The organism is Rhodoblastus sp. (assembly GCF_019449565.1).
Lineage (GTDB): Bacteria > Pseudomonadota > Alphaproteobacteria > Rhizobiales > Beijerinckiaceae > Rhodoblastus.
In genome coordinates, this window is sequence record NZ_JAGRPM010000058.1 from 1 (window position 1) to 44664 (window position 44664).

Sequence of the window (44664 nt, forward strand, 5' to 3'; positions counted from 1 at the left end):
ATGTTCCGGATCGTCGGGCGACGCCTTGACCAGTCTTATTGCCTCTGCCGCACGCAGAGCTTGATCTTCTGACAGGGAAGGAAGATCCATGAACAATGTGGCGAACGCGGCTCGCGCGGGCTCCCCTTCGTTCAGCGCCGCCGCGACGCCCTTCAATCTCTCGACGAGATCGGAACAATCGACGGGACGCTCGACGACATAGGCAAATAGCGTGTTCAACTCGTCAACTGGACGGGATGCAAAACCTGCGCCTGTCTTTGTCAAGAGCCGGATCGGACCGATTGCGGGACCGTTCTCGTCGGAAGAAGCACCACTTACGTCTCCGGGAGGCGCGAGGCGGTGAAAAATCATCCACGGAAAAGCCTCAGCACCCATCGAAACAACATCTCCGACCACAATTTACGCCAATAGAACATAAAGAGAACATATTGGCAAGTCCAAGTTTGTCTGAATGGCTGTCCCCAATATCCGGCCTGCGAAAGAATTGGGCGACGGCTGGACTTTCGTTTTTTCGGACGTTCGACCTTTGACCGCAATCGGCCCACAAGCGATGGTTCTCTTCAAAGGTCGAGGCTACGTCGCGAATCTTAAGGAATGCGGTTGCCCAAAAGAGATCATCGCGAGAATAAAGAATGAAAACAGTGCATTATATGCACGGTGTTCGCAGTTTTATCATGAGTGGTGTCGGAAATGGCGCGCCACTCAGGATAAAACTGCGAACACTTATGTCATTGAAATTACGGGGTAAACTATGCACAGTCTTGCGCGGCGCTGATTCAAATCCGCCTATCCTTACCCGGGAATGATGTCTACTCCGGACGAAGCGGCTTAAGCGTGGCGGCAATCTCATCGGCGGCGGCGACATGCGCCGGATTGTCAACATCGAACGTTTGCTCCGTCGCTGACAGCACGATTCCCCCAATCGAGCTTGCGCCTTCGCCAGCGCCTTCAAAACATAGGACGGAATACCGGGCGGGTTCTCGTCGTGATCGTCGTCATGGCGAGCCATCGGTCACGCTCCAAAGATTTCAGGAAAATCGCCCTTGCGGCCGATCAAGAGCACGCCCGGCGACCACGACTTGCGCCACGAAAGCGCCTGCGGCATCGGCCGCCAGGTGAGAGGACCGCGCTCTTTGTCCAGCCGGGCGCGCACGTCAGCCGGCACCCATTCAAGGCGACGATGGATTTCCTCAACGGCGCGCTCCGCAAGCTCGCGCTCGTATTGCTGGTCTTCGGCGCGGTGAAGGGCAAGCTGACGGGCGCCAATCCGCTGAAATCGAGCCTGCAAACCGCTCTGGTCGGCGGTCTGGCCGCCGGCGCCGCCTTTTATCTGGCCTCGCTGTTCGGATAGGGGGGGCATCAACTTCGCCAGTTGCGGCGTGGACCGCAGTCTCGCGCCAATGGCCCTGTGCGTCGATCACGCGAAATTCGTAAGTCCAGCCGCCACGATCGCGTTCGAGCTTCACTTTCACGATTTCGCCGGGAAGGCGTCCCTTGAGCCGGGCGAGGATCCTTTCGAGCGGCAGGATGGCGCCGCTCTCGACGGCGGCGCGCGCCGCGTCCTGGTCGGCTGCGCCGTCGTCGGCCGCGGCCCGAACCGGCGCGGCAAGAAAAAGCGAGAGCGCCAAAAGAACCGGGAACGCGCGCAACACAATCACTTCCTCCTGCGTCAATCCATCCTCGCTGATTGTAGCTGACAAATCGGTGACGCGACCGATCAGCCGGCTGTCATGCGGCCCCCGTCATAACGCTCTCCATCGCCCGGCGCTGTCGGTCCGGGCCATGAAAGGAAACAAGATGCGCAAGTTGATCGTTCTCGCGAGCCTCGCCACGCTTCTCGGCGCCGCCGGCGCCGCGCAGGCTGGGAGCCTTGGCCGTCCCTGCACCGACAAGCCCGCGTCGGCCTTTCTTTCGCTCGACGTCCTGAAGTCCAAGGTCGCCGCCATGGGATACCAGGTCCGTGACGTCGCGATCAAAAAGGCCTGTGGCGAATTCTATGTCATCGACAAGACCGGCAAGAAGGGCGAACTCTTCGTCGATCCGACCTCGGGCGTCATCGTCGCGGGCGGCGTCGCCAACTAGGACGTGGATCGATGACCGCTCCGGTCATGACCGAACAGGCCGGCGGCGCGACGCCGCCGGCCACGGTCAGGGTGTCGGACCCCTTCGTGCGCCCGTTCTACTGAAGCCTCCTCGCCCTCTTCGTCTGCGCCTTCGCGACAGGCGACGAGATCGACTGGCTCCACATCATTGCGGTTCTGATCCTGCTGCGGGTCGTCTGGGGCTTTGTCGGTCCGCGCAACGCGCGTTTCTCCGGCTTCCTGCGGTCGCCAAGCGAAGTGGTCGCATTCCTGCGCCAAAGCCTGCGCCTCGGGGCGCCGCGCCGTCTCGGGCACAATCCAGCCGGCGGCTATATGATCGTCGCCATGCTTGGCTTGCTGACGTATCTGTCCGTGACCGGAATGATGCTGACCACGGACGCCTTCTGGGGCTCGCATTGGCTGAAGGAGGCGCATGAAGCCGGCGCCTATGCGATGGTCGGCCTCGTCATGCTCCATCTGGCGGGCGTCGCCCTCGCCAGCGTCGAATATGGCGAAAACCTCGTCCGCGCCATGTTCACTGGCAAGAAGCTGGCGTGACCAGATGCGGATCGCAAACACCGCGAAAATTTCCAGGAAGTTGGCGCGGGAGGCGAGCGCCCTCGTCTCCCGCGCCAAATTTGAGTCAACCGCGCCACGGCGACATGCGCGTCAGGATCGCATCGCGGCGGATATATTGGTGGTAAAGCGCCGCCAATATATGGGCTGCGGCAAGGCCGATCAGCGCAAAAGATGCGATCTCATGCACTTCGGTCAGAGGACGGAAGATTTCCGGCGTCCTCGCAAAGGGCGACGCGATTTGGAACAAGCCGAAATCCAGGCCGCGGCCGCGCCACAACAGCGTCGGAATTCCAATAATCGGGACAACGACCATCAGCAGGTAAAGCCCAGCATGGGTTATTTTCGCCACATTGCGCGCCAGCGGCGGCATCGTCGCCGGCAAGTCGGGCGCGGGATGCCCTAAACGCCAGACCAGGCGGAACAAGGACAGCAAAAGCACCGTCAGGCCGAGCAAGGCATGGACATTGATCACTGCCCCCGTCATTTCTTTGGGAAAGTCGTCGACAGTCAGGCCGATGACGAAGGCCAGTCCGATGAGTGCGGCAATCGACCAATGCAAGGCGATTGCGACTGAATCGTATCGCTCGGAAGTCGTCATTTCGCGCCTCCAGCGCTATTTGAACGAATAGATAGCTGTTGCAGCGGCAGCCGCATTAAGAAAACGCAATTTTCGCCGCATTCCATGGCTGGTCCTCGTTGGCGCCGACCGCCGTCCTGCTCAATAGGAATAGAACACCGGAATCTTTGCTTCGGTCAGCATCAGGCTGGTCGTGCCTCCCACAACATATTCGAGCAGCCTCGCGTGAGCGAAGGCGCCCATGACGAGGAGGCTAGCCCGCATCGACGCCAGATGGTCTCGCAACGTTCTGCCGGCGTCGGCTTCTCTGATCGGCAAGACAATCACGTCCAGCTTGGCGCAATGCCGGCTCAAATGCCGCGCTAGGTCAGCGCCGGCGGCATCCGCGTTCGGGTCGGCCGCGACATGCACCACCTCCACCCGACCGGCCTTGCTCAATAAGGCGCGGCGTCGCCAACCGCGCGCGCCGCATGGGCGCCGCCGTCCCATGCCACGACGACGCTCTCGAGCGAAGGTCCCGACTGCCATGACGGCGGGACCACGAGAATCGGACGGCCCGAATTGAACATGACATTTTCGATCAGCTTTTCGTCGGAGGACAAAAGGTTATTCGGTTGCGCCGTAATGACAAGATCGCAGAGCCGCGCGGCGGCGATGACGGATTTTCGCGCGCGGTCGGGTGCGGCATGGACCAATGAGCAATCGGCGTTCACTCCCGCCAGCCTGGTCGTCAACTCTATGTGCTCGGCGATTGTTTTCGCTTTGGCGAGGCGCTCGTCATCGATTTGTTCGGCGACGGCGTCCGCCAGGGGCAAGATGCGGATCGGGCCAAGATCGAGGCGCTGCGCGGTGACCAGCGAAGACAGATGCGCGTCTTCGCGCCGCGCGAATTCGACCGCATAGTCGATCACCGCATTCGGTTGGGCGGTCTCGTTCACATTCACGAAGAAATGTATTGTCTTGTAGGACATGGTCCACGCTTCAATTTCGAAAGGCCTTGCCGCAAAGCCTGAAGGGGAAAGCGATATTGCGCGTTGCGATGGGTCAAACGGACAGGAACTCGCACTCGGGTTCCTGCAGACAGGCGCTCGGGGCCGGAATGGCGAGGATCGGCAGCGCAACGCCTGTTCTTGCGGATGAAATCGTCCTATGGAAAGCGTCGTCACAGTCGATTTCGGGCCGTAACGCCGCTGCGGCGCGCATCACAGGCGGATCAGGGTGATGTCGTGAGTCTGACGGCGCTGGACATGATGCCCCCCGACGGCTGGCGCCTTGCGAGCATATTCCTGGTTGTTTTTCTGCTGAATGTCCTGCCTGCCTTTGCGCCGCCAACCTGGACGGCGCTCTCGGCCTTCAGCGTCGGCGCGCCCGATATCAACTGGTTCGCCCTGGCTTTGACCGGCGCGACCGCCGCCACATCCGGCCGCATCGTCCTTGCGAAACTGTCGCGTCTCATTCTGCGAGGAAGATTGCTCAGGGAGGATTCAAGAAGAAACATCGACGAAATCCGCCTCAAGATCGAAGCGCATCGCGCGGTGTCGGCCGTCGCCTTGATGGTCTTTGCGCTGGGTCCCTTGCCGTCCAATCATCTTTTCGTTGCTTACGGCCTCAGCAGCTTGAACATCGCGTTCGCCGCCGCGCCGTTCTTTTTCGGCAGGCTGACGAGTTATTCCTTCTGGATCTTGAGCGCCGCCGCCGCCGGACGCAAATTCGACCTTGACGCGGGAGATGCAGTCCTTGGTTTCGGCATTTATTTTTTTGTCAGCCAGCTGCTGATCGTGCCGTTCATGTATTTCTTCGTGAAGATCGATTGGAAAGAGCTTTTCCATCGTCGGCGTCTGGCGCTCCGACGGACGCCAAAGTCTTGACGCCGGGCGCGGAAAAGGCTGTCCCCCCAACGCGGTCAACCGCGTTTGTAATTATTGTATGACCGCATCGAAGCGTCTTGCAGCCGTCGGCGTATCGCCGCCGTAAGACAGCATCGGGTCGACCTCTGCCGTTTCCTCTTTTCCTTACCCCCAATCAGCGGCGCTCGCCCAACAATCCCAACTCCTCCCAAAGCCAGCATGTGTCGTAGTCCGCCATGGGATCGTCGGCCGCAAGGCACGCCAAGTTCGCACTAGCACGCAAGGTTCTTTCCGCGCAAGGTGGAGCGCGCTTCGTCCTTAAATCGATCGGTTGCTTCGCATTCGAGCCATGACTTGAACGCGGAAACGGCGGCGACGCCTGGTGAAAGCGCCCTCTGACGCGCAATCTTGTTGCCCCATCTGCTTGGCCGCGCGACATTGATCGCCGGTAAACCGTTCATGGCCACACTGGCCGCCTGAAGCTTGAAGCCGGCAGAGCGCGACAATTGTCAGCGGATCGGTTTCGGCGCCATCGCCATATTGTACCGGACGCTGATGCAATCGTTTTAACATTCGTCATGTCTCGATCCGTCCTCGACGCCGGTGTTCGTTCTTACAATTGACGCGGCGTCGCTTCCGCGAAGACATTCGGTGCGCGTCGTCGGGGCTTTTCTCTGACCTGTATCGACGCCGGGCCTGAAAACGCGAAACGCCCGCCAGTGCTTCCGTGGCGGGCGTTCCATGCGGTCGTTCAGCCTCAGGTTCGCGGGAATAACGCTCCAATCCAACTGATCTTCGCCCTGTTCATCTTGTTCCCGCCACCCTTGTCGTTGCCACCACTGATTATGCATTTGCTATAGACGCCAGCACGTCTCTTCGTCGCCGTTGTCGCACGCATATCGAAACTGGTTCCGATATACGCCTCCCGACGTGAGCCAATATTCTTGGGCATAGGCCGAACTGGCCAAGCCGATGAGGGCGATCACGGCGACGATCCCAGTTTTCCCGGTCACAGCGTCCATTAAGAGTTTCGGTTTTGTCATATGGCCCCGCAAAATGATGGCAGGTCCCTCAGCGGCATCAAGATAGGTCGATTATGGCGTTACTTTGTTCCCCGTCGACCTTGTCGGGCCGTTCCAGCATTCTGTTTCTCGATAAACCGATCCGGCAGCGCCTCCTCGATCAGCACCTGCATTGCCGGCGCGAATTTGAGGATCGGGGCGATAGCTAGGCCGGCTCGTTTTGTTTTTCCCGCCAGTCGCCGCCGACAGCCGCAAGAACCTTCTCCGCACTTGAAGCCGCCAGTCGACGCGAGCTAACATGTGAAAAGGTCAGCGTCGCCGAAGTTTGTCGACGCCGCGAGGATGACGCCATGTCTCAGACCCTCTATGCCCGCCTCGGCGGCTACGATGCCATTAGCGCCGTATGCGATGATCTTTTGCCGCGCTTGATGACGGACCCGCAACTCGGGCGCTTTTGGAAGAACCGGGGAACGGACGGCATACGGCGCGAAAAACAGCTGCTGGTTGACTTTCTCTGCGCTTCGGCCGGCGGCCCCCGCTACTATGTCGGTCGCGATATGAAGCTCAGCCACGAGGGCATGGGCGTCAAAGAAAGCGACTGGCAAATATTCCTTAGCTGCCTGCACGCCACGCTAGACAAATTCCAAGTTCCCGACCCGGAACGCTCTCAGGTGCTGGCCTTCGTTGAGAGCATAAAGGCGGACATCGTCGAGTAGGCCGGCCAAACTGGACCTGCCGCGACGTGGTGACCGACGAAACCCATAAGAATGGCTGGGCGCTGGGGTGGCCAAGCAACCAAAAGCGGCCGGTTAATTCAGGTCCGGTTGTTGCTGCGCTTCTTTGAGAATTGCGAGTGCTTCCCGGGCGACGAACAAGCCGATTAATAGCCCGCGATAAGGTCTACAAAGCGGAATTCGGTGAAGGCGACTACGAAGCCTGAAGCGATCCGCCATTCCTTATGATTTGTACATGGTCCCATAGATCGCGGGAGAGCGGCGCGAGACGCCGGACGCGCCGGCGCGGTATGAAGATTGATGTCAGCTCTGCTATTTTGCGCCGGCCGGGGCGCCGCTTCGCTTACCGCAGCCTGCACGGCTCGACCCGCCCGAGCCGCTGACCAGTCACGCGCGCTGGAACGTCGCAGTCGCGCGCGGCTCAGGCGGCGAGCGCGATTATCGCGCGCCCGCTCGCGCTCCGCCAATCGAAAATTGAATTCGCTGCATAGCTGCCCCGCGCCTCCTTGCGCTGGCGTCTCTTCGCGATTCAGTTTTCAAAAGCTTTCCGTTCATGTCGAAATTCGCCACCCTGCGGCTGGCAAGCGTCAGCCGGGAGTTTCCAGCGTTACTCGCGATGAGCCGTCGCCGCTGCTGACAGAATGACCGCTTCGCACCGCTCTTGCGCTTTTCGCCTTAGCCGCAGGTATATCCGCCGTCCACCATCAATTCGTGACCGAAAATATTGGCTGCGGAGTCGGAACAGAGGAACGCGACGGCGCCGGCGATATCTTCGGGCTTGCCGAAAGCCCCAGGAAACAGTCGGCTCGACACCTGCTTACCGACCGCGTCGAGCGTTTCCGGGTCGAGGCCGACCGTGCCCCAGATCCGCGTGGCGATAGGTCCCGGCGCGACGGCGTTTACGCGGATTTCTGGAGCCAGTTCAGCCGCAAGACTGCGGGTCAGACAGGAAAGGGCGGCTTTTGATGCGCTATAGACGCTCAATCCTGGAATCGCCGCTTTGGTCAAGAATGTCGTGATGAAGACGACTGCGCCGCCAGGCTGGATATATGTCGTCAAATGGCGCACTGTTTCAAAGGCGCCGACGAAATTGACGCTAAACTGTTCATTGATATCGTCGCTGCCAGAAGCATCAAACGGTCGAACCCGTGCGATGCCGGCGTTTGGAATTACGGCGTCAATTTTGCCGAAATTCTCTCGCACCGTGTCGACGAGACGTTCGAGATCCTCTTTTCGGGTCACGTCCCCGGTCACGGGTGTGACCTTGCCTGGAAAGTTGCGCGCTAACTCCGCCAACTTCACCTCATTACGGGCGAATGCAACGATCTTTGCTCCAGATTCGATCAACCGTTGCGAAATCGACCAACCGATACCGCTGCTGGCGCCGGTTACGACAGCGACTTTTCCTTCCATTGAATTGGTCATCAGAAATCCTTCTCAACGAGCAGTTGGATCACAGATTTTCAACGAGCGTTTGAGCACCAAACGGCGCCGCTCGCGCTCTATTTAATGCGTATTCGATTCACCTTATTTGCGCAGGCGCAAATCCTCTGGCAGCCCATGGCGTCGACGACGACGAGCGAGCCGAAATGTTCGAACCGTCGAGCAAAAGCGGAATGGTGACAATCTTGATGCTTTTCTCGTCGACGGCTTCCTGCCCAAGCACGAGGCGTTCGCGCGAAGCTCTGGCTGAGACGAGATGGAGCGGCGCGTCGTTCTTGCCAAGCGCCCGGCGCGACGTCTTGCCGACAATGGCCACAATGTCAGGCTCGCGCTCGCGCCGGCATGACCGCCACCTAGCCACGATGTTGGTCTATAATCGCAGCAGTACGCCGGGGACGGCGATAGTCACGAAAGCGGACCGCCTGCTCGCGGACTATCCCGGACCACTCGCAAAATTGGCAAATTTCCGCCTGTTGGCTCTACACGATAATTGCGCACGCCTATGAATTGGCCACGCCCATTTGACAACGATCAAATCGCGCCTCGGCGAACTGATGATACTGACTTGCGTCAAAAAGGCGCGGTTGGGAATTTCTGCATGGATGCAAGAGACCAGGACGTTCTGCTGACATCTCCCCTGTTGATGGCGGCAGGGGCCGACCTTCTGGCATCGCTGGTGCGGTCCGCTTCGGTTCACGATTATCAGGGCGGCGAAACATTGTTCGCGCAGGGCGAGCCGGCCGACGCCCTTATTGTCGTCGCCGAGGGTTGCGTGAAGCTCTGCCGCAAAACCGGAAGCCATGAACAAGCGGTTCTTTCCGTCCTGACCGCCGGGCAGGTCTATTTCGAGCCGTCGATGTTCTCGGCCGGCCGCCATCTGGCGACGGCGGAAGCCGTGTCCTTCGCGCGCGTCATTCGCTTCGATGCTATGGCTCTACGCGCGGCAATGGCAGTGAATCCGGGCTTCGCCCTGGATTTGTTGGCGCTTTGCTCCGACGTGCGCGCGGGTCTGGTCAAACAGATTGAACAACTCAAGACACATTCCGTTTCGCAGCGGGTCGCCTCCTTCCTCCTTGAGCAGATCGAAGCGGCAAACGAAGGGACCGTCATCACATTGCCCTTCAGCAAAACGCTGATCGCCATGCTGGTCGGCGCGACGTCGGAAAGTTTTTCCCGCGCGCTCGTCCAGTTGCGCGCACATGGGGTCGAGGTCGATCGCGAGAAGGTGACGATCCTGGACGTCGAACGCATGCGACGCTACGTCGGGGCGCCGTTCGGCAATAGCCTGCGCGAAAGGAAACAAGCGCCCACCCGCTTCTCGTCGCTCTGGAAGCGCCGGAAATTCGACGAGGGACTGTTGCGGTCGTGGCGGAAGGCGGTCGCCACGAGCGAGCCGATCTCCCTGTTGCTGGTCGATGTCGGGATCGACCGGTCTCCGGGCGAAGTCCCGTCAGGCCAAGTCGATCGCGCTCTGCTGGCCGCCGTCGGCGACGACATTTTCCACGAGGCCGACCGCGACGGCAAATCCATGGTGCATTACAATGGCGAAATCTTCGCAGTGGCGGCGCCTGGCGCCGACCACGCGGGCGCGATGAAGCTCGGGAACAAGCTCCTCTCGATCATTAAAACCAATGCGATTCGGCTCGGGGCGGCGACGCCGGCCTCCGGGATCGCGGCGATTGGCACCACAACGATTGTCCCGAACGCGCGGGACCGCATCGAAAAAATTGTCTGCTACGCCGACATTGCGCTTCATCGCGCTAAGGCGCTCGGGCGCGGCCGCGTTTGCAGCTTCCATGACGATCCGTCCTGCCAGACGGCGAAGCGCAGCCACTCAGGCGGCGCCCGGATTCCGGTGATCAAATCATCCCATTGTTCGGAATGCCGCCGCGACGCAACCTGTGCGTAAAACGCGTCACGTCGGCCTCGAGAAAAATGGCGCCTTTGTGCGGACCGTCCTCCAACTCTCGGGGGCGGGGTGGCGAGCCCCCCTCGCCAACGCTCGGAGCGTGATCGCGAACTCGACGTCTCCGGCAATTGTGAAGAGCACTGCGTTCATCTGCTGACGGACAACCTGACCAGGCCTCGGCAATGCTATGACCAACTCTTAAAGGTTCACGCCGAGCGGCGGGCCGCTCGGCTGCCATTTGAGTATTTGTTCACCCATCGTACCGAAATTCTACTGAACGCTCATCGGTTGCTGTGCGTGGGCGTAGCCGCCGCCAGTCGCGGCCCTTCGGCCGATATTGCTCATAGTGGGCCGCAGTTTATGACACCGCTTCGGTTGGACTGGATGCCAAGGCGAGGGCCAAGCCAAGGTTGGTCATATGTGGACGGCACCCATCACGTTAATCAACATAATAGAGCCCCGAGAATCGCATGTAAACGATGCCGCGCCACCCATCAAAAAGCGAAATTATGCGTGAGGCATGGCGTCAAATACTGATGCAATCTGACGCCGTTGCGGGCGACAAGCCATCCAAGTTGCTTCACCGTCTTGATTGTTCTAGTATTGCAGTGCTTGCCCCACTTGAGCCGAGGCGACGGCGCCCACAGCGATGAGCGTGTCTGAGGATTAAGCCTTTTGGGGCGCGCGCATCGTTTCCGGTGCCGCGACGCCGCTGCAGACATAATCCGCCGTTTGCCGCGCCAGCGACGGCGCCAGCAGAAACCCATGGCGGAATAGCCCGTTGACGAAAATGGTCCGGTCGCGGACGAGGATGCGCGGCAGGTTGTCGTGGAAGGCGGACCGCAGATCGGAGCCGGTTTCCGCGATTTCGGCCTCGGCGAAGGCGGGATGAACCGCATAGGCGGAATTGATCAGTTCGACAAGCGACCGCGCGGTGACGCGCGCGCGTTCTTCGTTTTCGATTTGCGTCGCGCCGATCATGAAGCGGTTCTCCTCGCGCGGCACGACATAGACAGGATGGCGCGGGTGCAAAAGGCGGATCGGCCGCGAGAAATTCAGGTCCGGCGCGGCGAGAACCATCATCTCGCCCTTGACGCCGCGCAGGCCCGGCAATTTCGACTTCGCCGAATATCCGGTGCAATCGATGGTCCAATCCGAATCGCCCTCCGCCGTGGTGGCGTCGGTTCCGAAGCGCAGGCGGACGTTCGGCATTGCGGCGAGGCGGCGCGTCGTTGTCTCCAGCGCCGCGCGCGGATCGAGATGCGCTTCCTTTGGGAAATAGAGCGCGCGCGAAAACCGCCCGGCGAGGTCCGGTTCGAGTTCGGCGATGCGATTGCCGCCGATCTCTTCGAATTCTATGGTGCGGCGGGCGAAAAGCCGCAATTCGGCAAAATCGCGCGGGGTGGCGACGACCAGACTGCCGCGCGTCTGCGCCACGGGAATCCGCCGCGTCCAGAAGTCCAGCGCCTCGACGCCCAGCCGGCAAACCAATGGCTCGGCCGACTCCAGTTCGCACCATGGCGCGACCATTCCGCCGGCATACCAGGAGCAGCCGCGGCCGGGACCATCTTCGCGTTCGATGAGTTCGACCTCGGCGCCGCGGGAGGCTAATTCATAGGCGGCGGTTAGGCCCGCGACGCCGGCGCCGATGATTCTGACGCGCAATGTCCCCTCGACTTTGTCGAAAGATCCGGAATGGGAAGCGAGAAAGAACGCGCTGCGCGCCATCCCTCCGCCGGCATGAACCGGATCAGGTTGATCAGGGTCGTCGCGCCTGGACGTTTCAGCGACCTCTCAGCCTCTTGGCGAGGCTCCCCTTGGCGCCGACGATTAATCGGCCGCGGGACGCGACCGTCAATCCCGGCGGCGGCGCGAAACGCGCAAAAGGGCGTCGAATTTGCGCACGGACAAACAGCGGCCGGAAGCGGCAGCGAGACGCCGCAAACCATGCTATCCAGCCCGCCTCCCGTTACTGCGGGCGAATGAATTTGTGCAACTCGAGATCGAACCTCCGCCGGATGAAGCACTCATCGGCGCCGCCGCCTTTCGCCATTTTCTTCCCTCTCGCCGCGCTCGACGCCATCGCCGTCGGCTGCGGCTGGATTGTCGCGCTTGAGGCGCGGCCCGCGACCATTGCGGAAATTGCCGTATGGCACCAGCGTGAATTGCTGCTCGGTTTCGTCACTGCCGCGCTGGCGGGATTTCTGCTGACCGCCCTGCCGCGTTGGACCGGGCTGCGCCTGCCAAAAACCGCGACTCCCGCCATGCTTGGCGTCTGGATCGCGGCGCGGTTCGCTCCGGTCCATCCATCGCCTTATGCGTCCTTCCCGGCGGCGCCCGGCCTGTTGTTGACCTTCATCGTCGCCGTCCACATATGGCGGGCGCAGGACCGCCGCAACGCAAAAACGACGCTCCTGCTCGCCATTCATGCGGTTTCTGGCCTCGTCTATTCGAGCGACGTCGGCATCGCTCGACGCGCGCTGGCCATGAATTTCTGCATAGGCGCGATGACCGGCTTGATCGTCCTGATTGGTGGCCGGGTTCTGCCCGCGCTGACGGCGCGATTCGATGAATTGCGCGGCTCCCCCCCACCATTGCCTCGCGGTCGGGCGCTTGAGCGGATTTCCGCCGTTCTCGTCGTCGCGGGCATCGGCTGCTGGCTTGTTTCGCCGAAGGGCGCGCTATGCGCGTCACTTCTGGCCGCCGCCGGAGCGAGCCAGATTGTGCGGATGGCGTCGTGGTTCGGTCGCCGCACGTTCGATTCGCCGCCGCTGCTCGCGCTTTACGCGGCCTACGCTTCGATTCCCCTTGGTTTTGGTTTGCTGGCCTTTCACGCGCTGGCGCCGGATGCGGCGCCGGCAAGCGCGGGGCTGCATGTCTGGACGATCGGCGGTTTCGGCGGAATGAGTCTTGCCATCATGGCAAGCATGATCAGGAAGAACAGCCATCGCGCCTTCGCGCCATCGCGCGGCGCCGAGGCGGCCGTCGTTCTCTGTCTCGGCGCCGCGGCGGCGCGCGTCTGCGCCGCGTTTTCCGCCGAACCGCGGGTCCTTCTTGTCACGTCGGCGATGGCGTGGTCAGCGAGCTTCGCCCTGTTTCTCTTCGTCTTTCGCGCGCCGTTGTTCGAGGCCGCATTCAGAACGGCGCCAGAGCCGCAGCCCCGCAATTCCCGAACAGAAAACCGTCCGTGAACGCGGCCTCGGGATTGGCGCCGCTCAGCAAAGCGAAGCCTTCCCGGGCCGAGATTCGGCTTGCGGCGACATCCGCGAAGACTTTCGTCACCGCCACGAAGTCTCCCGTATGGGGCGACAGCCGCAAATGCGTCACGCCCGCCTCGGCCAGACGATCCATGCGCCCGATCAGGTTGGCAAACTGATATGACAAGGTCTGAATGCCGTTGATCGCCAGAAAATCCACGCCGTCGAGCGTCTTCGTCGCCAGGCCGTCCGGATCGTTCTCGCAGACGAAATGGCAGGAATCCTTGCTCAGGCCATGGGCGCGCGCATGATAGCAACGTCCCGAAACGGCGAGCGGTATGCGGCCATAGGCCCAAACCTCGACGCCGACGCGGCAGCCTTTGCCGGCTTTCGCGAGCGCGTCCACCGAGGCGATCGGCAGTTCGGGCGGGAGGCACACGAGCCGCGCCCCCTTTTCGGCGAGAAAGGCCAGCGTCGCTTCATTATAAACATTCACAAGCGGACCAACCGAGAACGGCGTTTCGTCCCGCACCCAATTCATGAGGGTGAGGTCGTTGATTTCGACTTCGTGCTCCGTCTGTTCAAATAATTCGCGGGCCGCGCGCCGTTCGCGCTCGAGCGTGACCAGCGCCAGCGAGCCGAGGATGACTTGTTTGCCGCCGCGCTCCAGCCTTTCGATGACCGCCGGGATCCGGTCCGCGTAAAAGGGCGCCCGCTTGGAGCAGACCAGTTCGCCGATGACGACGCGATCGACCGGCGCCTCATCCGCGATGGCCGCATAGAAGTCGACGAATTTCTGGGCGGACCAGTTGAACTGAAGCGGCCCGAGCGTGAGGTTGAAGATTCTGTCCGCCACCATGTCCTCCCATCGGCGCGGCGTCATCGCCACGTTTTGCGATAGGCGCCCGCCGTGGTTTGCTGCCCTTCGGTCAAAGCGCGCAATTCCCCCGCCGCAATGGGGCGTCCCGCCGCATGGTCGTTGAGCGCCCGCCGGAAGCTGCGAACCACGGCCTCGGTATAGGCGCGGCTGCGCTGCCGGCCCTCGATCTTCAGCGCGGTCACGCCGGCTTCGGCGAGTTGCGGAATCAGCGCCGCCGCGTCGAGGCTCACCGGATCCTCGAAGACATGGCCCTTGTAATCGCCGGCCTCGAAAACACCTTTGCACAGGGTCGGATAAGGCGCCGGCTGGCCCGCCGCGACGCGATGGATGGCGAAGCCGCCCAGCCGCGAGACGAGAGCGCCGCCTTCCTCGCGATATTCGACATGGCTCGCGGGAGAACAGGCCCCGTTCATATTCGGGGATTTGCCGGTGGCGTAGGACGACAGCGAGCAACGTCCCTCCGCCATGACGCAAAGGCCGCCGAAAATGAAGACTTCTGTCTCGGCCTCGATTTCGCGGTTGATGGCGGCGATTTCCTGCACCGTCAGCACGCGCGGCAAAACGATGCGCTTCACGCCGAAGGTCCGCACATAAAAATTGATCGCGTCGGCATTGGCGGCGGCCGCCTGCACGGAGAGATGCAGGCGCAGTCCGGGATGGCGGCGCGACGCGTCCTCCAGCAGCCCCAGATCGGCAAGAATGACGGCGTCGGCTCCGAACCGGGCGCAATCGTCCACCGCCGCGCTCCATTGCGAAAATGCGCCGGCGCGCGGAAACGTATTGAGCGCGACCAGCACCTTGGCGCCGTGGCGGTGCGCGAAGGCGATCGCTTCCGCCATTTCCTCGCGCGAAAAATTCAGGCCCGGGAAATTGCGCGCATTGGTCTCATCGTTGAAGCCGCAATAGACGGCATGAGCCCCGGCCTCGACCGCCGCGCGTAGGGCGGCGGGCGTTCCGGCCGGGCAGACCAGTTCGAGGGCTTGTCCGACCGTCATTCCCATGTCCCGCGTTCGGGCCGCTTGAAAGCGACGCCGGTCCAGCGCGCGGCCAGCGCAGCCAGGCCATGGGCGGGGCGCAGTGCGACCGATTCGAATGGTCCGAACAGGGCGGCTGTTTCGCGGGCGAGATCGATCTCTTCATTGTCGATGGCGTTGCGCAGCGCGAGCACGGCCTCGGTGTCGCCTTCGATGACGAGGTCGCGCGAGAAGAACAGGGCGTCGCCGTCATAGGCGCCATGGACGAGGCCGATCAGCGCCGCCAGAGAGCCGGCGATGCGGGCGTCCCAGGAACCCGCGCTGCTCCGCCGAACGGCTTTCAACCCGGGCGCCTCCGGACGCGGCGAAAGCAGGAAAGCGAAAGGCAGGTCGGTCGGATCGAGCAGGAATGTCTTGCCGGTCTGGTCGCCGAGGCGCTTGAAAAGCGCCGGATGGCGGCGCCCGAGGCTCCGCGCCAGCCTCGCCGCGGCGAAGGACAGCGGCGCCAGGGGCGCAAGCCGCAGGGCGAGCGCGCCCGCGGTCGGGAAAAAGGGGATGGCGTTCGCGCTGGGCATGAAGGCTATTAAAGCAGAAGCCGCCCCGAAGCGCTTTAACCGCCGTCAAGAGGCGTCGCCTCCTTTCGCGCTAGGATAGGATATGTCCTTCCGCACGCTTCCACCCTTCCGCGATCTGCGGGCCTTCCTCTTTCACCTCGAGGAGCAGCGCCAGCTCGCCCGGATCGACGAACCGGTCAGCCTCATCCACGAGATGACGGAAGTGCATCGCCGCGTTCTCCTCGCGGGCGGTCCGGCGCTGCGATTCGAACGCGCGGGCGGAGCGGCCATGCCGGTGATCGCCAATCTGTTCGGAACGCCCGAACGCGTCGCCGACGGATTCGGCGTAAAGCGCGACGGGATTTGCGAACTGGGCGAGATGCTGGCGGGCCTGCGCGAACCGGCGCCGCTCGACGGCCTGCGCGACGCGCTCGGGCGCTGGCCCATGGTTCGCGCCGCGCTGGCGACGCGGCCCAATCCGGTCATGCGGCCGGAATGCCAGCAGGAGCGGTTTCTCGGCGCCGATGTCGATCTGGGACGCCTGCCGATCCAGACCTGCTGGCCCGGCGAGCCGGCGCCCCTGATCACCTGGCCGCTCGTCTTCAGCCGGCCGCCTGATTCCGATCCCGACGATACGGCGCGGATGAATGTCGGCGTCTATCGCATGCAGGTTCTGGGCAAGGATCGCGCGATCATGCGTTGGCTGGCGCATCGCGGCGGCGCGGCGCACCATCGCGCCTGGGCCGCGCGCGGCGAGGACATGCCGGTCGCGGTGGCGATCGGCGCCGATCCGGCGACCATTCTCTCCGCCGTGCTGCCGCTCCCGGAAACGGTCTCCGAATTGCGTTTTTCCGGCGCGCTGCGCGGCGAGCGCCCGCGCGTCGCGCCCGCCCTCACCGTGCCCCTGCTGGTTCCCGCGGATGCGGAAATCATCCTCGAAGGCTATGTCTCGGCGACCGAAACCGCGCCGGAAGGCCCCTACGGCGACCATACCGGCTATTACAACAGCGTCGAATCCTTTCCTGTCATGCGAGTGACCGCGATCACCACCCGGCGCGACCCGCTCTATCTCACGACCTTCACCGGCAAGCCGCCGGACGAGCCCTCGGTGATCGGAGTTGTGCTCAACGACCTCGCCCTCCCGACCATCAGGCGTCAGATGCCGGAAATCGCCGATCTCTGGCTGCCGCCGGAAGCCTGCTCCTATCGCACAGCGATTGTCGCGATCCGCAAATCTTATCCCGGCCATGCGCGTCGGGTGATGATGGGCCTGTGGGGCATGTTGCCGCAGTTCAGCTACACCAAGACGATTATCGTCGTGGACGAGGACATCGACGCGCGCGACTGGAAGGAGGTCGCCTGGGCGATGGCGACACGGATGGACGCCTCGCGCGATCTGGTCAGGCTCGACAACACGCCGATCGACTATCTCGATTTCGCCTCGCCGGAGCCGGGCCTTGGCGGCAAGCTCGGTCTGGACGCCACCCGCAAGATTGGGCCCGAAACAAGGCGCGAATGGGGACGCACGCTCGACATGACGCCCGAAATCCGAAAGAAGATCGACTCCCTCTGGCCGCGCATCGCTCGTGATCTTGGCTGCCTCGGAGACAGGACATGAAGCCGCGCGTCGTCCTTGGAATTAGTGGAGCTTCGGGCGCGGCGATCGGCCAGCGCATCTCCGACCTGCTGCACAGCCTGGGGGCCGAGACCCATGTCATCGTGTCACGGGCCGCCGAACGGACCTTCGCCGAGGAAATCGGGCCGGAGGCGCTGGGACGGCTGCGCGCCCGAGCGGATCATTGGCACGACATCGACAATATCGGGGCGCCGATCGCTTCCGGCTCCTTCCCCACCGCCGGCATGATCGTCGCGCCCTGCTCGATCCGGACGCTCTCGGCGATCGCTTATTGCAACTCCGACAGCCTTTTGACCCGCGCCGCCGACGTTCACCTCAAGGAACGCCGCCCACTGATCCTGCTTGCGCGCGAAACGCCGCTCCATCTCGGCCATCTGCGCGCGATGACCGCGGCGACCAAGGCCGGGGCGGTCGTCATGCCGCCGGTTCCGGCCTTCTATCTGGGACCCAGAAGCGTCGATGACATCATCGACCAGATCGCTTACCGAGCAGTCGACTTGCTGCGCGTCTTCGAACCGACCGCGCGCGAATGGCGCGGGCCTGGGTCCTATGCCGGTTGAGCGCCACGGGGAGTAAGCGCGTTTCCGGAGAATCGGCGTAATTTTTCTCGCGAACCAACAACCCGACAAACGAGAGGAAGCCATGCCCAAGCCCGAAATCGACGCCGACGGTTACCTCGTGGATCCGTCGGATTGGAGCGAAGAATGGGCGCGCGACGTCGCGCGCAATCTTCAGATTGAATTGACCGACGAACATTGGGACGTCCTTCGCTTCATGCGCGGCTATCACGAAGAGCATCAGGTTCCGCCGGACGTGCGCTTCGTCATCCGCCACCTGGCTGAGACCCGAGGCGCGGCCCGCAACCGCATTTTCGAACTCTTTCCCTCCGGCTATGCCGGTCCGGCCTGCAAAATCGCCGGGATGCGGCGCCCGCGCATCTGGAGCACCGGCTGACAATCTGCGCCGGCGCGGAATAACGCGCCCACGTCCCGAATCTTTACGGCGACGCCATGAGTCTTCGATTGAAACGCGCCTATCTTCCGCCGGCGCCCGCCGATGGCCAGCGCGTTCTGGTCGATCGGTTGTGGCCTCGCAACCTGCGCAAGGACGACGCCGCGATCGACCTGTGGCTGAAAGAGGTCGCGCCGGGCGCCGGACTGCGGCGCTGGTTCGGTCATGATCAGGGCCGCTGGAACGAATTTCGACGTCGTTACCAGCTGGAGCTCGCGGAAAGAAGCGACGTTCTGCGAGACCTTGCCGGGACCGCGCGCGGCGGCGAGCTCACGCTCATTTACGCGGCGCGCGACGAGTTGCACAATCACGCCCTCATCCTTGGCGAAGCCGTGGCGCGCGTCCTGAACGAATAGCGCACCCGGCGAGCGGTCGGAAACCGCGTATTGATTGTTGGACGCCGGGGCGGCTCAAAGCCTTCGCCACCCGATTGACGGAATGGATCAGGCAGCTGACGAGTTTCACTGATTTCGCGTTCCGGCTGCTGATTTACGCCGCAGCCAGGAACGGGCGCCTCGTGACCATCGAACATGTCGTCGGTCATCTCGCGATTTCACGCGGCCACCTCATGAAAGTCGCGAGAACCCTGACCAACGCGGGTTACCTGACGCCCGTGCGTGGACGCGGCGGCGGATTGCGGCTGGCCCGTCCGCCGCGGGAAATCAGGTTCGGCAATGTCGTCCGGGCGACAGAGCCGGATTTTGCCTTGGTCGAATGTTTTGAGTCCGACAACCATTGCGTCATCACCCCCAAATGCCGGCTACGCACAATCCTGCACGAGAGCCTCGACACTTTTATCGCGGTCCTCGAGCAATATACGCTTTCCGACCTGATGCTCAGACTGCAAGATTTCGGCTTCCAGCCGGCGGCCTAAGCGTCGGCTTCAGCCCTTGCGGCGAGGCTGCCGCCTGTCCGCTCTTTAATGAACGCGAAAACGGCGCCAATGAGAACTGCTGTCGCCGACTGCGCTGCCCCGCATCCATGGGCCGCGCGTCATTTTGCACAATGACGAAAAGCCGCCGCGCCTCCTTCCGCGAAAGCGTTATGCGTCTGGACGAGGTCGGCGCCCGCGCCAAGCCGCAAGACGACATCGTCGCTGCCGCGAACGCCGCCGACCGAGATCAGGACGGCTTCTTCGATCCCGGCCCTGACTTCTGCTATTCGCACCAAGTCTGCGCAAACGAGCACAATTCCGTCCAGATCGAGGTCTTTCGCTTCCTGAAGCGCGGCCGGAAAAGGCGCGCCGGCCATTCCGGCGCCGAATTTCACGAGCAGCGGAGTCCGGCGCCCGTTTCGCGCCGCCAGGCGGTCGCGCTCCGCACGCAGGTCGCTCAGGAGCCGTCGGACCTCTGCGCTGTTTCCGTCGCGGCCGGCGCGCGGCGCGCTCAGATTGGCGCAAAGATAATCGGCGAAGGGTTGAACCTGGCGCAGCGCGGCAAGATAATCGGCGATTACATCCCGATCCAGGCCAAGCCGGGCGCTGCCGAAATTGATCCCGACGCGCAGATGAGACGGCCGCTCCGCGAGCGATATGCGATCGTTGGGGAAAAATGTTCCGATTTCGATATGGCCGAAAATTTCCAGTTCGAGCGATCCAAGCCTCTCGCCGGTGCGTTCGATTCCGGCGGCGACGCCCAGCGGGCTGGAAAAGGCGAGCCCCATCGCCTTCAAGCGCTGTTCCCGCTTCCCCGATGAGCTCACGCCATCACCCCCGGCGCTGGCGGAAATCCCGCATGAACGCGGCGAGCGCCTCCACCGCCTCCTGCGTCACGCCATTATAAAGCGCGGCGCGCAAGCCGCCGATTTCGGCATGGCCGCGCAGATGGACGAGCCCCTGCGCTTCCGCTTCGCGCAAAAAAGTCTCTTCGAGGCGCGGCTCCGGCAAATGGAAACGCAGGCTGACGCGGGATCGGTCGCGTTTGGGCGCAGGTGCGTCATAAAAATCGTCGTCGTCGATGACCGCGTAAAGCGGCTTTGCCTTGCGCTCGCCCCGCTCTTCCGCGGCGGCAAGGCCGCCGTTTCCACGCAGCCAGCGCAAGACCTTGCCGGCGACGGCGATGGCAAAGACCGGCGGCGTGTTGACCTTGCTTCGCGCTTCGGCCTGTCGCGCGAAGTCGAGCGGCGCCGGCGCAATTCCGTGGGCGCGCTCGACAAAGGCCCGATGGACGACGACGATTGTCAGGCCGGCGATGCCGAGGTTTTTCTGCGCGCTGGCGTAGATCAGCCCAAAGGGGGCAAGCTGGAGCGGGCGCGTGAGAAAATCGGCGGTCATGTCGGCGACGATTGGGACGCCATCCGCCGCGGGAAAGGAGAAATACTGAAGCCCTTCAACGGTTTCCGTCGTGGTCAGATGACAATAGACGGCGTCCCCGGACCGGCGCCATTGCGTTGCCGGCGGCAGGGAACGCCCATCGCCGCTCGCCGCCACGCGCACGACGCCCCAGGGTTGCGCCGCCCGCGCCGCCCGCCGCGACCACAGGCCCGTTTCGATATAATCCGCGGCTTCGCCCCGGCGCAGGAGATTCATCGGAACCAGCGCGAACATGGCCGAGGCGCCGCCCTGCAAAAAAAGAACGGAATAGTCTTCCGGCAAGGCCAGCAGTTCGCGCAAATCCTGTTCGGCCGCCGCGCGCATCTCCTCGAACGCGGGAACGGAAAACGGCAGCTCCAGCAGCGAGAGAGCGCCGGCGCCCGGATTGATCTCGTCGCGCAACTGGGTCAGAACTTCGCGCGGCAGCGGTCCCTGGGCGGAGGCAAAACTGAAAAGAGTCATCGCGCGCCGCTCCCTTCATCCGCCATGCGCGCCCATCACCATGAAAAGGAGGGTGATGAGGGACAGGAAGCTGTTGGTGCGCGAGGACAGGAAGGTGACGCGCGTGCAGCGCAGGCGTTCTTCGACCGGCGCGGCCACGAAACCGAGCACCTTCTTCTGGTGCGGCCACAGCACCAGCCAGAGATTGAGCAGCATCAGGGTGCCGGCCCAGACGCCCAGGCCGATCCATGGCGAAGGAGCCGACAAGGTGTAGGCCTCGACGAGTTCGCCGCGCATCCACAGCATGACCAGGCCGCTGGCCCAGACTACCAGCGAAGCGTAGCGGAAGACGCCGTGCTCGCGTTTCGAAGCGGCCATGAAAACGCCCCGGATCGCGTCCGGCGGATCTTGCGGCAAGACCCGCCGGTAATAGGGGTGGTTGACGACGTTGGCCCAGTTATGGCCCACCCAGACCAGAACCCCGGCGATATGCAGCCAGCGGGCCGCGAGATCGACAATGGTCAGCGGCACCGGCGCGCCTCAGGCCTTGGCCGTCGCCGCGGCGGCGAGCCGCTTGTGGATGTCGCGCATAACAAGCTTGTCGGCGCATCGGGGGCTGTCGCTCCTGGCGCAGCCGGTCAGTTCGTCGATCAGGCCCCGGTCGGGAGACTTGACGCAAACCGGATCGGTATTGGCGGCGTCGCCGGTCAAAAGGAACGCCTGACAGCGGCAGCCGCCGAAATCCTTTTCCTTTTCGTCGCAGGATCGGCATGGCTCCTTCATCCAGGAATCGCCGCGAAATTTCTGGAACGCCGGAGACTCGCGCCAAGCCCAGGCGAGGCCCCGCTCGCGAACGTTCGGAAACTCCAGCGTCTCGATCAGCCGCGCCTCCTGGCAGGGCAGCGCCGTGCCATCGGGCGCGATGGTGAGATGGATAGATCCCCAGCCATTCATGCAGGCTTTGGGCCGATTGTCGTAATAATCGGGCACGACAAAGTATATCGTCAGCTTCTTGCCAAGCCGCGCCCGCGCTTCGTTGACGAGTTTTTCCGAGAGATCGATCTGCTCGCGCGTGGGCAGAAGTTCGGCCCGATTCAACAGCGCCCAATTATAATATTGTAGATTGGCGAATTCGACATATTCGACGCCGAGGTCTTCCGCCAGATCGATGAATTCCTGCGTGCGTTCGATGTTGTAGCGGCTGACCGGCACGTTGAGGACCATCGGCAGGCCCTCCGCCTTGATGGCGCGCGCGATTTCGATCTTGTGGTCGAACACGTCGAGGCCGACCAGGGATTTGCTGAGTTCGCGGTCCGGCGCCTGAACGCTGAGCTGGACCTGCTTCAGTCCGGCCGCCTTCAGCGCCCGCAGCCGCTCCGGATTCAGGCCGACGCCGGAGGTGATGAGATTCGTGTAATAGCCAAGACGCTCCGCCTCGGCGACGAGTTCCTCAAGGTCGGGGCGGAGCATCGGCTCGCCGCCCGTGAAGCCGAGTTGCAGGGCGCCGAGCGCGCGGCCCTGGCGCAACACGTCTTTCCATTCCTCGGTCGAAAGCTCGTTGCGGTAGCGTTCGAAATCGACCGGATTGCTGCACCAGGGGCACTTCAACGGACATTTGTAGGTGAGTTCGACGACCAGCCACAAGGGCATGCCAAGGCCGTCAAGACTTAACCCGGATCCATCCTTTGGCACGGGCGTCCTCCAGAAAATTCATTATTTTTGGTTCGAGATCGTCCCGGCCGTAGCGGGACGCAATCGTTTTCGCGGCGGCGTCAATCGTCGGCGCGGCGATCGCCGCCTCGATGATCGCGGCCGCCGTTTCATTGAGCTTCACGATCCCTTCGGGATAAAGCAGCACGTGCGCCTGTTGCGGCTCCTCCCATCGGAAATGATGGGTCGGATTGAGCTCGACCGCATCCTCGGGGCGCAGCGGCGTTTCGTCGTTCATGCCAACCTCGCGGCGACTGCGCCGCGGCCTCCACATTCTTGCTCGGAAACCGCGGTCGCGTTCAAGCCTTCATCAGCGAACGTAAACGTAGGCCGTCACTTCGAAGCCGAGGCGGACGTCGCAATAGGCGGGTTCAATCCAGTTCATGGCGTTTCCTCACGTTTTCCGGAACAGGCGCCATTGACGGCGCCGCGGAAATCTAGGCCCGCCGCCGCGCCGGCGTTTGACTTTAGTTAAGTGGATGGAGCGCGGCGCGACTTCTTACGCATTTCTCACGAGTTCCTTACAAGACTCTATGCGGCGTCGATGCGGTTTGGTAATTCGACACGATCTGCCGGTGTCCAGGCGAGCGTTTCGCATGGAAGAATCGGGAACGCGGCGAGAATCCGCGACGCGCCCAGCGCTGTGAGGGGGACTGCCGGAACATTCGCCACTGGTCGATCCGGGAAGGCGTTTCGGCGGGCGGAGCCCGAGTCAGAAGACCGGCCGGCAGGTTTTTTTCGTCGCGCGCGGACGGCGCGGCGAAAGCTCCATCAAGGGGAATGACGATGGAAAAAACCGCGACTCTCTTGCCTGCCGAACCCTTGCCCGAAGCCGAACGCGCCGGCGTCTATCGCGCCATCTTCACAAGGCGCGACACGCGAGGCGAATTTCTGCCCGACCCGGTCCCGGACGAGATTCTCGGCCGGTTGCTGTCGGCGGCGCACCATGCGCCGTCGGTCGGCTTCATGCAGCCATGGAGCTTTGTCATTGTCCGCGACCGCGAGGTCCGGACGCAGGTTCATGAGGCCTTCCGGCAGGCCCACGCCGAAGCGGCGCTGATGTTTCCCGACGAGAAGCGCGAAACCTACCGCGCGCTCAAGCTCGAAGGCATTCTCGAATCGCCCGTCAATATTTGCGTGACCTGCGACCGCGACCGCGCCGGCCCTGCCGTGATTGGACGGACCCATATCCGCGCCATGGACCTTTTCGCCTCCGTCTGCGCCGTGCAAAATCTCTGGCTGGCGGCGCGCGCCGAGGGGCTCGGCGTCGGCTGGGTGAGCATTTTCGATAATGGAAAGCTCCAGCGCATTCTCGGCATTCCCAGGCGGATCGTTCCGATCGCCTATCTGTGCGTCGGGAAAGTCAGGGGCTACCATCCGAAACCGGAACTGGAGGCCGCCGGCTGGCTCCCCCGCCTTCCGCTCGAAACCCTCCTGCATTTCGACCGATGGGGCGCAAGTGAGGAAACGGAAAGGTTGAAGCGCGTCGTCCACGAGCAGGAAAAGGCCCTGCGCTCGCCGGCCTGATTTTGGCCATCACGGCGCCGCGCACGATTTCGCGGCGCCGGTTTCCTTTTTTCCGAATTGCGCAAAAATTTGATGAGGATCAATTCCGCCACGCGCGAAACTGGCATATGCAATTCGCTGGCGGCGCGTATTCCTTCTATTGTGCTCTTCAATCATGTGCGATCAATCGTCCCAACGCAAATTTTTCGATCCTGAGTTCTGCCCTTTGCTGAAGGGGCTATCGGGCGACGACCGTCGCAAACGCATGGCCGAGGATCCCATTATTCGCGAATGTATCAAGGCGATCGAGGGCGCCAACGATATCTCCCGCGAGACGGCTAAACTTGCCGCCGCCTATGAGCGTCAGCGGGCCAGGCGGCGCCTGGCGGGACACGTTGCGACCGAAGCAAGGTAAAAAGGCGAACGCCCTCGCGCCGCCGGTGGGCGCCCAGGCAAGCACCCAAATTCAGATCAATTTTTTTGCATTAAAAACACAACAACTTTCGTTGTTCGCGCGGCGGCGTTTCGGCCATTGTCATTTCGAAGCCGCTCCCGAACAGGTCCGCCATGTCAGAAAAACCCGCGCCATCCGCATCCTTTCACCGCACGGACTCCTCGCCGAACCACGAGGCTCATCTGCCTTTGCGCTGGATAGTTGCGCTCTCCGTCATGTCGGTTTCATCTCTGGGCACGATCTTCGGTCTGGTCGATGCGCGCAGCGTGGTCATGATCGGAGGAGGCCTCCTTACCGTCGTACTCGCCATGGACAGGCTGGGCTGACATATTAAGATCCGGCGCACGCGGTCCTTTGCCGGTCACGTCGGAACTTATCGCAGAAAATCATGGATATAGAACTGGCGCGCACATTCCTGACGATCATCGCGACGGGCAATTTCCTCGCGGCCGCCGAAAAACTCAGCATCACGCCGACCGCCGTCAGCGCCCGCATCAGGTTGCTGGAAGACCAGTTGGGCCGCCAGGTGTTCGTTCGCAACAAATCCGGAGCGCGGCTGACAGCGGCCGGCGAACGTTTTCGCCGTCACGCGGCCGCGCTGGTGCAGACCTGGGAGAGCGCGCGGCAGGAAATCCGGTTGCCGCCCGGACGCACCGAGGGCTTGGCCGTCGGCGGCGAACTGACATTGTGGGATCCGATGATGTTGGATTGGCTCGTCTTGATGCGGCGCGAGCAATCCAGGATTGCCCTGCGGGTGGAAATCGATTCTGCGGAACGCTTGATCGAGCGCATTCGCGAAGGCGCGCTGGACATTGGCGTGATGCACAATCCCCCGCGTTTCGACGATCTCGTCGCCGAGCTTTTGTATGACGAAAAGCTTGTCCTCGCGGCGTCAGGCGCCGATCGGCGAGAGCCCGACGACGAAAATTACGTCTATGTCGATTGGGGACCGAATTTTTCGCCCTATCACGACGCGGCGCTCCCGCAATTTTCTAATCCTCCGGTTTTCATCAATTTCGGCCCCCTCGCCCGAGGCTATCTGCAGGCCGTGGGCGGTTCCGGCTATTTCCGGCTCGGCTCGATCGAGCCATGCCTGCGGGACGGTTCGATGCGCCTGATTCCGGGCGCCCCGGAATTCTCGCATTCGATCTACCTCGTTTATGCGGCCGCGCGCGAAATCGGCCTCATCGACCTTGCGCGGGCGAGCCTGCGCGCGTGCGCCGGTCGCCACGACATGTCCGAAGCCCGCGGAAGTCGGCAGAAATGAAGGAAATCGAGATTGAGCGCCGGTAATCCGCGTCCCCGTCGGGGCGATCCGCCGTTTGCCGGCTGGCGGCTGGCGGCTTGGGAAAGCGCTTTTCCCAAGCCGCCCTCGTCAATGGTCGAAACGCGGGAACAGGATATTGTTTTCGGTATGAATGTGTTCGAGGAGGTCGTCCGACAATTTGCGCAAGCCGGCGTAAAGCGCCTTCCATGAGCCGCAGGAGCCGGGCGGCGGTAGCATGTTGTTGGTCGTGGCCGCCAGCGCTTCGAGCGCCTCGCCGTGATCGACATGTTCCGCCCGCATGACCGAGATCGGTCCCACGGCTCCCGGATAGCCCGCGCGCAGCATCGGAAAGAGGATTTGTTCTTCCTTGGCCATGTGGGAATCGAGTTCGCGAGCCAGTCGATCCAGAAACTGCGCCAACCCTCTCGGGACGTCTGGATGATCCGCGTGCACTTTTTCGACCTTCCGCGCCAGCATGATCAACTCCGGCAACTCGCGACGATGCGTGTCGTGGAAGCGCGAAAGAATGTGATCGATCAAATCGCTCGTTCCCGCGGGCGGCTCGCCGGGCGAGGGAACGATGGCGGCGAGCTCGCGCTCGATCGCCTCAAGATCGGCGCCACGGCGGGCCGCCGCGGTGGCGAGGGAAACATCGCCGCCGCAGCAATAATCCAGCTTGAATTTGCGAAAAATGGCGGTCGAGCCCGGCCTTTCCACGGCGATCTCGCCAATCGGCCGGTCCCCCAGACTCGTATCCGGATTCGTCGATTCCATATGTTTTTCCCCACTGAGACTTTCGCGATTTACGAATGGCCCGTATTTTTCCGGGAAAAGCGGAAGGTTCGTTGCGCTTGAGCACGTTCGGGCGCCGCCATATTCTTAATGTGGCGCAAGAGGCGGAACTTGCGGATTATTCCGGAAATCTTTTAAACAAAGCGCGCGAAGGCGAAATGAGCGGCAGACCTGTGCTTTTCGGATCAAGATTTCGCGGCGCGGATTCCGCGCCGATCGAGGCGGTGCTTGTCAGAAAAGTCGGCGAGGATCGTCGGCTGGTGGCGATTGCTCCGGCGGGGCGCGTTCAGCCAGGCGACAGACTGCGCTTCGGCGAAACTTCCGAAAGCATGGCCTGCCTGCTGAGTTTTCTCGACGCCGAGGCGATCTCCATCGACGGCGAGGAGGCTCTGCTCGCCTTTGCCTTCCATGGGGCGGCGCTGGAGGAAGCCTTGGAGCGCCTCGATCATCGGCACGATCGCGACGCGAAAAACCCCGGTCGAGGAACGTGACCATGGCGGACGTCGATGACGGGTTTTCGTCCGGGATCCTGACGCTCTGGCGGTGCATCGGCTGCGGCGCGATGGGCAATGCTGCGGAATGCTCCGGGTCTTGCGATTTCAAGCGAAATTTCGTCATCGACGCCCAACGGCATGCCGATCTGCTGGAATTCCATCTGAACTTGATGGAACGAAGCGAGGCTTTGCGCCGCTTCGTAGCCGAACTTGCCGCCTCGACCGAAGACCTCGGGCGTTTTCTCTCCGCTTCGGCGTCATTGCGCGGGAAGGCTCGCGCCCTTGCGGCGGAACCGCCGCTCCAGCCGCGGCCCGACCCGGCGCCCGACGACGAACGGATGGAGATTTGGGTCTGCCGCTGCTGCGGTCAGGTCGAGGCGTTTCGCGATTGCCTTGGCGTCTGCATCAGACGCAATGGTGATTTCGTTCTATCTGTGGAACATGACCGGATCGCGAGAGAAATCGAAGTCATGGAAGCGCAAGTCCGCATCCTTGCCGCAATCGCGAGGCAAGTCGCCTGGACATCGCCCAAGCCCGGCCAAGAAGACGCTATGCGTCTTGCTCTGCGGGAACATATGGCGCAATTCCACGCGACTGATGAAAAAAAAGTCGAAATCGATATGGTCGAGATCGCGGCCGGAATTAGTGGCGGCTGAAGTATTTTGGTGGGTTCGCTCGAGCAGCGGGTCGGTTCAATCCAATCTATTCAGAACGTCCCTAGCCTGCTCTAATCGCCTGACCTGCGCAGTGAGGCGGGCAGTTGCCTCTCGCCGAAGTCGATCGAACTGCGTCGCAGTATATTTCCATCGCGATCGACGCTAAGGCGCGCGCGTCGGTTTCGGTAGAAAAAGCTCAACCGATATTGTCCGACGTGATCATCGACGCCATGTTCGCAGATGCTCGTAATCGATCGCGATCGCATCAGAACTGGAACCTCTTCAGGCAAAATTTTAAGAAGATCGCCAAGCAGTTCGGCGTCAACTTCGATCTCTCCGTCACGAATCTCGATATTCATGTTGCGCTCCATCTGTGATAGCGGGCGAGCCGTCGCTGGAATTTCATTTCGTCCGTAGTATAGTCGGGCAAGAGGGTCGCGCGCTGTAAAGAATTCCCTCGAGGTATCATTGGTCACGACCGCGGTCCGCGCCCACGTTCGGCGGGCGCGAGCGCCGCTCCTCGCGGAGCGACCGGACGAAGTGTGTGAACATCTTCGAATATTCCAACCCAATTACCTCCTTTCACGGAAGGGCGCGGGCGGCGCCGGGCCACTTGGTCAGGCCAGTTCGGCCCGGCGCCTCCCAATGTGGTGATAGTGAGCGAAATAGGCGACAACCGCGGCTTCCTTGATGCCTAGGTCGCGGAAAATTTCACGTGACATACGCGTCAGGGTCTCGTCGTCCGGTGGGACGATGCCGCGCGTCCTCCCGGCTCCGTCGTCGGCCAGGCCGCCCTCTTGTTTGCGATTTTCCAGCATCGGCGCGTCGATTATCGCGGCCGGCTTTTCGCCACTGGCCATTGAGACGGAAGCAAGACAGTAGCTCGACGGAAACAATTCCCGCGCGGTCTCTACCGCAACGCCACATTTCATGGCAGCTTCCCAAAAATTAGGCTCCGGCTCCTCTATGGCCGCCGCGAGTTCGAAAGCCGCTGTCTCAAAATTCTCGAGCATGTCTGTGCCTTCCCCGAAGAACGTTAGCCTAAAAGCGATATTATTAATATATCTTATAACGAACAGCGCGCCGTTGCAATAGCAAGCGAACCGAGAAAGGACCGCCAAGCGAATGCGCCGCGGATCGTCCCGAATGAGGCGTTCCTGACTGCTTTGACAAGCCGCTGGACGGCTGCGCTTCGTGACCTCTCTTCCCTTGCGTCGCGCCGGAATTGTGGTAAGAGATATTAATGATATCTCTTTAAGGAAGGCGCCCATGCTTCACCAACCGAATCTCAGCAGGCAGCTGGCGTCCCCGCTGCTGTCCAGCGCAATCCCTCGGTCGCAAATCTCGTCCCGGACGCCAACGTCGCAAAGTTGGACCGCGCGCTCGGAAATGGCCGTCGACGAACTGGCCTACCGCACCCTCATCGCCTTTCGCAGCCATTCGCACATCAATAACGTCTTGACGCATATATCGGGTGGTAATTGGGAGCGCGTCGAGCAGGAATTGCGCGTCATTTTCGATCCGACGGCCGCTCCCGCCAGTCTATCCGGTCTCGCGCGCAATATCCTTGATCTCATATGCGCCGAGCGCGGCGTCACCGGCCGCATCCTGAAGCCATTCTTTCTCTCCTTCGTGCGCGGGCTGCTGGAACGAGAGCTCGCCGAACGGACAATCCGGCGCGTGAGGGCGCTTTATCTTGGCGTCGGTATTTCGGCCCGTGAGGCCATGGAGGCCAAACTACGGGCAATCAAGGCATGTTGAACCGTGACCGAAACGAACGTGTCATCAAGGTCGCCGATATCGATCCACGCTATCGGCATACGGTCATTTTTCAGTTGTTCGAGCACCTAGAGCCGGACCAATCGTTTCAGCTCGTGGTCGATCATGATCCAAAACCCCTTCGACTCCAACTGGAAGCCCACCATGCCGGTCGCTGCGATTGGACATATCTGGAGGTCGGACCGGACGTGTGGCGCGTGCGTCTGCGATTGCTGAGATGCAGGTCGGGACGATCGTGCGGGAGCAACCAGAGATCTACCGCGACCCGCCCGCAACCCGCGTGAAGGAAAAAGACTTTGTGGCCTTTAAGCGAAAGTCGAAGGACGACGATCCAAAGATCCACACGGAGAAGCCGCCATGCTGACCAACTCGCACGATTATTCGCGCCCCACCGACGAAACCGAACGAGCTTACCTCGAATCTCTGATCCGTGATGATTTCTTACGCTGTCACCCCGGTGAATCGTTGGATGACGTCAAGCGCCGGGCGCCCTTTTCCAGGGACGACCAGGGGATTCTTCGTGAATGGATGGAGCTTGCCGCAGCCCGTGCCGAGGCCGTTCAATCCAAACCGTCATTTCGGGAAAAGGCCGAAAGCGTTAAATAGCCCGCCGCGCCAATCGTAATTGGCGCGAGCCTCCATCGCGTTCGCGCCGCCATTGTCGCCCATCAGCGCTCCTCGACAGACTGTGAGCATCTGGCGACGGAAAACGGTCAAAATCACGCGGCAGGTCGGACGCCAAAATCCTTTGGCCTGAGCATCAAGTCCGCCAACGTATATTTATCGAGAACGGCGTTAAAGGCGTCGAGGCCTTCATGAAGGATGCCGCGCATCCGACAATAGCGCGTGATGATGCACTGGTTTCCTGAAGCAAAGCATTCGACCATGGCGAAATCAGGCTCAGTCGCACGGATGACGTCGCCGAGACGAATCTTTTCTGGGGGCTGGGCCAGCGTCAGGCCGCCCGACCGGCCGCGCACCGCTTTTAGATAGCCGGCGCGCGCCAGCGTGTAAGCGACCTTCTTGACATGGCCGAACGAGATATTGAAGACCTTGGACGTCTCTTCAATCGTGATCAGGCGGTCCTCATGCGCCGCCGCATACATCAGCAGCCGAAGAGCGTAGTCGGTGAAACTCATCAATCGCATGGTTGCTCCTTGCGAGAGTGGCAACGGCCATCATCTTGTGACGCATTGCACACTTTGCAAAAAAATATATCCATAATATCTCTTCTGCAAGCTCGTCAGAATGGTAAACGGCAGCCAAGCAGCCGGCCTTCAGCCGCCCCGCGGTTGATCAGCTTCGTCCATCGTCGCCAGCGCAATCGCGCTGTGCGCATAGGCGGCGCCGGCTCGCATCTCCGCAGCGACCCAAATCGCCTCCATCAATTCCTCACGTGTCGCGCCATGGCGCAACGCGGCCTTGGTGTGGCCTTTGATGCAATATGGACACTGGGTGACATGTGCGACCGCGACGGCGATCAGCTGTTTGGTCTTGGCGGGCAGCGCCCCGTCGGCGAAGACCTGGCGGCTGAAGGCCTGGAAGGCTTTCTCGGTTTCGGGCGCAAGAGCCCGCCTTCTTTCGGAAATCTCGCGCGATGAGGGAGGATACAGGGACTCGGACATTTCAGCGCTCCTTGGTTTTTGGCGACGTCGCCAGACAAACGAATGACGACATCAATCCGACTCTGTCAGCCGCCGGGCAAGACGATGAAGCAGCGCGTTGAAGCGATGCTCGGCCGCCGGCGCGCAATGACGCAGAATGACACAAGCCTTTCCGGCGATTCTGCAAGCCTGATCGACTTCGCCGGCGTCCGCAAGCTTCTGCACCGCGTCGAGCAGCAGACCGACGACGGCGTACTGTCCGGAGCAAGGCGCCGTCGGCGGCGAGGCTGCCGCAGTTGATTGCAACTTCTGCGTCAGTATCAAAACCCCAACAAATTGTTCGCGACGTCGCTCATCATGCCGGGAGTCCACGGCGGATCGTAAGTGATTTGAACTTCGACGCCTTGAACGCCGGCGACGGATCGCGCCGCCTCGCGCGCGCCATCCTTCAGGTAGCTTGTCGCCGGACAGCCTTTCGTCGTCGTCGTCATGGTGATCCTAGCGATTCCGGCTTCGTCGATAGAAACGTCATAGACGAGCCCAACGTCCACGATATTGATGCCGATCTCCGGGTCGATGACTTCCCGAAGCACTTCATGCACGCACTCTGCAAGGTCGTTCGCTTCTCTCATGCCGCGGCCTCGTTCGACAGTCCGGCGCGGACCAGAAGCCTGTAGGATGTTCCATCCGGCTCGACGGCGCCACGCCAGTGGTGTCCGCGCTGGCGCAGTTCGGGAAACAGGAACAGCGGTTCGCGGTCCAGGAGGGCCGACAAGACCTCGCCAGGCCTCATTTCTTCCAGCGCCGCAAGGATGCGCACCATTGGTTCGGGCGGATCGAAATCGCGAAAATCCTCATGGCCCAGCGGCTCCGGCCACGCCTGGGCGGAAATTCCCACCGTCGAAGCCTGGATGTTTTCGTCCGCGCGAGCGCCGCTTTCAGAAACGGCGCGCGTGAAAAGAACCTCCCAGTCGCCGCCGCCGATTTCCCGGGCGGCATGATCGAAGCCTTTCCGCGCGAGCGTCCGATAGAGCGGGACCGGTTCGAAGGTCGCCAATAGGCTCAGGGATTGCCCGGGAGCCAGTCCGCCGGCCGCTTGCATGATGTCGGCGAAGGGTTCTCCGCCGGCCCGCAGGATCGGGCGCAAGTCGAGTTCATAGGGTTTGGGCGCCATCGACATCTCCTCAGGATTTTAAAGGTTGCAGTTTGGTAAGAAGCAGCCTCGGCCACGCGCCGGCGTCTTGCGGCAGCAGCGGCTTCGACACGAAGCGCAAGGTGCGGATCCGCACAAATTCGACGCAGATCCTGCCCGTGGCGGCGAGCATCGCTGCGGCGGCCGCGCGGAAAACGAATGGCGCGCCGAAAAACGCCGCGGCCGAAGCGACGGCGACGCTCAGGAAATAAAGCAGGAACCAGGGCAGGACGCGCCCCTCGTCGACGAGGTCCTGCACGCGCGGCGTCGGGCGCCTGCCAAGCGATGGGCCATAGCATTCCAGCCAGGTGACGAAGGCGATGATTTTATAGAGCTTGGCGAGCCCCAGCCCCGTCAGCCAGCCGAAGGCGAACAGGAAGGTGAGGGCGCCAATGCTGCGGTTGATCTCCCCCGAAGCCGTCGCAAGGAGAGTCAGTAGTAAACCGAGCCCCAGACAGCCGAGCGCCCATGCCGCCATTCTTGTGTTGAGTTCGAGCTTTTTGCGCTTGCGGGCGCGATAGAGGCCGACGGCGTCATAGCCGTAACATGTGAGGCTGAGCGTCGCGAGAACGAGAGCGGCGGCAAGCGGATGCGTGGGGTCGCGGTTCAAGACAAGAATGCAGACTGGGCCGCCGACGAGAAGGATGAGAAAGGCCGCGCCGCCAGCGTATAGGGCAACGGCGCTCGTGCGCCGCTCGGCCTCGGGCGCGAGCATGAACATGGCGAGCAGCCGATAGCTGACGCCGACTGCCGTGACGGTCAGCCAGCCGCCGAGCCCGAGGGCGGCGTGGATGGGAATGGCTTGCGACGTCAGCCGGACGACGACGTCATTCGCGGACCAGCCGCCGATGGTGGACGAAAAGACGAGGCCAAGCGCGATGACGCCCGCAAGGCTCGCCAGACCTAGCGCAACGAAACGAGCCGCCAGGCCGATCGGGCGCGCAGTCCACATTGTGCGGCCGAGGTTCCAGATATTGAGCGCAAAGCCGCAGGCAAGGCCGATCCCGCCCAGTTGCAGCCAGGGAGAGGGGCCAAAACCGGCGCCGGCCATGCCGAGGAAACCAAGAATGACGCTCGCAAGGCCGGCGATCGTTAACGGCAAAGCGATGGCGGGCAGGTCGGGATGGGCAAGAGGCTTCGCCACGAGCACCGGCACGAACTGGATGAGCGCGCCGCACATGAGCAGGCTGAGCCATCCGACGGCAACGAGATGAACGAGGACGAGCGTTTGGGGCGAATCGAGAGCGTGGCTTGGAAATCCGAAGCCTGCGACCAAGAGAATTTCGCCGACGAGCAGCGCGGCAAGCCCTGATGCGAAATAGCTCAGCGTCCAGCGAGACAATGACGCCCCGTTCATGTGTTGTCCTCTTGACACGGCTAACTGATTGAACGACGGGAGCGAAGGCGCAGCGCTTCGCTCCCCTCCGGGCGGTCGTCAGTCGGCCTGCGCCAGCTTGCCGATTTCGACCTGGCACACGTCCGGTCCGCGCTCCGCATAGGTCCACGAAAACTGGCCCGGATATTCCGCTTCGAGCTGGTAATATAGCGGCTTCGGATCGTGATCGTTCACAAGCGTGAAGGAGCGTCCGCCCTCTAATTCGTCCACGAGCCGGAAAATCGTGGCGTGGCGCTGCGCAGGCGGCAGTGCGCGCACGTCGACAATGGATGCGTCGGCGGTTGAATTAGACATTCTTGGTTCTCCAATGGCCGCTTTAGGAGAGATCGACGCGCGGGCGGCCGTTGCGACGCGTTGAAACGGGATTACAGGCCGAGATTGGCGTCGACGCCGCCTCATTTCTCGCCCGGCTCAGGGCTGAAATGCTTTCCGAATTTATCGGGCGCGCCGTTCCACGATTCCGCGTCGGGCGGCGGCAGGCCCTTTTTCAGGATGTTTGGCCACAGTTCGGAATATTTGCGGTTGTGGTCGAGCCAGAGAGGCTCGGCCTGGGGGTCCGTGTCCGGGAAGATCGCATCCGCCGGGCATTCGGGCACGCAGACTCCGCAATCGATGCATTCGTCCGGGTTGATGACGAGCATGTTTTCGCCGACATAGAAGCAGTCGACTGGACAGACCTCGACACAATCCATGTATTTGCAATTGATGCAGTTGTCGGTGACGACATGGGCCATCGGCATTCCTTCCAGAAATTGCGAGCCTATCCGTCGGCGCTCCACAAAAGCGATAACTTGTGTATATCTTTTAAGCCACGTCAGCGACAAAAGCAATATCAATAATATCTCTTTTATCCGCTATCTGTCACGCGGCGGCCAGTTTGGCGTTTGGCTCCGCAGCCGAGGATTCCGCGGCGCGACAAAGCGCCGCCCAATCGAGGCAAACAGCCTGCGCAAGCGTCCGCCCTCGCGCCCCTATACAATATGAAAATGTCGAGCAATGATTGATCGCCTAGGGAGGCCGGGCGATCACCGCCTGTAATGCAGGAGACCTAAAAATGGCGGAAAATTGGCTACCAACCCTTGAAGCCGCGACGCCGCAGCTTGGTTTTGAACTCGCAATAAAGCTTGCCAGAATGGGTGTGAAGCTAACCCGCATTTCTCACCAACTTTAGCGTTGCGGTGAGTTTTAGGCTGTCCTTGGGCGTCAGCATCGGCGCGGACGTCGAGATCTGTGGCGCAAGAAACGCGGCCTGGCTGTCGAGCTGTGTTGATTTTTGTGCGTCTCCGGTGGGTTTTGAGCGATGCCGCGTTTTCAAGCGCCGCGGCGGCGCTCTCAGGCGGGTGAGCCGCGCGCGTGAGAGAGCCGTGCGGCGGCGAGGCGCCATTAGTCGGCCCACGGACAGGCCGAGGCGAAGGCGATTTTCACACGGCGCGCGCTGATCTTCACCAGGGCGCCGAGCTTCAAGAGCTTCAACCTGATCGTGCCGCAGGTCGCCGTGGCGAATTGGGTGTGGGCGAGGCCGATGCGGCGCAAGGCGCAGAGCAGGACATAGGCCATCGAGGCGAACCACAGGCGCAACTGGTTCGCCCGCATCGTCGCCGCGGAGGTGCGGTCGGCGAACAGATCGGCTTGCGCCTCCTTGATGCGGTTCTCCATCTCGCCGCGCGCGCAATAGAGGTCTTCATAGAGCGCGCGGGCGCGCCAGGCGTCCGGTTTCAACGAGGTGACGAGGAAACGCGGATTGGCTTCGCCGCGCGTCCATTCGGCCTTGCCGATCACCCGGCGACGCCGCGACCAGCTGCCTTTCGTCGTCCACAGGAAGTCGCGGAAAACCCGCGCCGGCTGGCCGGCTTGGGCCTCCGACAGGCGCCGGGCTTCGGCGAGCGCGTTCGCCACGCGCGCCTCAAGCCGGGCGTTGCGAGCCAGACCGAAAACGTAGTCGACCTTGTTGGCTTCACACCAGGCCATCAGCGCCTCGCGGGCGAAACCGGAATCGGCGCGCAGCACGATCCTCACGCGAGGCCAACGCGCGCGGATTTGCGCGACGATCCGCGCCATCTCCTCGACCGCGCCAGCGGAGCCGTCGATGTTCGAGCGCCGCAGTTTGGCGGGCAGCAGATGGCGCCCGCAGAAAACGTAGGGCGGCAGATAGCAGTAGCAGTCGTAATAGCCGTGAAAGAACCGGCCTTCCTGATGACCGTGCAACGGATCATCCGTGGCGTCGAGGTCGAGCACGATCTCGCGTGGCGGCCTGGCGTGAGCGCCGACGAACACATCGACGAAAAGCTGCTCGATCGCGGCGCCGTCATGCTTGATCTTGTGATAGCGGCCGGGCCTGGCCGCCGGCGCATGCTCCAGCCGGTTCAACGTGCTCTTTCCCGCCAGGGGCTCCGGCGTCGCCGACCCGCGATCAAACGAGCCGAGCAGAACGCCAAGCACGGGATCGCGCCGCAGTTCGTCATGGTCGATCAGATCCTCGTAACCGAGCGCCAGGCCGAACACGCGCTGGGCGACCAGCGTCGTCACCGGATGAACGACATACAGGGGATTGCGGAAATCCTGGAAGCAGGCGGCGAAACGTTCGACCAGCCTGATGGACTTGTCCGCCTCGCCGAGCAGGAGAGCCCCGGCGTCCGAGGAAACCATCCCGCCGTCGAAATCCGCCACCACGCGGCGCCCGCCGGCCCTTCCAAAATCCAGCTCGCTCGCGCTACACTCCGTCTGCATCGGGGAGCCCCCTCGAATCGGCGCAACTCGTTCTCGCAAAACAAGTTTACACCGTCAGAGGCCCCGATGCGCTTCAGAGGCGTGAGATATCCGGGCTAACCCAGCCGTCTGACGAAGTTCGTAACAAGCTGCGGGCCTCTTACGAGCAGGATGCCCAGCAGTTGATTGCCGTTTCGCAGGTTATTGCCACTTATTTTCAAACGATCGCCGCAGCGAACAACTACTGGCGGGCGTGAGGCGGTCAAGATGGATCCTGTCACGCCTGCAGCGACGTCGACGTTGCAGGCGGCTCCGCTTCAACCCATAACGGAAGCGTTGCGAATCCGCCGGCCGGATAAGCTGCTCGGGAGGGCGGCTTGTCTTTTAAAAGCGAAAAACTTTGGGTGCGCGCCAGCAACTCTTCCATGACGATGCGCAATTCCAGCCGGGCAAGAGGCGCGCCCGGACACACATGGATACCAGCGCCATAAAGCAGGTTGTCGTCGGGATTCCGATCCAGCCGGAACTCGTCCGGATCGCCGAATTTGGCCTCATCACGATTGGCCGACGCCCAGATCAAGGTCAGGCGTTCGCCCGCCTCGATCTTTTGTCCGCCGATTTCCACCGCCCTCGTGGTCCTGCGGCGATTGGAGATCAAAGGGGCGTCTATTCGCAGAATTTCGTCGATGGCGGCAGGCAGAAGCTTCCGTTCGCTCCTTAAATGGCTTTGGAGGCTGGGGCGCGCCGCCAAATATCCGACAATCAAGCCAACGCAAGCGGAAATGGTCGCCAGTTCGCCGACCGTCCAGTTACGGACGATGCTGACTATCTCCTCATCAGCGATCGGCCGGCCGTTCACCTGCTCGCGCAGCAACTGCGTCGTTGTGTCGTCTGGCGCCGTCGCGCCCGCGGCCCGACGGACGTGCAGCAGCTCTCGGATACAACCGTCGAACTGCAAGGCGACGGCGGCCATCGCCTCCCTGTCGGCAGCAAGCGTCGCCTCCCGATTTCGACGGGTCCAGTCGCGCAGCGGTTCGTGCAAGGTCGCGGGCCAACCCATGAATGCGCATTGGATCTGCAATGCGAAGTCCTGAGCGAAATCGCGCATCAATTCCACCTCGCCCCGGACGGGCAGCCGCGCCACCAGATTCACGGCAATGCCGCGACAGACAGGCTCGAAGTGGCTCATCGCCGATGGGAGGAAATAGGGCTCGATGATTTTTCGAAAGGGGGTGTGCTCTGGCGGATCCATTCCGTTGGGGATCGAGAGATGCGCCGATGCGGCATTGCTGAATGTTTCGTGATCCCGCAAGACGCGCTGAACGTCGTCATGTCTGAACAGCGACCACTGCAGGTAATTGCTGAATGCGACCGGACACTGACGACGCATTTGGTCATAAGCGCCTATTTGATCGTCGAGCACCGGCGTCGCACGAGGATCCCAATCTTGCGGGTGGTCTTGGCTCATGAGGTGCTCTCAGCGGACGGTCGATGGCAAGCGAATCGCAAAAGATCGCAGAAAAATCAAGGTCGCGTTTGGTCTGAGCGTGCCGGATTCGAGCGCGATGCTGTTCAGGACCTGCCGACGATCCTGGGGGGCGAATGCGCGATCCCCGGGTTAATGCTATGGGCGACAAGCATATCAGAACGTTGGCCCGCGCGTTGTTTCAATTTGCCGCGCAATCGAAAGGGGTTTCCCATAGTCCAATGATCAGAAATGTGAGGATTCCTGCGTTCCCAACGTCGCTCCCGGAAACTCGCCGCAATGTGGTAGCATGGTCTGGTGATGACGGGTCAGCTTCGACAAACGGAGAAATGAAACCGTGCAGTTTTGACCGCTAGTTGATTTCGGTTCATGGGACGCTCCGTCACAGTTGTTCCGGCTCCGTTCTCTGATGATACACAGAACGGCCAAGCTAGCTTGTGGAACAACGCTTGTGTCGCTCCTGCTCGCGGCTGGGCTCGTGTCGGCAAGCTCTGCGTCCGCCCAAACGCAGAAGGAAGAACATGAAGAGCAGAAGGTGACGCTGCGCGCCATCATGTCGCACCTTGGCGCTGAATACCTGCGGCTGACCAACGCGCTCCTCATCGACGACTTCAAGGCTCTCCAGGAATCGGCAAAGGCAATTGAAGGTCATCCGCTTCCCGATGAGATCATCGCAGCGATAAAGGACAAGCTCGGCAAGAGTTTTCACGGGTTTGAACGAGTTGATGAAGAAAGCCATCGGGCGGCGGCGGACCTCGCCAGACGAGCGGCGGCAAAGGACATAGTCGGAGCGGCCAAGGCATTCGGCTCTCTTGCCCAGGGCTGTGTGAGTTGCCACAAACAGTTTCGCGCAACGCTTCGGCCGTTGTCCGACTGACTAGCCAACTCCCGCCGCCGCATCCAAACCGCTTTCGAGCCCAGCGATCAAATCCTCCTCAAACTCTGGCCCGCTGGTTATCCCGTCACCGCGCCCTCGTTTGCCGGGCGGGCCAGCGCGGCAAACTTGGCGAGCACGCCCCGTCTGTAGCGCGGCTCCGGCTGTTTCCAGGCAGCGCGTCGGCGCGCCAGTTCGGCCTCATCCACCTCCAATTGGAGCAAGAGCCGGTGGGCGTCGATGGTGATGGTGTCTCCCTCCTGCGCCAGCGCGATATTGCCGCCGACATAGGCTTCCGGAGCGACGTGACCCACGACCATGCCCCATATGCCGCCCGAGAAGCGCCCATCGGTGATCAACCCGACGCTCTCGCCGAGGCCACGGCCGACCAGCGCCGAGGTTGGCGCCAGCATTTCCGGCATGCCCGGTCCGCCCTTCGGCCCCAGATAACGCAGCACGACAACATCGCCCGGATTGATGCGGTCAGCCAGGATCGCCTCCATGGCCGATTGCTCATCGTCGAAGACACGGGCTGGGCCGGTGATTGCGGGGCTCTTCAGCCCCGTTATTTTGGCAACGGCGCCGTCCTCGGCGAGGTTGCCCTTCAGGATGGCGAGGTGGCCCTCACGATAGAGGGCCTTCGAGATCGGCATGATCACATCCTGATCGGGACGCGGCTCGTCCGGCACATCGGCCAGTTCCTCTGCCAGCGTCCGTCCGGTTATCGTGATGCAGTCGCCGTGCAGAAGGCCGGCATTGAGCAAAAGTTTCAGCACCTGCGGAATGCCGCCGGCCTCGTGGAGGTCTACCGCCATGTATATGCCGGACGGCTTCAGGTCGCACAGCACGGGAACCTTGCGCCGCACGCGCTCGAAATCGTCGAGCGTCCACTCAACCTCGGCAGCGTGCGCGATGGCCAGATAATGCAGCACCGCATTGGTCGACCCGCCGACCGCCATGATAAGCGCCACCGCATTCTCGATCGACTTGCGCGTAACGATGTCCCGCGGCTTGAGATCCTTCTTTACCGCCTCGACCAGCACCCGCCCTGATTCGGCGGCGCTGGCGATCTTTTCTCCATCGGGGCTTGCCATCGTCGAGGAGAACATCAGTGACATGCCGAGCGCCTCGAAGGAGGAGCTCATTGTATTGGCGGTGTACATGCCGCCGCAGGAGCCATTGCAGGGGCAGGCATTCTGCTCGATGCCTTCGAAATCGTCCTGGCTCATGGCGCCGGCCATGAATGCGCCGACAGCTTCGAAGGCGGAGACAATGGAAAGGTCCTGGCCTTTCCAGTGGCCCGGCTTGATGGTGCCGCCATAGACGTAAATCGCCGGCGCGTTGGCGCGTAGAATGCCGATCATGCCGCCGGGCATGTTCTTGTCGCAACCGCCCAACGCGACGACGCCGTCCATCCACTGGCCCTGCACGCAAGTCTCGATACAGTCGGCGATCACCTCACGCGACACCAGCGAATATTTCATGCCTTCCGTACCCATCGACATGCCGTCCGAGATGGTAGGCGCGCCAAATATCTGCGGGTTGGCGCCGGCAGCCTTGATTGCCGCAGCAGCCGCATCGGTCAGCGGCTGCAATCCGGCATTGCAGGGCGTGATCGTGGAATAGCCATTGGCGATGCCGATCATCGGCTTGTCGAAATCGGACTTCTCGTAACCCAGCGCATAATACATGGCGCGGTTGGGTGAGCGAGCCACGCCTTGCGTGATGTGCCTGGAGCGTTCGTTAAAGGGCATGGGAAACCTCGGCACGGTTTTGCTGGACGCCTGTCTTGTCGGACGACAGATTGGTAGGCTTCCCTCATTCGATAGTCCATATCGCAGCAAGAAAGAAATATTTGTGATATACCTTATGGCGACGCGGCCGCCAATCGACGAGCCAATGGGTTGGCGATGCGCATCTTCTATAGGGTGAGCCAGTGAAGACCACTTTCCAGATCATTCGCGACTATCGTGGCCCGGCTCTATTCAGCTTTGGTTTCCGCCCCTTTTTCCTTCTGGCCTCTGTCTGGGCAGCACTGGCGGCGCCTTTCTGGATCCTGCCCCTTTTCGGCGTCGCCAATGATATGGCGGCGGTGTTCACCCGCGACTGGCATGTCCATGAGATGCTGTTCGGCTACACCTGCGCCGTCATCGTCGGCTACATGATTATCGCCGGAGCCAACTGGACCGGCAACTATCCGGTCGCGGGGCGGCCCGTCATGGCTCTGGTAGCGCTGTGGATTGCTGGGCGGGCGGCGATGCTGGCCTATCTCGTCCTCGGCGCCTTTGCTGCTCTGATTGATGCCGCTTTTCTCATCCTGTTCGCTCTGGCGCTCTGGCGGGAGCAGCTTGCGGCGAAAAACTGGCGCAGCCTTGCCCCCTGCGTCATCATATCGCTGCTGGCGATTGCGAATGTCGGCTTTCACATGCGCACGCTCTCGCCGGACCTCGGCGCTGCATCTGAGCGGACAACGGTTGGCCTCATCACGTTTCTTATTGCGTTAATGGGCGGTCGCCTTGTGCCAAGCTTCACCCGCAACTGGATGGCGCAGCGCAAGATCAGCACCGAGCCTGCATCCTATGGTCGCTTCGACATGGGCGTTCTCACATTGACCGGAGCCGGACTCGCATCGTGGGTTCTCCAGCCCGCTTCGCTTCCGAGCGGCATCTTGCTGGCGGCGGCTGGCATAGGCTTGCTTGTCCGCCTCCTGCGCTGGCGCGGATGGATTGCCGCCCGCGACGGCATGGTGCTCATTCTCCACCTCGCCTATTTCTGGTGCGCGCTTGGTCTCGCCATGCTCGGCGCTTCGATCCTGTCGCCAGCCCAAGTCCCGGAAACCGCCGCAATCCATGCCCTGACCGCCGGCGCCATCGGCGTGATGACGCTGGCCGTGATGACGCGCACGAGCCGTAGCCATACCGGCCGGGAACGCCGCGCCGACGGAGTCACGCTGCTGATCTACGCTCTGGCCAATGCCGCCGCTTTAACCCGGGTCATCGCTCCATTCGTCATGCCGGCCTATATGGAGCTTCTGGCGTTATCGGCTGTCTGCTGGTCGCTGGCCTTCGGCTTATTTGCGGTAGCCTATGGTCCGATGCTCGCCCGCTCCTGGCATCGACGGGCCTGATCCGCGTTCTTGCAGGAATGGTTGCGGCGTTGGGTTCTAAATCAATCGGGGCCGTCTTTCTCATCCGGCTTCGGCGCCGCCCCAAAAAGCGAACGCGGCGTTCACTTCCTTCGCGTGAAAGGTCCTGGCGTCCTGACCGTCAGGATCGCCCGCGAAGCGGCCGAGGCGGCTGGAGCAGTCGAAGAAACCCCGTCTGGGAAGGTCGCCAAGCGTTGCGCTGATCGCGAGCGCCGCGATGAAAGGGCGATGCGCAACGGCGTCCTCCTCCATCAGACGCTCCAGCGCGACCGTCACCTGATGAATTGTGTTGGGCGGCGTTACCCGCAAAGCGCTCGCCATATCCCGGTAGGTCACCACTCGCCGACTTTTTGCCGCCTCCTGGAGAAAGGCGCGGGCGGTGGCGAGCGCCAGCATGGTCAGCCGCCGCAAGCGCCGCAACACGATCCTTCTTTGGCGCTTTCCGCGCGCCGCGCCTGAACCGGCGGGCAGGGAATGTCGCCATAGGAACAGAACACGCAGTCATGTCCAGGCTTGGGGTGGAGCACGGCGCCGCACCCCTTGCATTCATAAGACAATATGAATGCGTCCGTCGGCATCATCTCGGTGGCCCGATGGCCGCAAGACGGACAGGTGATGGTCGAAAGTGTATTAGTCGTCATGGTCGGTCCAGATTTGTCTTGAGGTCGTCGACGTTCGATCTGGGAGCTTCCTGGCGGAGTCCGGACGGGCACACGAACGCCGCCCTTGATGTGGCCACAAACAGCAGAAGTCGCTCCTAGGGAAGGATCGCGCACCTCTTTTAGTCAGGGCCGTGGCCTTTGAAGTTGTCCGCGGTCAAACATTCGGCGGCTTCGGCGAATCCCAAAAATGTCGCCGCCTTCAAATTCGTCCGCACGGCCTGGAGCCGATAAGCCGTCAATCAACGCTCTCCCAATCTTATCAGTTATGCCCAACGGACACGAAAATCACTGAGCAGTTGCGACAGAAGACCGACGAAGACGATTATCCAGACCACCAGCGCCACTAGGAACATTATCCACGAGATCGGCATTAGAAAGGGCAGATCGAGCGCAATGGACATTTGCGCCGTTGCGGCGCTGTACATCCCCAGCGGAAACACAGCCCCCCAATATAAAGGGTCGTACTGGAACGGAAACTTTCGATACAGGTGACGCCAGACGCCAAGGACAAAAAGCATCGGAATCCACCAGGTCGCGGTGGCCCAATAAAACACTGTGAAACCTTTGAGAAACGGCAACAGCGACAAAAGGAAAGGCGCATCCGGCGTGTTCTGGATGAGCTGTGCGCCGGCGAGAGTCGAGATCGCCATCGCGCCCATATTGATCCAGTATGGCGGCGCGAGATCGCCGGGCGAAAAGGGAAAGAATGTATAACGATAGAAGATCAGGGAGATGATCCAAGAGTAGAACATTCCGCCCCAAAGCCACATCGACAAGGCCACGAAATTGAGTTCGACCCGGTATGGTTGCGGCGTATCCCGCGAAACCAGCGACGTCAACACGGCGATCGACTGTGTCGCGACAACCGCGATGAGCCAACCTCCGGTGATGCCCTTTTCAAGCGAGGGCTTCTCGCGCTTAACCGTGAAGGCAGTGAAAATGGTATAGGTCAGGCCGATCCATAACAAGGCCCCCAGCCCCAGAAAAGCCATCGCAACGCCGGTTTCCCTCATGAAATGGAAGAATTGCGTCCCGACGATGGCCGAACCGGCGACCGTGGTGAAAAACCCTGGTCCAATGCGGTGATCGGTCATGTCGGCGAAGACCAAGCTCGGATAACGTACCGCGCGCGCGACAGTCATCGCGGATAGCGCCACGTAGGCGGCTAGATTGAAAACGAAAAGGCTGATCGCGAGCCAGAAGAAATGGAAATTCCAGGCGCCGATGGATATAATTCCAGTCGCCATCGTCAAAGCGAAATAAGCGGGCGGCAAATTCTTCATTACTTATCCCGCTTTGACGCCAAGCGCATTACTTCAGCAGGATGCTTCTGGCCATGTCCTTGATTTCGGTTATGCAATCCAAAAAATGGGGCTGAAAAACCAAATGATCGGAGCCTTCCGGATTCGCCGACGGTGACGTGCCCCCGAACTTTCATCCAGCGGCGATTAGAGTCTCGGCGGGTTTTACGCCGTCAGGCGCGGTGGGAGCAACAGGCGATCGGCGGAGCTGGTCGGGGTTGCGCAGCCGATCGCCCGTTGCGGAGAGATTGGCGGCATAGGCCGCCGGGGTTTGATAGGCGAGCGCGGAATGGGGGCGCTCGTGATTGTACAACCCGATTTGAGAAGACCCACGGGACCGTTAGCCGGAAGGTCTTGTACGCGCTTCACCCCTGGTTCGGGCAGGACGTGTTCGTCCATGCCGTGATTGACAAAGCCAACGCGGCGGTTTTCCGCTGCACCTTG

At 61.8% G+C, this 44664-nt stretch carries 56 protein-coding genes, 3 pseudogenes and 2 riboswitches; of the genes and pseudogenes, 25 read left to right on the plus strand and 34 right to left on the minus strand.

The features are described from left to right. On the minus strand, positions 1 to 375 hold a 375-nt coding region (locus QZ409_RS13610; RefSeq protein WP_296712257.1), incomplete at its 3' end, for a hypothetical protein. A gap of 841 nt (positions 376 to 1216) precedes the next feature. Here QZ409_RS13610 and QZ409_RS13615 point away from each other — a divergent pair. From QZ409_RS13615 to QZ409_RS13625, 3 genes and pseudogenes are all read left to right on the plus strand, one after another. Next, positions 1217 to 1351 (plus strand): annotated as a pseudogene (locus tag QZ409_RS13615) (VIT1/CCC1 transporter family protein); the annotation flags it as partial. A 446-nt stretch (positions 1352 to 1797) separates the two neighbouring features. Continuing rightward, entirely contained in the window at positions 1798 to 2082 is a 285-nt protein-coding gene (locus QZ409_RS13620; protein WP_296712262.1) for a PepSY domain-containing protein, read from the plus strand. 176 nt (positions 2083 to 2258) lie between these two features. Further along, complete coding sequence (locus QZ409_RS13625) at positions 2259 to 2639, plus strand: cytochrome b/b6 domain-containing protein (protein ID WP_342394844.1); 381 nt, start codon at positions 2259 to 2261, stop codon at positions 2637 to 2639. Positions 2640 to 2724: 85 nt separating this feature from the next. Here the strand turns inward: QZ409_RS13625 and QZ409_RS13630 are convergent, their stop codons facing one another. The 3 genes from QZ409_RS13630 to QZ409_RS13640 form a co-directional block, all read right to left on the minus strand. Continuing rightward, on the minus strand, positions 2725 to 3258 hold the full coding sequence (locus QZ409_RS13630; protein WP_296712266.1) for a cytochrome b/b6 domain-containing protein: 534 nt from the start codon (positions 3256 to 3258) through the stop codon (positions 2725 to 2727). A 120-nt stretch (positions 3259 to 3378) separates the two neighbouring features. After that, on the minus strand, positions 3379 to 3675 hold the full coding sequence (locus QZ409_RS13635) for a universal stress protein (RefSeq protein WP_296712269.1): 297 nt from the start codon (positions 3673 to 3675) through the stop codon (positions 3379 to 3381). Continuing rightward, positions 3672 to 4208, minus strand: coding sequence for a hypothetical protein (locus QZ409_RS13640; protein WP_296712272.1), 537 nt, complete (start codon positions 4206 to 4208; stop codon positions 3672 to 3674). The genes QZ409_RS13635 and QZ409_RS13640 overlap by 4 nt, the downstream gene beginning before the upstream one ends. 255 nt (positions 4209 to 4463) lie before the next feature. Here QZ409_RS13640 and QZ409_RS13645 point away from each other — a divergent pair, with 255 nt between their 5' ends. Next, complete coding sequence (locus QZ409_RS13645; protein WP_296712275.1) at positions 4464 to 5105, plus strand: hypothetical protein; 642 nt, start codon at positions 4464 to 4466, stop codon at positions 5103 to 5105. A gap of 251 nt (positions 5106 to 5356) precedes the next feature. Here QZ409_RS13645 and QZ409_RS13650 read toward each other — a convergent pair whose 3' ends face one another. Next, a complete protein-coding gene (locus QZ409_RS13650; protein ID WP_296712402.1) occupies positions 5357 to 5545 on the minus strand; it encodes a DUF4326 domain-containing protein in 189 nt (62 codons plus the stop codon). A 911-nt stretch (positions 5546 to 6456) separates the two neighbouring features. On the opposite strand from QZ409_RS13650, the gene QZ409_RS13655 reads away from it, so the two are divergent. Continuing rightward, entirely contained in the window at positions 6457 to 6822 is a 366-nt protein-coding gene (locus QZ409_RS13655) for a group 1 truncated hemoglobin (RefSeq protein ID WP_296712278.1), read from the plus strand. 693 nt (positions 6823 to 7515) lie between these two features. On the opposite strand, the gene QZ409_RS13660 is transcribed toward QZ409_RS13655, so the two are convergent. Further along, complete coding sequence (locus QZ409_RS13660) at positions 7516 to 8265, minus strand: SDR family oxidoreductase (RefSeq protein ID WP_296712281.1); 750 nt, start codon at positions 8263 to 8265, stop codon at positions 7516 to 7518. A gap of 125 nt (positions 8266 to 8390) precedes the next feature. Continuing rightward, positions 8391 to 8620 (minus strand): annotated as a pseudogene (locus QZ409_RS13665) (ISAs1 family transposase); the annotation flags it as partial. 261 nt (positions 8621 to 8881) lie between these two features. On the opposite strand from QZ409_RS13665, the gene QZ409_RS13670 reads away from it, so the two are divergent. After that, positions 8882 to 10192, plus strand: coding sequence for a cyclic nucleotide-binding domain-containing protein (locus tag QZ409_RS13670; protein ID WP_296712283.1), 1311 nt, complete (start codon positions 8882 to 8884; stop codon positions 10190 to 10192). A gap of 666 nt (positions 10193 to 10858) precedes the next feature. Here the strand turns inward: QZ409_RS13670 and QZ409_RS13675 are convergent. Beyond that, positions 10859 to 11857, minus strand: a complete 999-nt coding sequence (locus QZ409_RS13675; RefSeq protein ID WP_296712286.1) for an FAD-dependent oxidoreductase — start codon at positions 11855 to 11857, stop codon at positions 10859 to 10861. 45 nt (positions 11858 to 11902) lie between these two features. Continuing rightward, a riboswitch (TPP riboswitch) is annotated at positions 11903 to 12020 on the minus strand. Between the two features lie 190 nt (positions 12021 to 12210). Between QZ409_RS13675 and QZ409_RS13680 the strand changes: the two genes are divergently transcribed. Beyond that, on the plus strand, positions 12211 to 13383 hold the full coding sequence (locus QZ409_RS13680) for an NnrS family protein (protein WP_296712289.1): 1173 nt from the start codon (positions 12211 to 12213) through the stop codon (positions 13381 to 13383). On the opposite strand, the gene QZ409_RS13685 is transcribed toward QZ409_RS13680, so the two are convergent. From QZ409_RS13685 to QZ409_RS13695, 3 genes are read right to left on the minus strand one after another with little or no spacing between them, the layout of a single operon-like run. Further along, the gene (locus QZ409_RS13685) at positions 13328 to 14245 is read right to left on the minus strand and encodes a U32 family peptidase (RefSeq protein ID WP_296712294.1); all 918 of its coding nucleotides are present in this window, start codon (positions 14243 to 14245) and stop codon (positions 13328 to 13330) included. The genes QZ409_RS13680 and QZ409_RS13685 overlap by 56 nt on opposite strands. Before the next feature lie 23 nt (positions 14246 to 14268). Further along, positions 14269 to 15264 carry a peptidase U32 family protein gene (locus QZ409_RS13690; protein WP_296712297.1) on the minus strand — a complete coding sequence of 332 codons (996 nt, stop codon included), beginning with the start codon at positions 15262 to 15264 and terminating at the stop codon, positions 14269 to 14271. Further along, positions 15261 to 15818, minus strand: coding sequence for an SCP2 sterol-binding domain-containing protein (locus tag QZ409_RS13695; protein ID WP_296712302.1), 558 nt, complete (start codon positions 15816 to 15818; stop codon positions 15261 to 15263). Before QZ409_RS13695 ends, QZ409_RS13690 begins: the two co-directional genes overlap by 4 nt. An 82-nt stretch (positions 15819 to 15900) precedes the next feature. Here QZ409_RS13695 and QZ409_RS13700 point away from each other — a divergent pair, with 82 nt between their 5' ends. The 5 genes from QZ409_RS13700 (at position 15901) to QZ409_RS13720 (ending at position 19318) form a co-directional block, all read left to right on the plus strand. Further along, positions 15901 to 17415, plus strand: a complete 1515-nt coding sequence (locus QZ409_RS13700; protein ID WP_296712304.1) for a UbiD family decarboxylase — start codon at positions 15901 to 15903, stop codon at positions 17413 to 17415. Continuing rightward, entirely contained in the window at positions 17412 to 17993 is a 582-nt protein-coding gene (locus QZ409_RS13705; RefSeq protein WP_296712307.1) for a UbiX family flavin prenyltransferase, read from the plus strand. Before QZ409_RS13700 ends, QZ409_RS13705 begins: the two co-directional genes overlap by 4 nt. An 82-nt stretch (positions 17994 to 18075) precedes the next feature. After that, entirely contained in the window at positions 18076 to 18387 is a 312-nt protein-coding gene (locus QZ409_RS13710; RefSeq protein WP_296712310.1) for a TusE/DsrC/DsvC family sulfur relay protein, read from the plus strand. A gap of 56 nt (positions 18388 to 18443) precedes the next feature. Further along, positions 18444 to 18800 (plus strand): DUF488 family protein, encoded by a 357-nt coding sequence (locus QZ409_RS13715; RefSeq protein ID WP_296712313.1) that lies wholly within the window; start codon positions 18444 to 18446, stop codon positions 18798 to 18800. 74 nt (positions 18801 to 18874) lie between these two features. After that, positions 18875 to 19318 carry an Rrf2 family transcriptional regulator gene (locus QZ409_RS13720; protein WP_342394843.1) on the plus strand — a complete coding sequence of 148 codons (444 nt, stop codon included), beginning with the start codon at positions 18875 to 18877 and terminating at the stop codon, positions 19316 to 19318. 119 nt (positions 19319 to 19437) lie between these two features. Here the strand turns inward: QZ409_RS13720 and QZ409_RS13725 are convergent, their stop codons facing one another. The 6 genes from QZ409_RS13725 to pqqA form a co-directional block, all read right to left on the minus strand. After that, the gene (locus QZ409_RS13725; protein WP_296712407.1) at positions 19438 to 20106 is read right to left on the minus strand and encodes a dihydroorotate oxidase; all 669 of its coding nucleotides are present in this window, start codon (positions 20104 to 20106) and stop codon (positions 19438 to 19440) included. 43 nt (positions 20107 to 20149) lie between these two features. Then, positions 20150 to 21217, minus strand: a complete 1068-nt coding sequence (gene serC / locus QZ409_RS13730) for a 3-phosphoserine/phosphohydroxythreonine transaminase (RefSeq protein ID WP_296712315.1) — start codon at positions 21215 to 21217, stop codon at positions 20150 to 20152. 15 nt (positions 21218 to 21232) lie between these two features. Then, positions 21233 to 21727: a hypothetical protein gene (locus QZ409_RS13735; RefSeq protein WP_296712318.1), complete on the minus strand. Its 495-nt coding sequence runs from the start codon at positions 21725 to 21727 to the stop codon at positions 21233 to 21235. A 9-nt stretch (positions 21728 to 21736) separates the two neighbouring features. Beyond that, complete coding sequence (gene pqqE / locus QZ409_RS13740) at positions 21737 to 22888, minus strand: pyrroloquinoline quinone biosynthesis protein PqqE (protein ID WP_296712321.1); 1152 nt, start codon at positions 22886 to 22888, stop codon at positions 21737 to 21739. Continuing rightward, entirely contained in the window at positions 22857 to 23144 is a 288-nt protein-coding gene (gene pqqD, locus QZ409_RS13745; RefSeq protein ID WP_296712324.1) for a pyrroloquinoline quinone biosynthesis peptide chaperone PqqD, read from the minus strand. Before pqqD ends, pqqE begins: the two co-directional genes overlap by 32 nt. 72 nt (positions 23145 to 23216) lie before the next feature. Then, positions 23217 to 23291: a pyrroloquinoline quinone precursor peptide PqqA gene (pqqA, locus tag QZ409_RS13750; protein ID WP_296712409.1), complete on the minus strand. Its 75-nt coding sequence runs from the start codon at positions 23289 to 23291 to the stop codon at positions 23217 to 23219. Positions 23292 to 23462: 171 nt separating this feature from the next. Beyond that, a riboswitch (cobalamin riboswitch) is annotated at positions 23463 to 23650 on the plus strand. 42 nt (positions 23651 to 23692) lie between these two features. On the opposite strand from pqqA, the gene bluB reads away from it, so the two are divergent. From bluB to QZ409_RS13765, 3 genes are all read left to right on the plus strand, one after another. Further along, positions 23693 to 24433, plus strand: coding sequence for a 5,6-dimethylbenzimidazole synthase (gene bluB / locus QZ409_RS13755; RefSeq protein WP_296712325.1), 741 nt, complete (start codon positions 23693 to 23695; stop codon positions 24431 to 24433). A gap of 546 nt (positions 24434 to 24979) precedes the next feature. Next, entirely contained in the window at positions 24980 to 25192 is a 213-nt protein-coding gene (locus QZ409_RS13760) for a hypothetical protein (protein ID WP_296712327.1), read from the plus strand. 62 nt (positions 25193 to 25254) lie between these two features. Then, complete coding sequence (locus QZ409_RS13765) at positions 25255 to 26133, plus strand: LysR family transcriptional regulator (RefSeq protein ID WP_296712329.1); 879 nt, start codon at positions 25255 to 25257, stop codon at positions 26131 to 26133. Between the two features lie 108 nt (positions 26134 to 26241). Here QZ409_RS13765 and ytfE read toward each other — a convergent pair whose 3' ends face one another. Further along, complete coding sequence (ytfE, locus tag QZ409_RS13770) at positions 26242 to 26907, minus strand: iron-sulfur cluster repair protein YtfE (protein WP_296712332.1); 666 nt, start codon at positions 26905 to 26907, stop codon at positions 26242 to 26244. 176 nt (positions 26908 to 27083) lie between these two features. Here ytfE and QZ409_RS13775 point away from each other — a divergent pair, with 176 nt between their 5' ends. Together QZ409_RS13775 and QZ409_RS13780 are read left to right on the plus strand one after the other, a co-directional pair. Then, positions 27084 to 27416, plus strand: a complete 333-nt coding sequence (locus QZ409_RS13775; RefSeq protein WP_296712334.1) for a hypothetical protein — start codon at positions 27084 to 27086, stop codon at positions 27414 to 27416. Positions 27417 to 27418: 2 nt separating this feature from the next. Further along, a complete protein-coding gene (locus QZ409_RS13780) occupies positions 27419 to 28075 on the plus strand; it encodes a hypothetical protein (protein WP_296712337.1) in 657 nt (218 codons plus the stop codon). 71 nt (positions 28076 to 28146) lie between these two features. On the opposite strand, the gene QZ409_RS13785 is transcribed toward QZ409_RS13780, so the two are convergent. Continuing rightward, positions 28147 to 28446, minus strand: a complete 300-nt coding sequence (locus QZ409_RS13785) for a DUF6522 family protein (protein WP_342394845.1) — start codon at positions 28444 to 28446, stop codon at positions 28147 to 28149. Positions 28447 to 28692: 246 nt separating this feature from the next. Beyond that, positions 28693 to 29196: a hypothetical protein gene (locus tag QZ409_RS13790; protein WP_296712342.1), complete on the minus strand. Its 504-nt coding sequence runs from the start codon at positions 29194 to 29196 to the stop codon at positions 28693 to 28695. A gap of 268 nt (positions 29197 to 29464) precedes the next feature. Between QZ409_RS13790 and QZ409_RS13795 the strand changes: the two genes are divergently transcribed. From QZ409_RS13795 to QZ409_RS13805, 3 genes are all read left to right on the plus strand, one after another. Beyond that, entirely contained in the window at positions 29465 to 29836 is a 372-nt protein-coding gene (locus QZ409_RS13795) for a hypothetical protein (protein WP_296712344.1), read from the plus strand. Further along, entirely contained in the window at positions 29830 to 30138 is a 309-nt protein-coding gene (locus tag QZ409_RS13800; protein WP_296712347.1) for a DUF2249 domain-containing protein, read from the plus strand. Before QZ409_RS13795 ends, QZ409_RS13800 begins: the two co-directional genes overlap by 7 nt. Before the next feature lie 73 nt (positions 30139 to 30211). Beyond that, on the plus strand, positions 30212 to 30460 hold the full coding sequence (locus QZ409_RS13805; protein ID WP_296712349.1) for a hypothetical protein: 249 nt from the start codon (positions 30212 to 30214) through the stop codon (positions 30458 to 30460). 113 nt (positions 30461 to 30573) lie between these two features. On the opposite strand, the gene QZ409_RS13810 is transcribed toward QZ409_RS13805, so the two are convergent. After that, complete coding sequence (locus tag QZ409_RS13810; RefSeq protein WP_296712352.1) at positions 30574 to 31002, minus strand: Rrf2 family transcriptional regulator; 429 nt, start codon at positions 31000 to 31002, stop codon at positions 30574 to 30576. 129 nt (positions 31003 to 31131) lie between these two features. Beyond that, complete coding sequence (locus tag QZ409_RS13815; RefSeq protein ID WP_296712354.1) at positions 31132 to 31479, minus strand: carboxymuconolactone decarboxylase family protein; 348 nt, start codon at positions 31477 to 31479, stop codon at positions 31132 to 31134. A gap of 42 nt (positions 31480 to 31521) precedes the next feature. On the opposite strand from QZ409_RS13815, the gene QZ409_RS13820 reads away from it, so the two are divergent. After that, positions 31522 to 31758, plus strand: a complete 237-nt coding sequence (locus QZ409_RS13820) for a hypothetical protein (protein WP_296712359.1) — start codon at positions 31522 to 31524, stop codon at positions 31756 to 31758. 20 nt (positions 31759 to 31778) lie between these two features. Here QZ409_RS13820 and QZ409_RS13825 read toward each other — a convergent pair whose 3' ends face one another. The 5 genes from QZ409_RS13825 to fdxA form a co-directional block, all read right to left on the minus strand. Next, a complete protein-coding gene (locus QZ409_RS13825; protein ID WP_296712362.1) occupies positions 31779 to 32090 on the minus strand; it encodes a metal-sulfur cluster assembly factor in 312 nt (103 codons plus the stop codon). Further along, positions 32087 to 32632 (minus strand): DUF2249 domain-containing protein, encoded by a 546-nt coding sequence (locus tag QZ409_RS13830; RefSeq protein ID WP_296712364.1) that lies wholly within the window; start codon positions 32630 to 32632, stop codon positions 32087 to 32089. Before QZ409_RS13830 ends, QZ409_RS13825 begins: the two co-directional genes overlap by 4 nt. A 10-nt stretch (positions 32633 to 32642) precedes the next feature. Then, positions 32643 to 34007 carry a hypothetical protein gene (locus tag QZ409_RS13835; RefSeq protein WP_296712369.1) on the minus strand — a complete coding sequence of 455 codons (1365 nt, stop codon included), beginning with the start codon at positions 34005 to 34007 and terminating at the stop codon, positions 32643 to 32645. Positions 34008 to 34085: 78 nt separating this feature from the next. After that, positions 34086 to 34340, minus strand: a complete 255-nt coding sequence (locus QZ409_RS13840) for a DUF2249 domain-containing protein (RefSeq protein WP_296712373.1) — start codon at positions 34338 to 34340, stop codon at positions 34086 to 34088. Positions 34341 to 34441: 101 nt separating this feature from the next. After that, the gene (gene fdxA / locus QZ409_RS13845) at positions 34442 to 34780 is read right to left on the minus strand and encodes a ferredoxin FdxA (RefSeq protein ID WP_296712376.1); all 339 of its coding nucleotides are present in this window, start codon (positions 34778 to 34780) and stop codon (positions 34442 to 34444) included. A gap of 320 nt (positions 34781 to 35100) precedes the next feature. Here fdxA and QZ409_RS13850 point away from each other — a divergent pair, with 320 nt between their 5' ends. Continuing rightward, positions 35101 to 35217 carry a hexameric tyrosine-coordinated heme protein gene (locus QZ409_RS13850; RefSeq protein ID WP_296712379.1) on the plus strand — a complete coding sequence of 39 codons (117 nt, stop codon included), beginning with the start codon at positions 35101 to 35103 and terminating at the stop codon, positions 35215 to 35217. Positions 35218 to 35429: 212 nt separating this feature from the next. On the opposite strand, the gene QZ409_RS13855 is transcribed toward QZ409_RS13850, so the two are convergent. Next, positions 35430 to 36773, minus strand: coding sequence for an IS1380 family transposase (locus QZ409_RS13855; protein ID WP_296712382.1), 1344 nt, complete (start codon positions 36771 to 36773; stop codon positions 35430 to 35432). An 86-nt stretch (positions 36774 to 36859) separates the two neighbouring features. Here QZ409_RS13855 and QZ409_RS13860 point away from each other — a divergent pair, with 86 nt between their 5' ends. Beyond that, a complete protein-coding gene (locus QZ409_RS13860; protein WP_296712411.1) occupies positions 36860 to 37009 on the plus strand; it encodes a hexameric tyrosine-coordinated heme protein in 150 nt (49 codons plus the stop codon). Positions 37010 to 37029: 20 nt separating this feature from the next. On the opposite strand, the gene QZ409_RS13865 is transcribed toward QZ409_RS13860, so the two are convergent. After that, positions 37030 to 38220 carry a cytochrome P450 gene (locus QZ409_RS13865; protein ID WP_296712385.1) on the minus strand — a complete coding sequence of 397 codons (1191 nt, stop codon included), beginning with the start codon at positions 38218 to 38220 and terminating at the stop codon, positions 37030 to 37032. A 469-nt stretch (positions 38221 to 38689) separates the two neighbouring features. Here QZ409_RS13865 and QZ409_RS13870 point away from each other — a divergent pair, with 469 nt between their 5' ends. Further along, positions 38690 to 39115, plus strand: a complete 426-nt coding sequence (locus QZ409_RS13870; protein WP_296712388.1) for a cytochrome c — start codon at positions 38690 to 38692, stop codon at positions 39113 to 39115. 77 nt (positions 39116 to 39192) lie between these two features. Here QZ409_RS13870 and ilvD read toward each other — a convergent pair whose 3' ends face one another. Next, on the minus strand, positions 39193 to 40866 hold the full coding sequence (ilvD, locus tag QZ409_RS13875; protein ID WP_296712390.1) for a dihydroxy-acid dehydratase: 1674 nt from the start codon (positions 40864 to 40866) through the stop codon (positions 39193 to 39195). Between the two features lie 182 nt (positions 40867 to 41048). On the opposite strand from ilvD, the gene QZ409_RS13880 reads away from it, so the two are divergent. After that, entirely contained in the window at positions 41049 to 42239 is a 1191-nt protein-coding gene (locus QZ409_RS13880) for an NnrS family protein (RefSeq protein ID WP_296712392.1), read from the plus strand. A gap of 60 nt (positions 42240 to 42299) precedes the next feature. Here the strand turns inward: QZ409_RS13880 and QZ409_RS13885 are convergent, their stop codons facing one another. The 4 genes and pseudogenes from QZ409_RS13885 to QZ409_RS13900 form a co-directional block, all read right to left on the minus strand. Continuing rightward, the gene (locus QZ409_RS13885; protein WP_296712394.1) at positions 42300 to 42680 is read right to left on the minus strand and encodes a hypothetical protein; all 381 of its coding nucleotides are present in this window, start codon (positions 42678 to 42680) and stop codon (positions 42300 to 42302) included. Beyond that, a complete protein-coding gene (locus QZ409_RS13890; protein ID WP_296712397.1) occupies positions 42656 to 42898 on the minus strand; it encodes a GDCCVxC domain-containing (seleno)protein in 243 nt (80 codons plus the stop codon). The genes QZ409_RS13885 and QZ409_RS13890 overlap by 25 nt, the downstream gene beginning before the upstream one ends. 284 nt (positions 42899 to 43182) lie before the next feature. After that, complete coding sequence (locus tag QZ409_RS13895) at positions 43183 to 44202, minus strand: tellurite resistance/C4-dicarboxylate transporter family protein (protein ID WP_296712400.1); 1020 nt, start codon at positions 44200 to 44202, stop codon at positions 43183 to 43185. 151 nt (positions 44203 to 44353) lie between these two features. Then, positions 44354 to 44530: pseudogene (locus QZ409_RS13900) on the minus strand (IS3 family transposase); the annotation flags it as partial. Positions 44531 to 44664: the final 134 nt, after the last annotated feature.

Bases quoted from the DNA above. Each gene is read 5' to 3' on its own strand.
- QZ409_RS13620 (WP_296712262.1), top strand. From the start codon at position 1,798: ATGCGCAAGTTGATCGTTCTCGCGAGCCTCGCCACGCTTCTCGGCGCC.
- QZ409_RS13630 (WP_296712266.1), bottom strand. From the start codon at position 3,258: ATGACGACTTCCGAGCGATACGATTCAGTCGCAATCGCCTTGCATTGG.
- QZ409_RS13640 (WP_296712272.1), bottom strand. From the start codon at position 4,208: ATGTCCTACAAGACAATACATTTCTTCGTGAATGTGAACGAGACCGCC.
- QZ409_RS13650 (WP_296712402.1), bottom strand. From the start codon at position 5,545: ATGAACGGTTTACCGGCGATCAATGTCGCGCGGCCAAGCAGATGGGGC.
- QZ409_RS13655 (WP_296712278.1), top strand. From the start codon at position 6,457: ATGTCTCAGACCCTCTATGCCCGCCTCGGCGGCTACGATGCCATTAGC.
- QZ409_RS13660 (WP_296712281.1), bottom strand. From the start codon at position 8,265: ATGACCAATTCAATGGAAGGAAAAGTCGCTGTCGTAACCGGCGCCAGC.
- QZ409_RS13670 (WP_296712283.1), top strand. From the start codon at position 8,882: ATGGATGCAAGAGACCAGGACGTTCTGCTGACATCTCCCCTGTTGATG.
- QZ409_RS13680 (WP_296712289.1), top strand. From the start codon at position 12,211: ATGAAGCACTCATCGGCGCCGCCGCCTTTCGCCATTTTCTTCCCTCTC.
- QZ409_RS13690 (WP_296712297.1), bottom strand. From the start codon at position 15,264: ATGACGGTCGGACAAGCCCTCGAACTGGTCTGCCCGGCCGGAACGCCC.
- QZ409_RS13695 (WP_296712302.1), bottom strand. From the start codon at position 15,818: ATGCCCAGCGCGAACGCCATCCCCTTTTTCCCGACCGCGGGCGCGCTC.
- QZ409_RS13700 (WP_296712304.1), top strand. From the start codon at position 15,901: ATGTCCTTCCGCACGCTTCCACCCTTCCGCGATCTGCGGGCCTTCCTC.
- QZ409_RS13705 (WP_296712307.1), top strand. From the start codon at position 17,412: ATGAAGCCGCGCGTCGTCCTTGGAATTAGTGGAGCTTCGGGCGCGGCG.
- QZ409_RS13710 (WP_296712310.1), top strand. From the start codon at position 18,076: ATGCCCAAGCCCGAAATCGACGCCGACGGTTACCTCGTGGATCCGTCG.
- QZ409_RS13715 (WP_296712313.1), top strand. From the start codon at position 18,444: ATGAGTCTTCGATTGAAACGCGCCTATCTTCCGCCGGCGCCCGCCGAT.
- QZ409_RS13725 (WP_296712407.1), bottom strand. From the start codon at position 20,106: ATGGGGCTCGCCTTTTCCAGCCCGCTGGGCGTCGCCGCCGGAATCGAA.
- serC (WP_296712315.1), bottom strand. From the start codon at position 21,217: ATGACTCTTTTCAGTTTTGCCTCCGCCCAGGGACCGCTGCCGCGCGAA.
- pqqD (WP_296712324.1), bottom strand. From the start codon at position 23,144: ATGAACGACGAAACGCCGCTGCGCCCCGAGGATGCGGTCGAGCTCAAT.
- bluB (WP_296712325.1), top strand. From the start codon at position 23,693: ATGGAAAAAACCGCGACTCTCTTGCCTGCCGAACCCTTGCCCGAAGCC.
- QZ409_RS13760 (WP_296712327.1), top strand. From the start codon at position 24,980: ATGTCAGAAAAACCCGCGCCATCCGCATCCTTTCACCGCACGGACTCC.
- QZ409_RS13765 (WP_296712329.1), top strand. From the start codon at position 25,255: ATGGATATAGAACTGGCGCGCACATTCCTGACGATCATCGCGACGGGC.
- ytfE (WP_296712332.1), bottom strand. From the start codon at position 26,907: ATGGAATCGACGAATCCGGATACGAGTCTGGGGGACCGGCCGATTGGC.
- QZ409_RS13775 (WP_296712334.1), top strand. From the start codon at position 27,084: ATGAGCGGCAGACCTGTGCTTTTCGGATCAAGATTTCGCGGCGCGGAT.
- QZ409_RS13780 (WP_296712337.1), top strand. From the start codon at position 27,419: ATGGCGGACGTCGATGACGGGTTTTCGTCCGGGATCCTGACGCTCTGG.
- QZ409_RS13785 (WP_342394845.1), bottom strand. From the start codon at position 28,446: ATGGAGCGCAACATGAATATCGAGATTCGTGACGGAGAGATCGAAGTT.
- QZ409_RS13795 (WP_296712344.1), top strand. From the start codon at position 29,465: ATGGCCGTCGACGAACTGGCCTACCGCACCCTCATCGCCTTTCGCAGC.
- QZ409_RS13800 (WP_296712347.1), top strand. From the start codon at position 29,830: ATGTTGAACCGTGACCGAAACGAACGTGTCATCAAGGTCGCCGATATC.
- QZ409_RS13805 (WP_296712349.1), top strand. From the start codon at position 30,212: ATGCTGACCAACTCGCACGATTATTCGCGCCCCACCGACGAAACCGAA.
- QZ409_RS13810 (WP_296712352.1), bottom strand. From the start codon at position 31,002: ATGCGATTGATGAGTTTCACCGACTACGCTCTTCGGCTGCTGATGTAT.
- QZ409_RS13815 (WP_296712354.1), bottom strand. From the start codon at position 31,479: ATGTCCGAGTCCCTGTATCCTCCCTCATCGCGCGAGATTTCCGAAAGA.
- QZ409_RS13820 (WP_296712359.1), top strand. From the start codon at position 31,522: ATGACGACATCAATCCGACTCTGTCAGCCGCCGGGCAAGACGATGAAG.
- QZ409_RS13825 (WP_296712362.1), bottom strand. From the start codon at position 32,090: ATGAGAGAAGCGAACGACCTTGCAGAGTGCGTGCATGAAGTGCTTCGG.
- QZ409_RS13830 (WP_296712364.1), bottom strand. From the start codon at position 32,632: ATGGCGCCCAAACCCTATGAACTCGACTTGCGCCCGATCCTGCGGGCC.
- QZ409_RS13835 (WP_296712369.1), bottom strand. From the start codon at position 34,007: ATGAACGGGGCGTCATTGTCTCGCTGGACGCTGAGCTATTTCGCATCA.
- QZ409_RS13840 (WP_296712373.1), bottom strand. From the start codon at position 34,340: ATGTCTAATTCAACCGCCGACGCATCCATTGTCGACGTGCGCGCACTG.
- fdxA (WP_296712376.1), bottom strand. From the start codon at position 34,780: ATGGCCCATGTCGTCACCGACAACTGCATCAATTGCAAATACATGGAT.
- QZ409_RS13850 (WP_296712379.1), top strand. From the start codon at position 35,101: ATGGCGGAAAATTGGCTACCAACCCTTGAAGCCGCGACGCCGCAGCTT.
- QZ409_RS13855 (WP_296712382.1), bottom strand. From the start codon at position 36,773: ATGCAGACGGAGTGTAGCGCGAGCGAGCTGGATTTTGGAAGGGCCGGC.
- QZ409_RS13865 (WP_296712385.1), bottom strand. From the start codon at position 38,220: ATGAGCCAAGACCACCCGCAAGATTGGGATCCTCGTGCGACGCCGGTG.
- ilvD (WP_296712390.1), bottom strand. From the start codon at position 40,866: ATGCCCTTTAACGAACGCTCCAGGCACATCACGCAAGGCGTGGCTCGC.
- QZ409_RS13890 (WP_296712397.1), bottom strand. From the start codon at position 42,898: ATGACGACTAATACACTTTCGACCATCACCTGTCCGTCTTGCGGCCAT.
- QZ409_RS13895 (WP_296712400.1), bottom strand. From the start codon at position 44,202: ATGAAGAATTTGCCGCCCGCTTATTTCGCTTTGACGATGGCGACTGGA.